The following is a 44,698-nucleotide window of genomic DNA, read 5'->3' as shown; positions in this document are numbered from 1 at the left end:
AGCGGCCCCGGCGGCCTCGGTGCCCGCCGATTCGTGCCCGTCCTCGGACTGCTCACTTTCCGAGTGCCGCAACCGATCCTCGAGTTCGGCGAGCTTGACGAGGGTGTCCTCGCGGCCGGCCTCGGCCTCGGTGCGCTGGGAGACGAGCCGATCCGATTCGCGCAGGGCGGCGCGCGCGGTCTGGCCGAGCCGTCCGAGCCGGTCGTAGATGGCGACCAGCGCCTGGTCGGACTCGTGCAGCGCGAGCAGCGCATGATCGACCGACTCCTTGCGGTCGGTCTGCTCGGCGAGCGCTCCGGCCAGCGTGGCCTCGAGTTCCTCGGCCTGACGCTGCCAGGACACGAGTTCGGTCTCGGCGGTGTCGATGTCGGCCTGCACCTCGAGCTGACTGGGTGCGCGATCGGAACCGCCCAGCAGCCAGCCGGTGCCGGTCAGATCGCCGTCGCGGGTGACGACGCGCAGCTCCGGCCGCGCCGCGACGACCCGCGCGGCGGCGTCGAGATCGTCGGTGACGGCGATGCCCGCGGTGAGCGCGGCGATCGCGCCGCGCATGTGATCGGGGCACTCGACGATCTCGTCGAGCCAGCGCGCACCGCCCGGAAGCTCTCCCGTCGGCCGGGTATTCGCCTGCGCCGCGCCGGCATACACGAGCGCGGCGCGTCCGCCGTCGGATTCCTTGAGTGCGCGCACGGCGGCGTGCGCCCCGGGTCCGGTGTCCGCGGCGACGGCGTCGGCGAGCGGGCCCAGCGCGGTGGCCACGGCGGCTTCGTAGCCGCCGTGCACCCGGATCAGGCCCGAGAGCGGCCCGAGCAGTCCCTCGCTGCGATGCTCCAGCAGCCAGGCGGCGCCGTCACGGCGAGCCAGGCCCATGGTGAGCGCTTCGATGCGCGCGCCGAGCGAGGCCACCCGCTTACCGGCTTCACGGTCCTTCTCGCGCAGTTCCTCCACGCGCTGGTCGGCCAGTTTCAGGGCTTGTGCGGCGTGCTCGTACTGCGCGTCCAAACCCTCCTCCCCCGCGTCGAGTTCGCCCAATTCGCCCTGCACGGACTCGAATTCGGCATCGGCCTCGGCACCGCGCCTGCGGGCCTCGGAGATGGCGGTGGAGATGCGCGCGATCTCGCTGTCCACCGATTGCGCGCGGGTGCGCAGGTTGTCGACCTGGCCGGAGAGTCGTACGAAACCTTCACGCCGGTCGGCGATGGCGCGCACGGCGGCGAGATGCGCCTGCTCGGCGGCCTTGGCCGCCTGCTCGCGCTCGTACAGTTGATCGCGTGCGGATTCCAGCGTCTCGGTGGCGATTTCGACCGCCTCGATGAGTTCGGCTTCTTCGGCCTCCACGCGTTCGGCTTCGCGTTCGAGCTGTTCGGGGTCGCGGCCCGTGCCGGTGGGCTGTTCTATGGTGAGATTTCGGGCGCGGTCCCGGGCGATTCGGATTGTGGCATTGACGCGTTCGGTCAATGCGGACAGCTGGAACCAGGTCTGCGCGGCGGCTTCCGCGCTCGGGGTCAGCTTGGACAGTTCGAATTCCTGCTGTGCCAGCGCGGCATTCGCGGCATCGAGTTCGGCGTGCACGTTCACCTGCTTTTCGCGGGCGTACGACTCCTTGCTCTGCTGACTCTCCAGCTCGGTGCGCCGCGTGACCAGATCGTCCGCGGCCAGCCGCAGTCGCGAATCGCGCAGTTCGGACTGCACGGTCGCCGCGCGCCGCGCCACCTCGGCTTGTCGGCCCAGCGGTTTGAGCTGCCGCCGCAATTCGGTGGTGAGGTCGGTGAGGCGGGCCAGATTCGCCTGCATGGCATCGAGCTTGCGAACCGCTTTTTCCTTGCGCCGCCGGTGCTTGAGCACCCCGGCCGCTTCCTCGATGAACGCGCGCCGATCCTCGGGCCGCGATTCCAGAATGGCCGAGAGCCGTCCCTGTCCGACGATAACGTGCATCTCGCGGCCGATGCCGGAGTCGCTGAGCAGCTCCTGCACGTCCATGAGCCGGCAGGTGTTTCCGTTGATCTCGTATTCGCCGGCGCCGTCGCGGAACATGCGCCGCGTGATGGACACCTCGGAGTACTCGATGGGCAGCACGCCGTCGGCATTGTCGATGGTCAGCGTCACTTCGGCGCGACCGAGCGGGGCGCGGCCCGCGGTGCCGGCGAAGATGACGTCCTCCATCTTCCCGCCACGCAGTGCTTTCGCGCCCTGTTCACCCATGACCCAGGTGAGGGCGTCGACGACGTTCGACTTGCCCGATCCGTTGGGCCCCACCACACAGGTGATACCCGGTTCGAACCGCAGCGTCGTCGCGGACGCGAAGGACTTGAACCCCTTCAGCGTCAGACTCTTCAGGTGCACAGCCGATCAGGCTACCCGGTCCCTCACGATTGCCGAGAGTATGCCGGGGAACGAGTCCCGCCCCCGGCATTCGCGCTCTCAGCCGAAGGTGACCGTCAGATCGAATTCGCCGCCCTCGGTCGAGGCGACGACGACCTGCCATGTGCCCGCGGTCACTTCACCGGTGTACGACGCACTCGCGCCCTGCGCCGACTTCTGCCCCTGCGGATCGAGCACCGACACACTCACCGGTCCGTCCGCCTGCACGGTGACGTTCCGGGTGTCGGGCACCTCGACGAGATACGTGACATTGCCGCCCTTGACCACGGTGTCGTGGACAGTGGCGGTATTGCTCCCCGGCGCGAACACCAGCGGAGCGTGCGAGAGCACATCGGCGGACGAACTCCCCACGGCGACAAAGGCAATAACAGCGGCCAGCACACCGAGCACGACGGTGAGCCGCCGCGAAGACTTGAACAAGCGAGCAATCATGCCGAAAGGTTATAGCCGCCAGCACAATCCACCCCTGCCGGGTATCGCCTCACCCGCCCCTCCCGGTCCTCACCCGATCGAGGGCGGGCGCGAAAGCCGGGAGGGGCGGGCGGGACTCATGCGGAGAGGCGGCGCGGACGCGGCCGGCAGGCCGCCGATTCCCAGCCCGCCACCACGCGGAAGACCAGCACCGCGCCCCACGGACCGATCACCCAGATCGGCCAGGGGTAGGTGAATTCGCCCGCGGTCACCGAGATCATCCCCCAGATGGCGACGCACAGGAGCCCGACGGCGAGCCAGGCGGTGCCTTCGATTTGCTGCCAGATGGGCAGGCGGGTACGGGAACTCGACCGGGAGACGGCGACTTCGGACCGGTTCGGCAGCTCGGGCAGATCGCGCAGGACCTGATCGAGGTCTTCGCGGGTGGCGGTGGCGTAGACCTGGGCGAGGCGGTCGTTGTATTCGACGGCGTCGAGGCGGCCGTCGGACATGTGACGGCCGAGCAGGTCCGCGACTCGCGCGCGCTCGGCGTCCGAGGCGCGGGTGCCGGTGGTGATGTCCATGTCGTTCCTCCCTGTTTACATTCCAATGTGGAATATGGATTCATCGTAAACCTCCATAGTGGAATGTCAAGGATCTCCCGTTTCCGGGCATACTGATGGCAGGTGCCTGCATACTTGCCACCGAGGTCGAACCGATGAGATGGTTAAGGCCGGTTCTCATACAAGGAGTCAGCGTGGATCTGGACTGGTCGCCCGCCGATCTGGAGTTTCGCGACGAAGTGCGCAGCTTCCTCGACGAAAAGTTAACCGGGGATCTCCGTCGTGCCGGTCGTCTGGCGACGAGTGTCTACCCCGATCACGAAGCCAGCATGCGGTGGCAGCACATCCTGCACGAACGCGGTTGGGCCGCACCCGCCTGGCCGGTGAAGTACGGCGGGTGCACGTGGAGCCTGACCCAGCACTACATCTTCGGACGCGAGTGCACCCTGGCGGGCGCGCCGAATCTCTCGCCCATGGGCATCCGCATGGTCTCGCACGCCATCATGGCCTTCGGCACGCCGGAACAGAAGGACTTCTTCCTGCCCGCCATCCTCACCGGCGAGGTGTTCTTCTGCCAGGGCTACTCCGAGCCCGAGGCCGGATCCGATCTCGCGTCGCTGTCCATGGCCGCGATTGCCGACGGCGACGATCTGATCGTTACCGGCTCCAAGATCTGGACCACGCACGCGAGCGAGGCCAATTGGATCTTCGCGCTGGTGCGCACGTCCAAGCAGGCCAAGAAGCAGCAGGGCATCACCTTCGTGCTCATCGACATGCGCACGCCGGGCATCGAGATCCGGCCGCTGGTCATGACTTCCGGCGAGCAGGTGCAGAACCAGGTCTTCTTCGATCAGGTGCGGGTCCCCAAGGCGAATGTGCTCGGGCAGATCGACGACGGGTGGACCGTCGCCAAGTTCCTGCTCAACTTCGAGCGCGGCGGCGGCGCGGCAGCGCCCATGCTGCAGGTGCTGGCCGAGGAACTCGCGACGGCCGCCACCACCCAGCCCGGCCCCAACGGCGGTGTGCTGATCGATGATCCGGCCTTCGCCGCCAAACTGGCCGATGCCCGCATCCGCGCGGACGTGCTGGAGATCCTGGAGTACCGCACCCTCGCGCTGGTCTCGAGCGGGAAGGATCCCGGCCCGGCCGCCTCGACGATCAAGATCCTGGGCACCGAACTGAGCCAGGCGCTCACCGAACTCGCGCTCGAGGCCGCGGGCCCGCGCGGGCGCGCCTATCAACCGCACGGCACCATGCCCGGTGGTCCGATCGCCGAATTCGAGCCGCCCGCAGACGGTTTCGTCAGCGGCGAGGAGTGGCAGGCGGTGGCGCCGCTGCGGTACTTCAACGATCGCGCCGGGTCGATCTACGCCGGCAGCAACGAGATTCAGCGCAACATCATCGCCAAAGCAACCCTGGGACTGTAGCCATGGACTTCTCTTTCACCGCCGAGCAGGAACTGCTGCGCGAGACCGTCACCGAATTCCTCGCGGCCCGCTACGACCTCGAAACCAGCCGTGCCGCAGCGCGTCTCGGGGCCGGTCGGCAGCCGGAGATCTGGCGCGGGCTGGCCGAGGAGGTCGGCATCCTGGGCGCGAGCCTGCCCGAATCGGTCGGCGGGATCGGCGGCGGGCCGATCGAGACGATGATCATCGCCGAGGCGCTGGGCGGTGCCCTGGTGCTCGAGCCCTACATCGACACGGTCGTGGTCGGCGGCGGACTGCTGGGGCGCTCGGGCGGCAAGCGCGCCGAGGATCTGCTCTCGGGCATCGCCGCCGGTGAGGTGATCACCGGATTCGCCGCCCTGGAACCGCGTTCGGGCTACGACTACACCGATGTCACCAGCACCGCGCGGCGCGACGGCGAGGACTGGATCCTCGACGGCGTCAAGACCGTGGTGACCGCCGCCCCGTTCGCGACGCATGTGCTGGTGACCGCGGCCGTGGACGGCGAGATCGCGCTGTTCGTCCTGGATTTCGACGCGGCGAACCCGCCCGCGGGTCTGACGGTGCGGTCCTACCCCACCATCGACGAACGCCGCGCGTCCGATCTCACCTTCGAGAATCTACGCGTGCCCGCCGATTCGCTCCTGCTCGCGAACGCGAGCGAGGCGGTGGCCGCCACACTCGACGAGGCCATCGCGGCAGTATGCGCCGAGGCGGTCGGCGCGATGCGCAGGGTGGTCGCCGATACCGTCGAATACACCAAGCAGCGCCGGCAGTTCGGCGTCCCCATCGCCAGTTTCCAAGCCCTGCAGCACCGCATGGTGAACATGCACCTGGAACTCGAGCAGGCCGTGGCCGCGGTCTATCTGGCCACCTTGAAACTCGACGCCGCTCCCGCCGAGCGCGCCAAGGCGGCCTCCGCAGCCAAGGCCACCATCGGACGTGCGGCCCGCCTCATCGGCCAGGAATCGGTGCAGCTGCACGGTGCGATGGGCATGACCGAGGAACTGGCCATCGGTCACTTCTTCAAACGCTTGACGGCGGTGCAGTACGAGTTCGGCACCACCGATCAGCACATCGCCCGCTACGCCGCGCTGAGCCGCCCGTAAGCGACTCGATCCGCCGGATCAGGGGTGAACCGGCGACCCGGCCGGATGCGGCGAACCGGACAACGGTTGTCCGCATCCGGCCCTGTCGGGTCCGCGCTCACGCGGAGCCCGCGGTCGGCCATCGGCGGCGCGCTACCGCCATTGAGCAGCTCGATCGGCCTCCGGTATCCATGCGGCATGCCGTCCGCCGGTCTCCTTGGGCGCCATCGCCTCCCGTGCCGCTTTCCGTACAGCCAGCACGATGACCAGCGCCAACGCCGGCCCCATCACGAACAACAGCTCAGCGAGCGCGATCACAACGACTGCTACCACCCACGAATTATGGTCCGCTATGCGCCCTTTCGCACAATCGTGGCTACCGCTTTCTTCCAGCGGATCCCGCACGATCGCAGACCCGCTCATTCCCTGTGACCGAGGCCACAGTGTCGGCCCGTCACGTTCCCGAACCCCTCCTCGTCCAATAGATGTACCGAACCAACGGCACGTCACGAGAGGACGAGCAATGTCACGCATGAATCTGGCCGAGTCGGCGCCCGAGGTCTACAAGGCCTGGATGGCCGCCGAGGTCGCCATTCGCCGCGGACCGCTGGACGCCGCCGTCCGCGAATTGGTCAAGATCCGAGTCAGCCAGATCAACGGCTGCCTCTTCTGCATCGATATGCACACCGCCGAGGCTCGCAAGGAAGGCGAAACCGAGAGGCGCATCTACCACCTCGACGCCTGGCGCGAATCCCCGCTGTTCTCCGACGCCGAACGCGCCGCCCTGGACTACGCCGAAGCCGCGACCGCGCTCGGCCCGCACGGCGTCTCCGACGAGATCTGGTCGCAGGTGGAGAAGAACTTCGAGGAGGGCGCGCGCGGCGGCTTGGTCGCCATCACGGCCCAGATCAACCTCTGGAACCGCATCGGCGTCCCGCTGCGCCTGGATCCGCCCAACGCCTGATCCACCTCATCGGTCCGCCCCTTCCGAGGGAGCGGACCGATGCGAAGGCGGCGGTGACGGCGGCGGTACCGCGTGTACGAACTCCCGTCGGGCGGTGACGACGGTCACCATCGGTTAGCGGCGGGCGGGTTCGGCGCGGTATCGGCTGATCACTCGATTCCGGCACACCGCCGCTGAGCACTGCCTAGAGCACATTACGGTCAAGATCTGGGTGGCGATTGGCAAATTCCTGGGTACGGATACGAGAATAAGCGCCGCCATGCCCACATCCAGTACCGATCAGTCCCCGCCCACCGCGCCGGACAGCGACCCCACCGCCGCACCGGTGTCGAAGCCCGCTCCGGGCGCCTACCGGACCGATCTGGACGGACTACGCGGCATCGCCATCGCCTTGGTCGTGGCGTTCCACATCTGGCTCGGCCGAGTGTCCGGTGGCGTGGACGTGTTCCTGGTGCTGTCGGGGTTCTTCTTCACCGGCATGCTGGTGCGCCGGGCGGATTCGGGGAAAGTCGGCGTGCCCTCCACCCTGCGTCGCACGCTGCGCCGACTCCTGCCCGCGATGGTGGTGGTGCTCGCGGCGGTGGTGGTGGCGACCGTGGCGATACTCCCGCACACCCGCTGGTCCGCGATCGCCGCGCAGACGCTGGCCTCGCTGTTCTACTACCAGAACTGGTACCTCGCACTGTCCTGGTCGGACTATCTCGCCGCCGATCCGTCGGTGAGCCCGCTGCAGCACCTGTGGTCCATGTCGGTGCAGGGGCAGCTGTATCTGACGCTGCTGCTGATCGTCGCGACCGTGGCGTGGCTGTGCCGGCGGATCACCCGGGCGGGAGCGTGGCGGCTGGCGCTGACCCATCCGATGCTTCGGCGCGCGGGTCCGGAGGGTGTGCTGCGGATCGCGCTCGCGGTCGTGCTGGGCGCACTCGCGATCTACTCGTTCTGCCATGCCGCGCACGGCGTTTCGACCCAGCAGGGCTGGAACTACTACGACACCGTGGCCCGGGCCTGGGAGCCGCTGGCGGGCGGACTGCTGGCACTGGCCGCGCCGATGATCGATCTGCCGAGGCTGGTGCGCGAGGCGTTCGCCTGGACCGGGATCGTGGCCATCGTGGCCTGCGGCTGGCTGGTGAACGGCTCCGCGCAGTTCCCCGGCCCTGCCGCACTGCTGCCGGTTCTCGGCGCCGCCGGGCTGATCCTGGCCGGGGCCGGGCACGACACCGTCACCCAGCCGAGCGTGAACCGCATGCTCGCCACCGCGCCCATCGTGCGGCTCGGGGCGTTCGCGTACGCGCTGTACCTGTGGCACTGGCCGATGCTCATCTTCTATCTGGGCGAGCGGCACACCCGCGATGCCGGAATCCTCGGCGGCACGGTCATCATCGCGATCGCGCTGGTGCTGGCGTACCTCACCAACCGGTTCGTCGAGGAGCCGCTACGGCTGCGGTCCCGCCCGGCCGGCGCGCAGAGCCCGGCGAACGCGCCCGCGACGCCCACGGAACCGGCCGGGCCGGAGCAGCCTTGCGCACCGTCCCCCGAATCGCCGCGGGCGAACGCGCCGCGCCGCGGCAACCGCGTCCGGGTGCTGACCGGGGTGGCGGTGTCCACGATCGGAGTGCTGCTGCTCGCCTCGACGCTGACCTGGCAGTGGACCAACGGCGCGAAGGCCCATGCGGTGGGTCAGCTGGATCCGGCCAAATACCCCGGCGCGCTGGCGCTCACCGATGCCGCGCTGGTCCCCCGCGCGCCGATGCGGCCGACCGTCGAGGAGGCGCCCGCCGATATCGCGTATCCCACCCGCGACGGCTGCATCTCCGACTTCGACACCCGCGCGGTCGTCACCTGCGTCTACGGTGACCCCGACGCGCACCGCACCATCGCGGTCGCGGGCAATTCCCATGCGGAGCACTGGCTTCCGGCCCTGCAACTGCTGGGCGAGCAGTACCGGTTCCGCATCGTGGTCTACCTGAAGATGGGCTGCCCGCTGACCGTCGCGGAGGAGCCGATGTACAAGGGCCAGCACAATCCGGACTGCCGCGACTGGTCCGCCGAGGTGATCGACCGGCTCGGCGAGGAACGCCCCGACTGGGTGTTCACCACCGGCACCCGGCCCGCCGACGACGGCGGCGACGAGACCCCGCAGGACTATCTCGACGTCTGGTCGGCGCTGTCCGACAAGGGCCTCAACGTGCTCGCGATGCGTGACACTCCGTGGTTGCGCCGCAACGGTATTCGCTACCGCGCCATCGACTGTCTGGCCGGCGGCGGCGATCGCACCAGCTGCGGGCTGAAGCGCTCCGACGCGCTCGCGTCGGTGAATCCGGCCGCGGGTCCGGCGGCCGCGTTCCCGAACGTGCGCCTGCTGGATCTGAACAACGCGGTCTGCGAGCCGGACATCTGCGCCGTCGTCGAGGGCAACATCCTGGTCTACCACGACGAGCACCACCTCACCGCGAGCTACTCTCGCTCTCTCGCACCGGAACTCGCTCGCCAGCTCCGGCCGCTGCTGGGCTGGTGGTGAGCGGGCACCGGTGAGTCGCCCACTCGCACAACGCGGATGGACCACCCGCCGGCTCGAGCATCGACGCGTGTTCTGACCGTGTTCCGACCGGTTGCCGTCGAGACCTCCGGTGGCCCGGCGCCGAGAACGACAGTGCGAGAGTGCACCCGCTCGATGCCGAGTGTTCGTCTGGACCGAGTAGGTTGACCGAATCCATACGGTGGAAACGACTCTCGGGGGGACCCGGCCGAGCGCGGCGTACCGCGATCGGCCGAGCGCCGGGTAGCTGTGTGGTCGCGGTTCGGCGGTGGGGGTGTCCATGCCGCGAACCGCTGGAGCAGACCGACGGACAACAGGATTCGGAGTTCCCGTGCAGGATTTCCCCATCGAGATCGTGCTGGCGATCATCGGTATCGCGGTGCCGGTGCTGGCATTCCTGTGGGAGTTCGTGCTGGTGGGGCGAAAACGACTCGGCTACCGCGTGCAGATGGATACGCCGGTGACCGGTGAGATCGAGTCGGTGTTCCCGGGCGTGCTGCCCCAATTGCGGCCCGCCGGTGACGGATCCGCGCCCGAGCTGACCGACCTGTCGGTGGTCCTGATGCGCATCGAGAACAACGGCGCGACCGATATCGACTCCACGGACTACGCCGTGCCCGACGCCGAAAAGGTCGGGCTGCACATCAATTTCCCGGATCGCCGGGTGATCGGCATGGCGGTGACCGAGCTCAGCGATTCCGGACTGGGCGATTCCCTCCGGCCGGGCACCGGAATCGGGCAGCGCGAGGACGTCCCGCATCACGTCGGGATCATCGATCTGCCCAAGGTGGCGTTGAATCGCGGCGATCACTACAAGATCCTGGCCATTCTGCGGCGCTCGGCCGGCGCCGGCGAGGCTCCGGCCCCGGTGGTGCGCGGCAAGATCAAGGGTGGTCGGATCGCCGAAACCCGCAGTCGGAGCGGCAATTCCCCCAAGCTGCTCGCTCTGGTCGGGTTCCTGGTCGCGGTGGTCGCGGTGCAGTACATCGTCGGCCTGAACACCGATGACGGGCCCGGCCCCGGTTCCGATTGCGTCGCCGGGAAACTCACCCTGGTCGGGTCCACGGCGTTCGAACCGGCCATTCGCGATGCGGCGGACACCTACGCGAAGCACTGCGCCGGAGCGGACTTCACCTTCCAGTTCGACGGCAGCGATCGCGGGCTCGGTCGCGTCGACGACGAGGGAAGCAACCCCGGGCTGCTCACCATCTCCGACGGCCCCAAGGGCGTGGGCTATCCGAACCTGCTCGCGCGGCCGCTGGCGCTGTCGCTGTTCACGGTGATCGCGCACCCCGGTATCGGCCTGGGTGACCTGAGCACCCAGCAGCTGCGGGACCTGTTCGCGGGACGGGTGGCGAACTGGCAGCAGGTGGGCGGCCCGAATCTGCCTGTGCGCGTGGTCGATCGGACCCTCGGTTCGGGAACCCGCGAGACCTTCCGCCTGCGGGTGCTCGGCAACGAACAGCCCCCTGCGCCGCCCGCCACCAGCTGCCGTGTGCTCGCGGCGACCACGCCGCCCGGCCCCGCGTTCTGCGAGGCCCCGGTCACCAAGGACATGCTCCGGACGATCGCCGACCTGCCGGGCTCGATCGGCTACGCCGACTTCTCCGATGCGGCGAAGGCGACCGATGTGCGCACCGTGAGCATCGACGGGCGCACCGCCGGCCGGGAACAGGTCCTGCGGCGCGACTACCCGTTCTGGAACGCCGAATACGCCTACAGCAACGGCGAAGTCCCGGCCGAGTCGCTCGCGGCGGCCTTCCTGCGCTTCCTCACCGGCGGCACCGGCAAGGACGTGCTGCGCACGTACGGCACCACGCCCTGCACGGAACTGCCGAACCCGACCACCTGCACACCGGACAGGTGAAACGCTGCACCGCAGCCGCTTTCGCACTCGAACTGGTCGTGAAAACCCGGCTCGCCGAGCCTGCTCGACGGTGACACCGCGCCTGCTCGGCGGTGATACCTAGCCTGCTCGGCGAGCCCGGTCCGGCCTCAGCCCTCGAACGGGTACCTACCGTCCAGATCGAGGTTCAGTTCCACCACGTTCACCCGCGGCTCCCCCAGGAACCCGAGCGTCCGCCCCGAGGAGTGCGCGTCCACGACAGCCCGAACCTGGTCCTCGGATACCCTGCGCGCCTTGGCGATTCGCGCCACCTGAATGGCCGCGTACTCCGGGGAGATGTGCGGGTCCAGACCACTGCCGCTGGCGGTGACGGCGTCCGCGGGCACCGCGGGCCGCGCCGGTGCGTCGCCGCGAATCGGGACGATGAGTCCGGCGGAGTAGTCCTCGCCCTCGGTCGCGCATTCCACTCGCACGCCCCGGTACTCGGTCAGGAACGGATGCGGTGTCACCGAGCAGAATTCGTTGACGCTCACCACCGTCACCGGATGGTCGACCGACCCGTCGCGCTCGCGCGGCCCGATCACCGACAGCACCGCGCCGACTCCGCCGGGTGTGCAGAACGGACGGCCGCCGTCCACTCCGTCGAGCTCACCGACGGCCTTGCTGCGACCGCACACGGTGCTCAGCAGCCCGATCTTGTCCGGCGAGCTGTCCACGATGTTCTCCGGACCGAGATTGCTCGCCGCGGAAGCGGTCGGGTCGTATCCGGTGCCGGCGGCGGACGGGCGACTCTGGAAGTACTGCACCAGGGCGCCGCCCTTGTCGTCGGTGAAGGATTGCCCGATCAGGCTGGAGCCCACCGTGTTCGCGCCGGACTCGATGAGCGAGCCCTCGGCCCGGTCCTTCAGACCGGGCAGCTGCGCCACCGCGAAAACCGCCAGCGGATAGACGATTCCGGTGATCACCGTGAGCACCAGTAGCGCGCGCAGTGCGGCCACATGCTGCCGAATCCAAGTTGACATGCGCATTTCAGGACATCCCGGGGAGGAATTGGACGATGAGGTCGATCAGCTTGATGCCGACGAACGGTGCGACGATGCCGCCCACGCCGTAGACGGACAGGTTGCGGCTCAACAATTTCGAGGCCGCGGCCGGTGTGTACTTCACACCGCGCAGCGCCAGCGGAATCAGCAGCACGATGACGATCGCGTTGAAGATGACCGCCGACAGGATCGCCGACTGCGGACTGTGCAGCCGCATGATGTTCAGCGTGTCGAGCCCGGGATACAGCGCCACGAACAGCGCGGGGATGATCGCGAAGTACTTGGCGATGTCATTGGCGATCGAGAACGTGGTGAGCGCGCCACGGGTGATGAGCAGCTGTTTGCCGATCTCCACGATCTCGATGAGCTTGGTCGGATCCGAATCCAGATCGACCATGTTCCCCGCCTCCTTGGCGGCGGAGGTCCCGGTGTTCATGGCGACGCCCACATCGGCCTGAGCGAGCGCGGGCGCGTCGTTGGTGCCGTCACCGGTCATGGCGACCAGTCGGCCGCCGGCCTGCTCCTGCTTGATCAGCGCCAGCTTGTCCTCCGGCGTGGCCTCGGCGAGGAAGTCGTCCACGCCGGCCTCGTCCGCGATCGCCTTGGCGGTCAACGGATTATCGCCGGTGATCATCACGGTGCGGATGCCCATCTTGCGCATCTCGTCGAACCGCTCGCGCATGCCCTGCTTCACGACGTCCTTGAGGTGGATGACGCCGATCAGCCGCGCCCGGCCGTCCCGGATCTCCGCGACCACCAGCGGCGTACCGCCCGAGGCGGAGATCCCGTCCACGGTCGCGCCGACCTGCTCGGGCACCGTACCGCCGTGCGCGCGAACCCATTCGGTGACGGCACTGGCCGCGCCCTTGCGCAGCTGGTGCCCGCCGGACAGATCCACGCCCGACATGCGGGTCTGGGCGGTGAACTCCACCCAGGTCGCCCCGATCAGTTCACCCGGGGTGCGTTCGCGCTTGTCGTACGCGGTCTTGGCGTACACCACGATGGAGCGCCCCTCGGGAGTTTCGTCGGCGAGGCTGGAAAGCTGTGCCGCGTCGGCCATCTCGTCCGCGCTCACGCCGGGCATCGGCACGAAATCCGAGGCCTGGCGATTGCCGAGGGTGATGGTGCCGGTCTTGTCCAGCAGCAGGGTGTTCACATCACCCGCGGCCTCGACCGCACGGCCGGACATGGCCAGCACATTGCGCTGCACGAGCCGGTCCATCCCGGCGATGCCGATGGCCGAGAGCAGCGCGCCGATGGTGGTGGGGATCAGGCAGACCAGCAGCGAGACCATGACGATGCCGCTGATGCCGTCGTCGCTGAGCGAAATGCTGTCCGGCACACCGGGCAGCCCGACCTTGGAGTAGATGGCCAGCGGCTGCAACGTCACCACCGCGAACACGAAGATGACGGTGAGCGCCGCGAGCAGGATGTTCAGCGCGATCTCGTTCGGCGTCTTCTGCCGCGACGCGCCCTCCACGAGGGCGATCATCTTGTCGATGAAGCTGCCGCCCGGCTCCTGGGTGATCTTCACCACGACCCGATCCGACAGCACCGTGGTGCCGCCGGTGACCGCCGAACGGTCACCGCCGGATTCACGGATCACCGGCGCGGATTCACCGGTGATGGCCGATTCGTCCACCGAGGCGATGCCTTCCACGACATCACCGTCACCGGGGATGACCTGTCCCGCCTCGACGAGCACGAAGTCGCCGCGGCGCAGCTCGGCCGCGGCCACCTGCTCCTCGACCACCCGCGCGTCCGGGGACCACTGCACGAGGCGTCGAGCGACGGTGTCGGTCTTGGCTTTTCGCAGCGTATCGGCCTGAGCTTTGCCGCGACCTTCGGCGACGGCTTCGGCCAGGTTGGCGAACAGCACTGTCGCCCAGAGCCATACGACGATCGCCCAGCCGAAGAAGCTGGGATCGGCGATGGCCAGCACGGTCGACCACAGTGCGCCGATCTCGACGATCAGCATGACGGGGTTGTGCCACAGCGTGCGCGGATCCAGCTTGCGGAAGGCGTCCGGCAACGACTTGCGCAGCATCCGCGGATCGAACAGCCCGCTGGAGCGCCGCTCCTTGCGCGACGAATCCCCCTGGGATGTCACGGGATCGATGGTGGGAGCAGACATGTCAGTGGATTCCTTCGGCGAGCGGCCCGAGCGCCAGCGCGGGCAGGAAGGTCAGGGCGACCAGGATGACGGTCACGCCGACGACCATGCCGACGAACTGCGGCCGATGAGTCGGGAGCGTGCCGATCGATTCCGGCGTCGTGCCCTGCTGGGCCAGCGAACCGGCCAGTGCGAGAACGAAGATGATCGGCAGGAACCGGCCGAAGACCATGGCCAGGCCGAGCGCCGTGTTGTACCACTCGGTATTGCCGGACAGACCGGCGAAGGCGGAGCCGTTGTTGTTGGCTGCGGAGGTGAAGGCGTACAGCACTTCCGACAGGCCGTGCGGACCCGAGTTCGCCATGGCCGCGCGCTGGCCCGGCATGGCCATGGCCGCGGCGGTACCGATCAGCACGATCAGCGGACTGATCAGGAAATACGAAGCGGCCAGCTTGATTTCGCGCGGAGTGATCTTCTTGCCCAGATACTCCGGGGTGCGCCCCACCATCAGGCCCGCCACGAACACCGTGATGACCGCGAGTATCAGCATGCCGTACAGGCCGGAACCCGTTCCGCCGGGAGCGACCTCGCCCAGCTGCATGTTGAACATGGTCATCATGCCGCCGAGGCTGGTGTACGAATCGTGGAACGAATCCACCGCGCCGGTCGAGGTGAGCGTGGTGGCGCCGGCGAATGTCGCCGAATCACTCACGCCGAAGCGGGTTTCCACTCCTTCGAGCGAGGCTCCGATGGCCGTGGGCACGGTGCCGTGATGCTGTAGTTGGAACAGGTTGGTCAGCGCGATGCTACCCAGCGCGAGCAGCGCCATCACCGAGACGATGGCGACGCCCTGCTTCTTGCTGCCGACCATGCGCCCGAAGGTGCGCGGCAGCGAGAAGCTGATCACCAGTAGCAGGAAGATCTCGAGCCAGTTCGTCCACGCGGTGGGGTTCTCGAACGGATGCGCCGAGTTGGCGTTGTAGAAGCCGCCGCCATTGGTGCCGAGCTCCTTGATGACCTCCTGGCTCGCGACCGGTCCGCCCGGAATCGTCTGCTGCCCACCGGTGATCGTCTGCGCCACCTGATCGTGCAGGTGGAAGTTCTGGATCACGCCACCGGCGACCAGCACGATCGCGGACACGAAGGCGAGCGGGAGCAAGATGCGGATGGTTCCCCTCACCAGATCCACCCAGAAATTGCCCAGATCGCCGGTGTGCCGTCGCGCGAAGCCGCGCACCAGGGCTACCGCCACCGCGATGCCCACGGCCGCGGACACGAAGTTCTGCACCGCGAGCCCGGCCATCTGCACCAGGTGGCCCTGGGTCGATTCACCGGAGTAGTTCTGCCAGTTGGTGTTCGTCACGAAGCTGACCGCGGTGTTCCACGCCAGCGCCGGAGTCATCTCGGTGCCCGGATCGTTCAGATGCAGCGGCAGCCTGCCCTGGAGCAACTGGAAGAAGAACAGGAACACGATGCCGACCGCCGAGAAGGCCAGCACACTGCGGGCATACACGGCCCAGGTCATCTCCACGCCCGGCTGGACGCCGATCACGCGGTAGATGCCCTTCTCCGCCTTGGAATGCTTGTCGCCGCTGTACACGCGGTACATGTAGTCGCCGAGCGGCACATGCACCAGCGCCAGCGCGAGGACCAGGGCTCCCGCGAAAAGGAGCCCCGCTGTAGCTGTGCTCACTCAGAACCTCTCCGGGAACAGCAGTGCCGCGACCAGATAGCCGGCGACGCCGACGGCCAGAATCAGACCGACAATGTTCTGAATCACAGCCGCTCCACCCCACGCTGGATCAGACCGAGCAGGGCGAAGATCGCCACCGTCAGCACCGTGAACACCACGACGGACATTTTCGAAACCTCTCTTCGACAACGACGCATCGCTGATGCGCCGGAGCGAGTCAAGCGCTCGACCGACCCGTTTTCCGCCGTCTTTACGGTTTCTTGGCACCCCGGGCCGCCGCCTTGACGCTCCACTTACAGCGTCGCCCCATCCGGCGAACCGAGGTCGTCAACATCCGCCCGATCGGCGTAGGAATTTCGTCAGAACCTCCCCGCCCGCGACCCTCCGACCAGAATCGGCAACCCCTGGGCTACACCTGCGAGCCCGCCGTGCCCGGCGCCGGACGGAAGGAGTTCGGTGTCCGCCCGACCTGCCTGCGAAACATGGCGGAGAACGCCGCCGGGGTGTCATATCCGAGCGCCGTCGCTACCCCGGTGACCGTCGCCCCCGCCGACAGCAGCCTGATCGCGTGCAGCACACTCGCCCGCTGCCGCCACTGCTGGAAGGTCACACCCGTCTGCTCCAGGAACAAACGGTTGAAGGTCCGCGGACTCACGCTCAGGTGCGCCGCCCAGGCCGCGGGCGTCGCATGCAGATCGGGTGCGGTCTGCAAGTGCTCGCACAGAGCCCGCAGCGCGGCATGCGCGGGCAGCGGCAACTCGAACGGCAACGGCGTGAGCCGCCGCAATTCGAAAAGGATCAACTCCATCAGCGCCCCGTCGCGGCCGTGACGATCGTATTCGGCCTCGGTATCGACCGCGTCGAGCAACAGTTGCCGCAGCAGCGGTGAGACCTCGACGACCTGACACCGCTGCGGAAACCAGGCCACCGCAGCGGGTTCCACGTAGAGGCTGCGCGTGCTGACGCCGTCCATCAGCACCTGATGGTCGGTCTCGGGCGGGATCAGGACCGCGCGCTGCGGGGGCACGGTCCAGCTCCCGTGCGCGGTTTCGACCACCATGGTTCCCGTCGCCCCGTACAGAAGTTGAGCGCGCCGGTGCCGATGGAAACCGAGCAGGTGTCCGGGCGGGTAGTCGGTGCCGATGGCGAGCACGGCGCGGTCCACGTCCTCGACCTCGTCCACCGGGATGTTTCGCACCCGTGAACCCTATCGGAGGTGGCGCGAACTCGATCGGAGACGGCGAAGCATCGATTGTGCGCCATCCTTGGCCGAATCTAGCGTCGAACGCGTGCTCACCTCCGTTCTCGTCCTGCTCTGCTTCGGCTCACTGTCCGGCCTCACCACGGTGCTCTTCGGCTTCGGCGGTGGATTCGTCACCGTCCCCGTGGTTTTCGCGGTCACCGGCGCGACGGCGGGTCCGGAGGCGATGCACGTGGCGGTGGCGACCTCGACCGCGGTGATGATCGTGAACGCGGCCGTGGCGACCCTCACTCAGCTCCGGGCCGGCCACCTGCGGCGCGAGTATCTGTTTCCGCTGTCGCTGTTCATCGCGATCGGGGCGGCCTGTGGTGCACTCGCCGCCGTGGCGGCCGCACCCGCCGTGCTCACGACGCTGTTCATCGCCTATCTCGCCGCCACCATCGCGGACTGCGTCGTGCGGCGTGGGTTCTTCCTCGATCGATCCGGTGCCGCAACCGCCGCGCCCGAGCATCCGGGCACCGCGATCTCGACGCTGGGTGGGCTCGGAATCGGTGCCATCGCAAGCTTTCTCGGAGTCGGCGGGAGCGTGATGACGGTGCCGATGTTGCGGCGCAGGGGGCTTGCGATGGCCGAGGCCGCCGCACTGGCCAATCCACTGAGCCTGCCGGTCGCACTCGTCGGCACGCTCGTGTATGCCGCCGCCGCGCCCGCGACGACGCGGCCCGGGCATCTCGGGCAGATCGATCTGATCGCCGCCGCGGCGCTACTGGCCGGTGCGCTGCCGACCATCGCACTGACCCGGCGCCTGGCCGCGAGGATCCCCGATCGGGCGCACGCGATCGGCTATCTCGGGTTTCTGACCGTGGTCCTGATCGCCATGGTTGTCACCCAGTTCGTCAACTGACCAGCGCAAACACGAATCTCGCGACAAAAACTCTCCTTGCGATCAAGTACCTTCTTGACAGTGACTGTCATATATCTAGATACTTTCACCAGGCGGCCGGGTCGGTGCGGAGCAGAGATTTTCACGGCTGGGCCTTCGAGAGGAGAGGTGATGTCACTTCGGGAGCGGCAGCGGCGGCAGATTCGGGCCGATATTCAGCGGGCGGCGTTCGAGTTGTTCTCGCGGTCCGGGTTCGAGGCGGTCACGACGGAGCAGATCGCGGCGGCGGCGGGGATTTCGCCGAGCACGTACTTCCGGCACGTCCGCAGCAAGGAGGATCTGCTGCTGGATCCGGTGCGCGAGGGCGGCGCGGGGATCGCGGCGCTGCTGGAGGACCGGCCGACGGGCGAATCGGCGGATGTGGCGCTGGCACAGTCGATTCTGGCTCGGTCCACGACCATCGGGGCCGAGGAGCTCGAGCAGTGGCGGGCCGCGTTCCGGACCGCGCCGCATCTGCTGGACCGGGTCGCGCTGATCACCCCGGAGCATCGAGGAAGACTGGTCGCGCTTGTCGCGCAACGGATGTCGCGCGATCCCGAGGTGGATTCCAATCCGGGGCTACTGGTGCACCTCATGCTCGCGGCGGCGGAATTCGGGTATCTGCAATGGCTGCGCAGTCCGCAGGACCGAGCCGCCTCGCTACCGGTGTGCGTCGAGGGCGCGCTGAGCGCGGTCCTCGACGAGCGCTGGCGCTCCTGACGTCCGGCACCTCACACAGCTATATCGCACGACCGACGAACAAGGGTTGAAAAGCTATGCAGTACAACAGCGATGCCGCCGAGACCTTCGATGTGATCGTGGTCGGATCCGGCGCGGCAGGCATGACCGCGGCGATCACCGCCGCGCACCAGGGCTTGTCGGTGGTTCTGATCGAAAAGGCCGCGCACTGGGGCGGGTCCACCGCCCGCTCCGGCGGCGGCGTCTGGATCCCGGGCAATTCCGTGCTGCTCGCACAGGCCCCGGCCGATGACATCGAGGCCGCACGCACCTACCTCACCGGCATCGTCGGCGAGCGAGGCGAACAGGAGCGGATAGACACCTACATCGATCGCGGACCCGAGGCACTGACGTTCCTGATGGAACACTCACCGCTGCAACTGAACTGGGTGCCCGGCTACTCCGACTACTACCCCGAGGCTCCCGGCGGCCGCGCGCACGGCCGGTCGGTCGAGCCCAAGCCGTACAACGGCAAGGTCCTGGGCGCCGAGCTGGACAATCTCGAACCCGACTATTCCAAGACGCCACCGAATTTCGTCGCCACCCAGGCCGATTTCCGGCAATTCCACCTGGGTCTGCGCAATCCCCGCGCACCGTTCCGGGTGCTGCGGATCGGCGCCCGCTGGGCGAAGGGCCAGCTGCTGCGACAGCATCTGCTGGCCCGCGGTCAGGCCTTGAGCGCCATGCTGCGCGTCGGCATGCGGCAGGCGAACGTGCCGCTGTGGCTGAACACGCCGCTGATCGAGCTGCGCACCGAGAACGAGCGCGTCACCGGAGTCGTGGTGCAGCGCAACGGTTCCGAACAGGTCGTCGCCGCGCGCCGCGGGGTGATCATCGCGGCCGGTGGCTTCGAGCAGAGCGAGACCATGCGCAAGCAGTATCAGCGCGAGCCGATCGGCACCGAGTGGACCGTGGGCGCGAAGGCCAATACCGGTGACGGAATCCGTGCGGGCCAGAGTGTCGGGGCCGCGGTGGAATTCATGGAGGACTCCTGGTGGGGCCCGTCCATTCCGCTCCCCCGGCAGGCATGGTTCTGCCTGGCCGAACGCAATCTGCCCGGCAGCATCATCGTCAACGATCGCGCCGAGCGCTTCATGAACGAATCGCTCCCGTATGTCGAGGCCACCCACCACATGTACGGCGGCGAGCACGGTCAGGGCGCGGGCCCCGGCGAGAACATTCCGGCCTGGCTGGTGTTCGATCAGCGCTACCGCAACCGGTACCTGTTCGCCGGACTGCCGCCGCGCCAGCCGCTTCCGGGCCGCTGGTTCAAATCCGGCGCGCTGACCCGCGCGAACTCGATTCCCGAACTGGCCGAGAAGCTCGGCCTTCCCGCCGCCACCCTCGAGGCCACGGTCGCGCGGTTCAACACCTTCGCCGCCACCGGCAAGGACGAGGACTTCGGGCGCGGTGAGAGCGCCTACGACCGCTACTACGGCGATCCGCGGCACCAGCCGAATCCGAATCTCGGTGCGCTGGAACAGGGTCCGTTCTACGCCGCGCGCATGGTGCCCGGCGATCTCGGCACCAAGGGCGGGCTGGTCACCGATGTCTCGGGCCGGGTGCTGCGCGAGGATCGGTCGGTCATCGACGGACTGTACGCGGCGGGCAATGCCAGCTCACCGGTCATGGGCCACACCTATGCCGGGCCCGGCGCGACCATCGGACCCGCCATCGTCTTCGGCTATCTCGCCGCGCTGCACGCGGCGCAGGCCGAGCCCGCGGCCTGATCCGCGCGCCCGTCACGCGGAATCACTCGGCACCGGAACGCCCTCCCCGGCAAAACTCCACTCGGGGAGACGATCTCACTCCGAACGCCGCACTCGATGCTCCGCCACGTGCACGCGGTTGGAGCATCGAGTCGAGCAGAACCGGCGCCGGCCGTTACGGGAGGTGTCGACGAACACCAGGCCGCAGCCCTCCCGCGCGCAGCGGCCGATCCGGTCCGGGTTCTCGCAGAACAACTCCGCGAGCCCGGCCGCGGTGTACGCCTTCACCCGCTCGTCGGTGGGGGCCTCCTCCGCGGAGTAGTGCAGGTGCGGGGCACGTCCGTCGTGGGTGGAGATGTACGGCCGACTGGTCGTCTCGGCGAGCAGACCGTTGAGGAGTTCGACGGTGGGGGCGGTGAAGACCTCCTCGAGTCGCGTTGTCCAGCGGCGCAATTCGGCGATCTGACGCGCATCGAGCGTCCGGATCGGCTTGTACCCGGCCTCGTCGAGCAGCTCGAGCAGATCCCGATCCGGCGCGGCGTTCACCAGCCGCACGGCCAGCTCGGCGGCCACCCCGCCGTAAGGGTTGAAATGCACTAGACCATTACATCAGGCTGGAGGCATGATCGCTACCTGCCCGACCTGCGCCTGGCCCGCACCCGAACTCGTGTCCGCCCACGCGGGGGTCCGCTACCTGCGCTGCATCTGCGGTCGATGGCTGATCCTCGAGCACGGGACGGTCGTGGCGGCCGCGGGTTCCAGTTCGCTCGCCGACCGCGAGAACGACCGGGTCGCCTGAGCGGGCCCCTGATCAGGTGGAACGCGCACCGGGGAAGGCCGGAGCCTACGCGGCGGACAGCGTGTGCGATTCCCGTCCCACCGGTCGCATGCGATGCAGCACCAGCGAGATCGCCCCGCATCCGACCGTGATGGCCACCGCCGTCCAGCCCGGACCCCAGTCGGACGGCGGCGTGCCGCGAAACCACATCGCGGCGTCGTCGCCGCGGGCGACGGGACGGTGACCGATCACCGTCACGACCACCGTGGGGACGAACAGCATGGTGATCGCCACACTCGGAAACTGCTGCGGCACAGCGGTTCCGAAGCAGTAGCCGCCGATCGCCGCGACCGCGACGCCGCCGGCCGCCGACACCGTGCCCGCGGCACCGTCGGTCATCGTCGCGAACACCGCGAGCATGATCGTGGCCGCGACCGCGGCGGCGGGCACGGGCCAGCGGTGTCCGGCCCCGAGGCCGCCCGCCACGGCCACCACCAGCAGCGGGATGGTCCATTCCGGTCGCGGCACGGCGGCGATGATATTGCCCGCCGCGCCGAAGGCGACCGCGAGCGAGACCAGGATGCCCTCCCGGGCGGGCAGCAGGAACGCCGCGACCAGCGTCGCGAACACCGTCAGCACGACTCCGGCGGCCAATTGCACCACCCAATGCGGATGGCCCGCGGTCCATTCCGATCGCGCGAGGGCGGCCACCACCAGGACCAGGGCCGCCACGACCGGGCGCAGGGGGATCTCCGTGGGCTCGACGCCCGGCTCCTCCCGCAACCGATGGCGCCAGGCGCACCAGCCCAGCAACGCGGTCGCGGTCACGATCAGCGGCAGCGGCGGCGGGTCCAGGAGCGCCCAGCGCACGATCGAGTGGAACTGCTCTCCGGCGGGCAGCGGCGTCACATTCCCGATGACGATGCCCGACAGACTGCCCAGCAGCAGCCCGATCACCGCCCGCGAGCGTCCCGCCGCCACCGCCGCCAAGGCGCCGATGACCACGCCGCCGGTGATGGCGTCGGCGAAGCCCGAGGTCACCAACCCGTCGGTGAGTCCACCCGCGATCAGGTGCCCGATCAACAGCAAGGTCATGCTCACCCAGGCGACCAGCCAACCGAGTCGCGGCTGCCCGACGCCGCACAGGACCGCGGTGACCACGGCGGCCAGCGCCGCGGCGGCGGTGGCGAACGGGATGTTCGACACCAGCATCTGCAATTCCAGTGCCGAGCCGTGGCTCAGCCAGCGGTAGTCGACCGGCACCATGACCGCGAGTCCCGCGACCACCCCGGCCAGGCACATGGTGAGGGCTTCGACATGGGATCTCCATGTGATCGGGTGTCGAACTCCGGGCGTGCGCGTGGCGGACGCACGGCGGTCGGTGCGGATCCGGTCGATGGGAAGGTGAAAGCTCCGTACGGCAGAGATGTGGGGCGTCCGAGCAACGGGCATCGAGATCTCCTCCGGGAACGCAGTCGCAGATAAGACCAGACGGTATGAGCGAGATCGGCGCACCGGCCTCGTTCGTTTCGGGTGAACCGCGATCGGGCGGTTCACCCCGAACGGGTGGGGTGCGGATGCCCACCGCGCTCCTAGCCTGGATCTCATCGATCGGAACGCGGGTCGATGCCACGGGTACCCGGCTGCCACGGCGGCCGCGCCGCAGTCCATTCTGAAGACGAACGCCGAGCACCTGTTCCGATGGTTTCCGCATCACACGACAGAGAGGCACGTCATGGCCGACAAGCCGGCAATCGTTCTCGTCCACGGATTCTGGGGTGGTGCGGCCCATTGGGCCAAGGCCATCGTCACGCTGAAGCAGCGGGGATACGACTCGCTGCACGCGGTGGAGAACCCCCTCACCTCGCTGGCCGACGACGCCGAGCGAACCCGCAAGATGGTGGCGCAGATCGACGGACCGGTCCTGCTGGTCGGGCACTCGTACGGCGGCGCGGTCATCACCGAGGCCGGTGACCTGCCCAATGTGACCGGTCTGGTCTACATCGCGGCCTTCGCGCCCGACGCCGGTGAGAGCCCCGGGCAGATCAGCGAGCAGACCCCGCCCGCCGCGTTCGCCAATATCGCCCCGGACTCGGACGGCTACCTGTGGATCGCCCAGGACAAGTTCCGGGAGAGCTTCTGCCAGGACCTCTCCGAGGACGAGGCGTTCGTGATGGCCGTGACCCAGAAGGCTCCGCTCGGATCGACCTTCGGCGACGCCGTCACCGCGCCCGCGTGGAAGGCCAAGCCCAGCTGGTACCAGGTATCCACCGAGGACCGGATGATCCATCCCGACAACGAGCGCCGCATGGCCGAGCGCATGCGCCCGCGCAAGATCATCGAACTCGCGGCGAGCCATGCCTCGCTGGCCTCACAGCCCGAGGCGGTCGTGGATCTGATCGACGAGGCCGTCGCCGACCTCGGCCGGCTGTAGCCCGGCTGACCATCCCCGCGGCGTCTCGTCCGTGTGACGAGGCGCCGCGCTCGTGCGGCCTCCGCTTCGGCCCGGACCGGTGTGCGGGAGCCTCGTGCGCGACCGACCCGCGCTCGGTTCAGGGACGGCGCGACCGTTTCCCCGCTGGGCGGGCCCCCTCAGTCCAGGAAGCCGTGGATGAGTTTCGCGAGTTCGGCGGGTTGTTCGGCCATCACGATGTGTCCGGCCTCGAGCTCCGCGTAGGTGGCATCCGGGATCGCGGCGGTCAGCCCGCGCGAGTACTCCGCCGAGATCAGAACGTCGCGGGAGCAGCCGATCACCAGCGTCGGGGCCTGAATCCGGGAGAGCTGGTCGCGGACATCCAGCCGATTCGCCAGCTCGATCTGCCGGAGCCGGCCGGGCGCGGGCCGGTAGGACGTCGCGACCTCGGCCACGGCCGCCGGGCCGAGCGAGTCCAGATACCCGCGGCTGAAAGCGATCAGCATCGTGTATCGCGCGAAAGCATCGGCGTCCCCGGCGAGGTCGAGCCAGAGGGCCAGCGCATGGCGCAGATATTCATCGCCCCGGCCGGTCCACCCCGAGACCAGCGTCAGGCGGCGGACCAGGTCGGGCCGGGCCGCCGCGAGCCCGGCGACCACCGCACCGCCCATGGAATGCCCGACGACATCGGCGGGCCCCTGCCCCAGATCGTCGATCACCGCGGCGACCTGCTCGGCCAGTAGCTCCACGCTCAGCGCGCCACCGTCGTCACGCGCCGCATCACTACCCGAAAGATCGGGCAGCACAACGGTTCTGGTGTCCACGAGCGCTTCGGCGACACGATCCCAGCCCTGCGAACCCTTGCTGCCCCCGTGCACGAGGACCAGCGGACGGCCCGAGCCGAGCACTCGATACGGCAGCCGTGCGGCGCCCACTGTGATCTCCCGCATGACGGGCTCCCTTCCTCGACATCAACTGCCACCGACGGTGCCAGGACCCGTCGGCAATGAGCAGCGGAGCGGATTTCCTAGGAGCGGCGCTCCCAGCCGCGGCACGAACCGCCCGGCACGCCGAAGATGGACGATATGACGATGGATCGGGCCACACTGGCGGACTTCCTGCGCCGCTCCCGCGAGCGGCTCCAGCCGCAGCAGGTCGACCTGCCCGCCGGACCGCGACGCCGCACGCCGGGCCTGCGGCGCGAGGAACTGGCCCAGCTGGCCGGAGTATCCGCCGATTACGTGATGCGCCTCGAGCAGGCGCGCAGCTCGCAGCCCTCGACCCAGCTGCTGGCCGCCCTCGCCCGGGCCCTGCGATTGACCGAGGACGAACGTGATCACCTCTATCTACTGGCCGGGCACCGCCCGCCCGAGGGACCGCGCGCCGGACATCACATTCGCCCCGCGCTGATCTACCTGCTCGACCGGCTCGGCGACACCCCGGCCCAGCTCATTACCGACCTCGGCGATCTACTCGCCCAGAACTCCCTGGCCGAAGCGCTGTTCGGCTGCGTGTGCACGATCGAGGAGCAGGACCGAAACATCGTGTGGCGCTGGTTCACCGATCCGCGCGTGCGCGCGGCCTACCCTCCCGACGATCACGACCACCTCAGCCGCGTGCGCGTCGCGGATCTGCGCGCCGCCGCCACACATCGCGGCTACGACCGCCCCGCCACCGCCCTGATCGAGCGGCTCGAGGCAGCCAGTGCGGAATTCACCGCGCTCTGGAACCGCCACGAGGTCGCCGTGCGCCGCAACCACCACGTGCGAGTCGTGCACCCCACCGTCGGCCTCGTCGAATTCGACTTCGAGATCCTGCAGACCCAGGCCAGCGATCAACGCCTGCGCCTGTTCACCCCGCGACCCGGGTCCGCCGGAGTCGAAGCCCTCGAACTCCTGCGCGCCCTCGGCCCCGAGACCGCCCACCGCAGCCACCGCTGAGTGCCACGCGGCGTCGGCCAGTATCCCGGCCGACGGTGGAAAGCGTTCAGCGCCATCGGCCCCGGTGTCCACCGACGGCACGGGCGGCGTTGCGCAAACACGTGGGCACGGATCAACGACGTGCCCCAGCGAGCGGATCCGGATGCCCGCGTCGCCAGGCTTCGGCGCGGAGTCCGGCGTGATCGGGGAACCCGCGGGCGTGTCGCTGCGAGGGCGTCAACATCGGACGTGCAAGCGTTAAGAAATCGTCAAGGGCGAGGTCCGGGCCGGTCGTGACGGTAAACAGAGAGCAGCGTGATCGGGCGACCGCTCGGGCACGCGTGTCGATTCATGGATCAGTAAGGAGACGACCGTGCCGGATATCGCCGTCACACTGATGGTGATCCTCGGGTTCCTCGGGGGTGCGCTGTTCCTGCGGGCGCTGGCGACCGCGGAGCCCACCCGTGTCCGGGTGCGCGTGACCCGGCCGGGGTCGCGAGTGGCGCGCGCGAAGATGGACGAGTGAAACGCGGCCAACTACGGATCTACCTGGGAGCTGCCCCCGGTGTGGGGAAGACCTTCTCCATGCTGTCGGAGGCGCAGCGGCGGATCGCGCGCGGGCGCGATGTGGTGGCGGCCGTGGTGGAGACGCACGGGCGGTCCAAGACCGCGGAGATGCTGGCGGGGATCGAGCGGATCCCGCCCCGGATGATGGAGTACCGCGGGACCACACTGCCGGAACTGGACGTGGAGGCGGTGCTGCGGCGTCGGCCCACCGTGGTGCTCGTGGACGAACTCGCGCACACCAATGTGCCGGGCAGCAAGCACGAGAAGCGCTGGCAGGACGTGCGGGAGCTGCTCGACGCCGGAATCGATGTGGTGTCGACGGTGAACGTGCAGCATCTCGAGAGTCTCAACGACGTGGTCGAGCAGATCACGGGCGTGGTGCAGCGGGAAACGGTGCCGGACTGGGTGGTTCGCTCGGCCGATCAGGTGGAGCTGGTCGACATCACTCCGGAAGCGTTGCGGCGCAGACTGTCCCACGGGAACGTGTACGCCGCCGACAAGGTGGACGCGGCGCTGCGCAAGTACTTCCGGCCCGGAAACCTCACCGCCCTACGGGAATTGGCGCTGCTGTGGCTGGCCGATCAGGTCGACGCGGCACTGGCCAAGTACCGGGAGGACCATCACATCACCGACACCTGGGAAGCCAGGGAGCGGCTCGTGGTGGCCGTGACCGGCGGTCCGGAATCGGAGACCATCGTGCGCCGGGCCAGCCGGATCGCGGCCAAATCCAGCGCCGAACTGATCGTGGTGCACGTCGTGCGCGGTGACGGACTGGCCGGTGTGCCGACCCAGCGGCTGGCGCGGTTGCGCGATCTGGCCACCGGTCTGGACGCGAGCCTGCACACCATCACCGGCGAGAAGGTGCACACCGCGCTGCTGGATTTCGCCAGACAGGTGAACGCCACACAGCTGGTTCTGGGTACCTCACGGCGCTCGCGCTGGGCCCGGATGCTGGACGAGGGCATCGGCGCGACCGTGGTGCAGGAGTCGGGAAAGATCGACGTGCACATGGTGACCCACGAAGAATCCGGGAAGGGCTTCCGCTGGTCGTCCCTGACCCGGCGTGAACGCCAGCTCGGATCCTGGTCCGCGGCGATCATCGTGCCGTCGCTCATCTGCCTGATCAACGCGCTCTGGCTGGACGACTGGCTCGATCTGGGCGGCGAGAGCTCGCTGTTCTTCATCGGCGTGATCGCGGTCGCGCTGTTCGGCGGCGTGGCACCCGCGGCATTGTCGGCGTTGCTGTCCGGGGTGCTGCTGAACTGGTTCTTCACCGAACCCCGCTACAGCCTCACCATCGATCAACTGGACAACTTCCTCACCATCGTGGTGCTGCTGCTGGTCGCGGTGGCGGTGGCGGCACTGGTCGATGTGGCGGCCAAGCGAACGCGCGAGGCGCGCAAGGCTTCCCGGCAGGCCGAGTTGCTCGCGGTGTTCGCCGGAGCGGTCCTGCACGGCGCGGATCTGCCCGATCTGCTGGAGAAGGCCCGCGAGACCTACCGGCAGGACGCGGTCAGCCTCGTCACCGACGAAGGGCTGGTCGCCTCGGCCGGCGAGCACGCGCCCAGGGCCGTCATCGACGCCGATACCGCCGTCGAGGCCGGCGACGACCTGCACTGGCTGCTGCTGCGCGGCGGCCCGCTCACCTCCGCGGATCGAATGGTGCTGGGCGCGGTGGCAAATCAGGCCGCGGGGCTGCTGCAGCAACAGCAGCTGCGGCAGGAGGCCAGCGCCGCCCAAGCGGTCATGGAGGCGGACAAACTGCGGCGCGCCCTGCTGTCGGCGGTCAGTCACGATCTGCGCACCCCGCTCGCCGCGGCGAAGGCCGCGGTGTCGAGTCTGCGCAGTGACGACGTCGAGTTCTCCGCCGAGGACACCGCCGAATTGCTGGAAACCACCGAGGAATCCGTGGATCAGCTGACCGCACTGGTCGGGAATCTGCTGGACTCCTCCCGGCTCGCCGTCGGCGTGATCACGCCGCAGCTGCGACGCGTCTACCTCGACGAGGTGGTGCACCACGCGCTCATGGGCATGGGCACGCGGGGCCTGCGCCGCGCGGCGATGAACCGGGTGAAGGTCGAGGTCGGCACGGTGTCGGTCAGTGCCGACAGCGGACTGCTGGAACGGGTCCTGGCCAATCTGATCGACAACGCGGTGCGCTACTCCCCCGTCGACGCGCCCGTGTGGGTGCGGGCCGAGCGCACCGGGCGGCACGTCGCCATCACCGTCGTGGACTCGGGCCCCGGCGTCCCGACCGGAATGGAAGATCAGCTCTTCGAACCGTTCCAGCGGCTCGGAGACCGCGACAATTCCACCGGCGTCGGCCTGGGCCTGTCGGTGGTGCGCGGCTTCGTCGACGCCATGGGCGGGACCGTGCACGCGGAACCGACGCCCGGCGGCGGACTGACCATGGTGATCGATCTGCCCGCCGATGACGAGGAACAGGAGAACGCGTGACGAACGCGGTGCCCGCGCCGACCAAGGTGCTCGTGGTCGACGACGAACCTCAGATCCTGCGCGCCCTGCGCATCAATCTGTCGGTCCGCGGCTACGAGGTGATCACCGCGTCCAACGGCGCGGCGGCCCTGCGCGCGGCCGCGGAGAAGCATCCCGACGTGGTGGTCCTGGATCTCGGACTGCCCGATATGGACGGCATCGACGTGCTCGCCGGACTGCGCGGCTGGTCCACCGCACCGGTGATCGTGCTCTCCGCGCGCACCGACTCCTCCGACAAGGTGGAGGCGCTGGACGCGGGCGCGGACGACTACGTCACCAAACCCTTCGGCATGGACGAACTGCTGGCCCGGTTGCGCGCCGCGGTCCGCCGCGCGGCCGGCACCGCCGACACCTCCGAACCGGTGATCGACACCGCGTCCTTCACCGTCGATCTCGCGGCCAAGCAGGTCACCCGGCACGGCCGCGTCGTGCACCTCACCCCGACCGAATGGGGCGTGCTGGAGATGCTGGTGCGCAATCGGGGCAAGCTGGTGGGGCGGCGCGAGCTGCTGCGCGAGGTGTGGGGTCCGTCGTACGCGACCGAAACCCACTATCTGCGTGTGTATCTCGCGCAGCTGCGGCGCAAACTGGAGGACGACCCGTCACAGCCCAAGCACCTGCTCACCGAGGCCGGAATGGGGTATCGCTTCCAGGCGTGAGGAACTCCCGCGGGGACGTCTCAGCGGGACAGCCTGACCGGCATCGATTTGAGCCCGTTGTTGAGGTTGGAGCGGATCCGGCGCGAATTCCCGGTCTGCTCGATCCGGGGAAAGCGCGAGAGCAGCTCCTCGAAGAACACCCGGCCCTCGAGCCGGGCCAGGTGCACACCGAGGCAGAAGTGCTGAGCCAGCCCGAACGACAAGTGCGGGTTGGGGTTTCGCCGGATGTCGAATCGCTGCGGATCGACGAAGACCTCCTCGTCACGATTGGCCGAGGTGTACCACATGGCGACCTTGTCACCGGCCTTGATCCGCACGCCGCGAATCTCGGTGTCCGCGGTGGCGGTGCGCCGGAAGTAGTGCAGCGGGTTGGCGTACCGCAGGATCTCCTCGACCGCACCGGGAAGGAGCTTCGGATCCGCGCGCAGCGCCGCCAACTGCTCCGGATGTTGCAGCAGCAGTTCGAGTCCCGAGGACAGCATGGTCTTGGTGGTGTCGTTGCCGGCCGTCACCAGCTGGGTGAAGAAACTGCCGAACTCGAGGTCCGACATGGCCTTTCCGCCGAACTCACCGGCCAGGATGAGCGAGGTCAGATCGGCCCGCGGCTCCTGCTCGCGCCGCGCCATGGCGAACTGGATCGCGTAGATCGCCATCTTGGTGACCTCGGCCGTCGCGTCGAAATCTCCGGCCAGCTCCGGATCCTGCTGGCTGGTGGACTGTTCCGCCCAGTGCCGGATGTTCGGCCAATCCCGCTCGGGTATTCCGAACAGTCCGCCGACCACCTGACTCGGCAGCACTCCGGCGACGTCGTGCACGAATTCCACATCGCCCTCGACACCGTCGAGCAGCGCGCGGGTCAATTCCCGCACCCGATCCTCGAGCTCGCCGATCACGCGCGCTTTGAAGTGCTCCGCCAGCGGTTTCCGGTATTCGGTGTGCCGCGGCGGATCCATCATGAGCAGCATGTTGCGGGTCTGCTCCAGCCGTTCGGGCGGCTGGTTCTCCAGGATCACCCCGCCGATCTCGGCGGAGAACAACTCCGGATGCCTGGCGACATGGGCCACGTCGGCATGCCTGAGAACCGCCCAGTAGCCGGGCTCGCCCGGCATCTCCTGCCAGTACACCGGCTGCGTGCGCCGCAGCTCGGCGAGCGTCTCGTGGATCGGCCCCTCGACATACAGCTCGGGGTCGTAGATGTCCAAGACCGTGCTCACGGTCACCTCGGTATTCACTTGCGGGTGTGCGTCTTTCGAGGACCGTAACCCCGCGCCGCGAACCGCGTCGCGATTCCACCGAAGGGTCCCGGTGACCGGCACCGCGATCCACGCCCGGAACCCGCTCGCGGCTACACCAGGAACTGGCCGAGCAGCGGTGCGGCATCGACCGGATGCCGCGCCTCGATCGCCGAATTGATCTCCTCGAACCCCCAGCCGACCTCGTCCCGCACCAGCGAACCCATCACCAGGCCGGTGTGCGGCAGACCGCTCAGGTCGTAGCGCAGCATCTCCACGCCCGAGCCGCTGTCGATCAGCCGGCAGAAGGGATTGCCGATGCTCGAAAAGAGCTGGCCCGTATAGCAGGTGACGAGGAACAGCACCTTGGTCACCTGCGGCGATATCCGGGTCAGATCCACGGTGACGACCTCGTCGTCTCCGCGTCCCTCACCGGTGATGCTGTCGCCGTTGTGACGCACCGCGCCGTCCGCGGAATTCAGCTGCTCGTGGAACACCACGTCCACCAGCACGTCCACGCTGAACATCAGCGCGGCCACGTTCAGATCGATCTCGCCGAATTCTCCTGCGTCCCAAGAGGTCTCCGCTGGATCCCAGCCGAGCCCCACCGATATCATTCCCAGGCTCGCGCCCGACGTGTCTCGCAGCGCGATGAACACCGTTCTCCCCGTTCTCTTGCCGACGGGCTGCTGCCACCCGGCCGAGCTCACCCTCTCGAGAACGCGCCATCGACCGGACGCGACAACGCGCCCTTGCGTAAACATGCCGCATGAATCACAACCCGGCAAACGGGAACCGACCACTCGGCGAACAACCCTGGCTTACCCCGGCGAATCGGTTTCGAACCGGACCCGGACGATAGAGACATGTCTGCTGCGGCCCTGATATTCGATATGGACGGCGTACTCATCGACACCGAGCCGATCTGGGAGGAGGTGCGGCGCGAGTACATCGGCGAGATGGGTGGACGATGGCTGGCCGACACCCAGGACCGGTTCATGGGAATGAGCACCGCGGAGTGGTCGGAGTACACGAGCGCGGATCTGCTCGACGGGAAGCGAACTCCGCCGGAGGTGGCCGAGGACGTCATCGCACGAATGAGCGCGCGGTACGCCGAGCAGCTGCCGCTCATGCCCGGCGCGGTGGAGACCGTGCGCACGCTGGCGCTGCGGTACCCCCTGGGGCTGGCCAGTTCCTCACCGCGCCGGCTGATCGACGTGGTGCTGAGCCATATGGGCGTCACCTCGCTGTTCCGGGCGACCGTCTCGACCGAGGAGGTGGAGCGCGGCAAACCGGCACCGGACGGATATCTCGCGGCCGCGCGGCGCATGGGCGTCGCGCCCGAGCAATGCGTCGCAGTCGAGGATTCCAGCAACGGCCTGCGCTCGGCGGCCGCGGCGGGCATGACGGTGATCGCGGTGCCGCATCCCCGGTACCCACCCGCGGCCGACGCCATCGCGCTCGCGGCGACGGTGGCCCACAGCCTGAAAGCGGTGACGCCGGAGTTGATCGCGACCCTCACCACGACGGCGGAATTCCGCTGACCGTCTCCGCGTTGGGAACGCAGCGGCCGCTGAACGGGCATGTCACGCCGGGGTTCGGGGCGAATCCGACCCCGGCGCCGCGATGCCCGCCCAGCCCTCGCGCCCTGTGCCAGCACCCAATGGGAGGATCTTGATATGTCCGAGCAGACCGCCGCACCGCAGACCGCAACACCCGCCACCGCCACCGAACCGGTGGAACTGTGGGCCGAACGCACCGGAACCCGCGCGTACACCGGCCGCAACAATCGTGGCGGCGAGGTGCTGATCGCATCCGCGGGCGTGCCCGGCGCGTTCACCCCGGGCGAGCTGCTGAAGATCGCGCTCGCGGGCTGCACCGGCCTCAGCGCCGACTTCACCCTCTCGCGCAAACTCGGTGAGAGCTTCGACGCCACCGTGCGCGTGAGCGGCGACGCCGACCGCGAGAACGAGACCTACCCCGAGCTCACCGAATCGTTCGAGCTCGACCTCAGCGAGCTCGACGAGCAGACCCGGGAGCGCCTGCTGGTCGCCGCGCAGCGCTCGATCGACAAGGTGTGCACCGTCGGACGCACCCTCAAGGCGGGCACCAAGGTCAGTCTGACCTTCCGCGCGGACGACTGACCGCCCGCGCGTGAACTCCGAGACGACCCGGCTCAGCGCCTGGGTGCACGGGCGCGTGCAAGGCGTCGGCTTCCGCTGGTGGACCCGGTCCCGCGCCCTGGAGCTGGGCCTGACCGGGTACGCCCGCAATCACCGCGACGGCCGCGTGCACGTCGTCGCCGAGGGATCGCGCGGTGCGTGTGAGAAGCTGCTCGCGCTGTTGAACTCCGGCGATACGCCTGGCCGGGTAGATCTCGTTGTGGAAGACTGGGCCGCCACACCGGGCGGCATGGCGGGATTCGAGGAGCGTTAGTGCGGGGAGAGTTCGAGGAGTCGACCGTTGGCCATTGAACGCTTCGGCGACAAACCCGATGATCCGGAACGCGGGCCCGGCACACCGGAACCCGATGACGCACGCCCCGACTCTTCCACGCCCGAAGGCGAGCAGTGGGGATCGGGCGGCCACCCGATCACCCCGCGCGCACGCCCGGTACCGGCCGCGGAATCCACATCCCCGGGAGCGGCGACGCCGGGAACCCCATGGCCCGAAGGACTTCCGGAGCCGGAGGCCGACGACCGCCCGGTAGCGGCGGATTCCGGACCCACGAACTCCGGATCTCCCACGGGCCGAGACACTCCCGGTGGCTTCGGAACCCCCACGGAGCCCGGCGCCCCCGGAGGTTTCGGCGCTCCCGCGGGCACCGGGGATCCGCAGTTCACCCCCGGCGCGTTCGAGATGCCCGCCCCCTCGCTCGATCCCGCGGCTGCGCCGGTGCCCGCGACCTTCGATCCCCCGGCGCCCCGGCGTGGCCGCATGCAGGTGCAGCAGGCCGGGGTCACTCAGCCGCGCCCGCCCACGGTCGCGGAGGCGCGAGCGCGGGAGAAGGCGCAGCGCCGCGCGCAGGAACAGGCGCAGGCGGAGATCGATGCCGCCGAGGACAAGCGCAAGAAGCGCAAGAAGCTGCTGATCGGCGGTGTCGCGGTGGTCGGCGTCGCGGCCCTGGTCGGCGGCGGCTATCTGGCCTACAGCGCGCTCACCGCACCCGAGGTGACCGCCTACTGCACGGTGGTGGCCAACAAGGGCCAGACCGTCGCGCTCGGCAACGGGCAGAGCATCGTCGCCGATCACGACGGCCAGGAGATCATCGTGGCCGACGACAGCTGCCAGAAGGCGACCTCGTCGGGCACGTACAACAGCGGCTTCGGCGGCGTCTATATCTTCAACGGCGGCCAGTACCGCTACTACTACGGCGGCAGCGGCGCCGACAACACCCTCGGCAAGGCGCCCTCGGGCGGAACCACCGTGACGCCGAAGGGTGCGAGCATCAAGACCAAGAGCGGCAGCACCATTCAGCGTGGCGGACTGGGCGCGAAAATCGGCGGGAGCAGTGGTTCGTGATGCGGCGAGTGCGGAGCACGCCGCGCCCCGGCTGGGAGCAGACCATTCAGGGCCAGGGCCTGGTGTACGGCTCGCCGGGCCGTGACGCCCAGGGACAGCCGCGGCCCTACTGGGACGAATCGGTGCACTACGAGTTCGACATGGCCGAGATCCTCTCGCTCGAAGCGCAGGTCGAGGTGCTGCACTCGATGTGCCTGCACGCGGTCGAGCACATCATCCTGACCGAGCGCTTCGCCGATTTCGGTCTGCCGCAATGGAGTTGGGAGCACATCGCCAACTCCTGGAAACGCTCGGACCCGCACGTCTACGGCCGCTTCGATCTGCGATACGACGGACGCGGACCGGCGAAGCTGTTGGAGTACAACGCCGATACGCCCACCTCCCTGCTGGAGGCGGCGATCGTGCAGTGGCACTGGCTGACCGACACGCACCCGGACGACGATCAGTGGAACTCGTTGCACGAGAAGCTGGTCGAGCGCTGGAGCGAGCTGCGCGATCTGCTGCCCAGCTCCGAACTGCACTTCAGCTGGTCCGGCTCGGACGCCTCGGGTGAGGACAATGTCACCACCGCATACCTGCAGGAGACCGCCGCCGAGGCCGGCTTCGACACCGTCGCGCTGCCCATCGAGGACATCGGATTCGATACGGAGCTGGAGCGTTTCGTCGATCTGGCCGAAGCCCCGATCGATTCCATCTTCAAGCTGTACCCGTGGGAATGGGTGCTGGACGACGACTTCGGCAAACGAGTCACCCAGTCGCTGCCAAGCACCATGTGGCTCGAACCGCTGTGGAAGACCATGCTCTCGAACAAGGCCATGCTGGCGGTGCTGTGGGAGATGTACCCCGGCCACCCCAACCTGCTGCCGACCTATCTCGACGACCCGCACGAGCTCACCGAGTACATCCGCAAGCCCAAACTCGGTCGTGAGGGCGCGAACATGACCATCGTGGGCGCGGGCATGGAGACCGCCACCGGCGGCGTCTACGGCGAAGAGGGCTTCGTCTACCAATTGCTCGACCCGCTACCGGAATTCGACGGTATGCGTCCCGTGCTCGGCGCGTGGATCGTCGGGGACACCTCGGCCGGTCTCGGCATCCGCGAGACGGCCGGGTTGATCACCGACGACGGCGCCGCCTTCGTCCCGCACCGCATTCCGCAGCAGTCCTGACCCACCCGCTTCCCCGACCGCACCCCACTACCTGGAGGACCATCGATGACCACCACGCTCGCACTCGAAGCCGGGTACTGGAGTTCACTCGGCCGCGGCGTCGGCGCGATTCTCCTCTACGCGCTCGTCGGCCTGGTGCTCATGCTCCTGGGCTTCTTCGCCGTGGACCTGACCACCCCGGGCAGCCTGCGCGGCATGGTCGCGCAGGGTCTGCCGAACGCGGTGATCGTCAGCGCCGCGGGCATGATCAGCATGGCGTTCATCGTGGTGCTGGCCATCTACTCCTCGGCGGGCAAGCTCGGCGAGGGCCTGATCGCGGCCGGCGTCTACGGCCTGGTCGGCATTGTCGCGCAGGTGATCTCGGTCCGCGTCATCGAATTCGTCTTCGGCATCGATATCGGCGCGGTCCTGAAGAGTCCCGAATTCAGCACCGAGGCGCTCATGGTCGCCGCCGCGCACTTCGCCCTCGGCCTGGTCGTCGCCGTCGCGATTCTCTGAGCACATACGCAGCCGCACAACCGAATCCGTGCCCGCGCCCGAGTTCCGGGGGCGGGCACGGTCGTGTCGCGGTGGGGCCGAAGGCGTTTCGCGCTCAGGCCGACCCGGGCTCGACCACGCGCGGACTCAGCGCACCCGGCTGTACTTGATGAACGCCACGCCGTCCTCGAACACCCGACTGGTCTGCACCCGGAAGCGGGTGGCCTCGGGCAAGCGTGACCCCGAACCGAACAGCGGCCGACCGTGACCCAGCACGATCGGATACAGCTTCAGGAAGACCTGATCGATCTCCGGCAGCAGCGTCTGCGCCAGTTCGCCGCCGCCGCACAGCCAGATGCCGAGGCCCTTCTCGCGCTTGAGCTCCCGCACCCGGGCCAGCGGATCGGTGGAGATCAACTCCACATCCGAGGCGGGCGCCTCCGGGAGCGTGGTGGAGACCACGAACTGCCGCAGATGCGAATAGGGGCTGGAGGTCCCGGTGCGGACGCCGAAATCGTGGGTCTTGCGGCCCATCACGACGGTGTCGAAGGTGGTGCTGGGTTTGTCCACGCAGAGCGCCTCGCGCACCTTGGTGGGCAGTGTTTCGGGATACTGCGCGATGATCGCCGGGCCGTGGTCACCCCCGACCGGGAAGAAATCGACCGAACCGTCCTCGGAAGCGATGAACCCGTCGATCGTGGCTGCGACGTAGTAGGTCAGTTTGCGCATTGGTCCCTCCAGCCGGCACCACGCGTGCCGCTGGGAAAAAGGTAGCGCTTCGAGGCGATCGAATGGTGGGCTAGTTCCAACCTACGGCATGAACGGTCAGCTACGCGGCCGTGCCTGGCAGCGCGGGCACGAGAACGAGGAGCGGTTCATGAACTTCTCGCGGACCATGGGCGCACCGCAGCGGCGGCACGGTTCGTGCTCGCGGCCGTAGGCATTGAGCGAGCGCTCGAAATAGCCGGACTGACCGTTCACGTTGACGTACAGCGCGTCGAAGGAGGTGCCGCCGGCCAGCAGGGCTTCACCCATCACCGTCTGCACCTCGGTGAGCAGGGAGTGCAGCACCGGGCGGGTCAGCTTGGCCGCGACCCGTTCGCCGTGGATCCCGGCCCGCCACAGCGCCTCGTCGGCGTAGATGTTGCCGACCCCGGAGATGACGGTCTGATCCAGCAGCACCCGCTTGATCTCGGACTGCTTGGCGCGCAAGGCTTTCACGACGCGATCGGGGTCGTACAGCGGATCCAGCGGATCGCGCGCAATGTGCGCGGCCGAATCCGGGACCAGTGAACCGTCCACCTCGACCAGATCGGCCAACTGCCAGCCGCCGAACGTGCGCTGATCGATGAATCGCAACTGCCGCCCGGAATCGAGACCGGCGATGATGTGCGCGTGCTTCTCCAGGGGCGCGTCGGCGGGCTGCACCAGCATCTGCCCGCTCATACCCAGATGCACGACCAGAGAGGTGTCGGGCTCGTCGAAGGTGAGCCAGAGGAATTTGCCGCGCCGCTGCGCGGACTCGACCCGCAGGCCGGTGAGCCGGGCGGCGAGATCGTCCGCGCCGGGCAGGTGCCGCCGCACCGACCTCGGATGCTTGACCGTCACCGACTCGACGGCGCGGCCCACCACATGTTCGGCGAGCCCGCGCCGTACGACTTCGACCTCGGGGAGTTCGGGCATCAGCCGTTGTCGGCCGAGCCCTCGGCGTCCTGGTCGGCGCTATCGGCGTTCAACGCCTGATAGGCCGTGCCGGCCGCCTTCTGTTCCGCTTCCTTCTTGGAGCGGCCCACCCCCTGCCCGTAGGCCTGACCACCGATCACCGCGGTGGCGGTGAACTCCTTGTCGTGGTCGGGCCCGGTGGAGGTGATTTCGTAACTGGGTACACCGATGCCGCGTTCGGCCGTCAGCTCCTGAAGGCTGGTCTTCCAGTCGAGCCCGGCGCCCATGCGGGGGCCACGCTCGAGCAGGGCCGCGAACAGGCGCAGCACGACCTCGCGGGCCGTGTCGATGCCGTGCTCGAGATGCACGGCTCCGAGCAACGACTCCATGCCGTCGGCGAGAATGCTCGGCTTGTCCCGGCCGCCGGTGAGCTCTTCGCCCTTGCCGAGCAGCAGGTGGCGGCCGAGGCCGCCCTCGCCGAGCACACGCGCCACCTCGGCCAGCGCGTGCATGTTGACCACGCTCGCGCGCAGCTTCGCCAGCTCGCCCTCGGACTTGTCCGGGTGCTCCAGATAGAGGCGTTCGGTAATGCTCAGACCGAGCACCGAATCGCCCAGAAACTCCAGGCGCTCGTTGGTCGGCAGTCCACCGTTCTCGTAGGCGTACGACCGGTGAGTCAGCGCCAGGCGCAACAACTCCGGTTGTAAGCCCACGCCGAGCGCCTCGAGCAGGCTGGCGTGATCGGCTGCGTCACCCACGGGCGCGCCCACCGTGTCCTTGCTGGCGGTCACTGTCGGCTGGATCCAGGAAGTCAGACCGCAGCCGTGACCTGGCGGCCCTTGTACGTGCCGCAGGACGGGCACGCGATGTGCGGGAGGGTCTGCTGGCCGCAGGCCCGGTTCGGGCAGGTGATCAGGGTAGGCGCGGTGGCCTTCCACTGGCTGCGACGCGCGTGGGTGTTGGCACGAGACATCCGGCGCTTCGGAACGGCCACGACTACTTCTCCTCTGTCTTACTCGCGGCGCCATTGTGGCCCGCAAGGGTGGAATCTGATGATGGGGCGGGGTCCTGGACGGCATCGCCGTCAGCAGCGAAATTCGCGAGCCCGGCCCAGCGAGGGTCAAGTATCTCATGACCGTGGCCGGAACCCGCAATCGCCATCCGTACACCGCATTCCGGGCACAGTCCCGCGCAATCGGGTTCGCACAGCGGCTGCATCGGCAGGTCCAGGCCGACGGCGTCGATCACCACGGGTTCCAGATCGATGAAGTCATCGACCATCCGGTGGATCTCGTCTTCCTCGGTGGTCTGCTCGGTAGCGCTGTCCGGGTAAGCGAAAAGCTCGGTGACATGCAGCTCGAGGTCGCTGGTGAACGGCTCGAGGCACCGCGAGCATTCGCCGTCCAGGGGCGCGGCGATGGTTCCGATGACGAGTACGCCCTCGGAGACCGACTGCAGGGTGAGTTCCATCTCCACCTGTGCGCCCACGGGGATACCGACCATTTCCAGGCCGATTCGTTCCGCGGTGACGACGGTGCGATGCAACTGCTTCATCGAGCCGGGCTTGCGTCCGAGACTGCGCACATCCAGCATGAAACCCGCGTCCTGCGGCGTCTGCTGACGACGAGGGCGCGAATCGGAACCGGATTCAGCGGGCATCTATGGACTCACTCACGCTCGGTGTGGAATGGGCAACCACCCGACAATACCGAAACGGACCGCTCCCACCCAAACCGGTATCGCGTGCTCGCACACGGCAGCGGCGGTGACCACGTGGTCACCGCCGCTGCCGTGCATCCGTTGGGACCGGACTCTCGTCCGCGTCAGTTCAGCGCCGGAACTCCGAGGCGTAGTCCGGCACGCTCGCACCCGTGCGCACCTGCGAGCGGCCGCGGCCGATGATCCGCAGCGTGCTGTTCAGGGTCTCCTCGAAATCGGCCAGCTTGGCGTCGACGTAGTCGTCGCATTCGGTGCGCAGGCGATCGGAGTCGGCCTGGGCCGAATCGATGAGCCGTGCCGATTCGATGTGCGCGGCCCGGACCACCTCGGTCTGGGAGACCAGGCGTTCCTGTTCGGCCTTGCCTTCGGCGACGGACCGGTCGTAGGAGGACTGACCCGCGGTGATCATCCGGTCGGATTCGCTGCGGGCGCGGCCGGTGACAGCCTCGTACTCCGCGTTCCCGTCCGCGACCACGCGTTCGGCCTCGGCCTCGGCCGATCCGACCAGGTGTTCCGCGTGCGCGCGGGCCTCGGCGACCATGCGGTCCGCGTGCGCCTTGGCGTCGGCGAGGATGCGATCGGCCTCGTCGCGCGCAGTGGTGACGGTCTCGTGAGCCTGCGCGTTCGCGCCGGTGACCGCGATCTCGGCGGCATTGCGCGCGTCGACCACGATCTTGTCGCGATGATCGAGGACATCCTGGGCGTCGTCGAGCTCACCCGGGATGGCTTCGCGCACGTCGTCGAGCAGTTCCAGCACCTCGCCGCGCGGCACGATGCAGTTACGGGTCGGCGGAATGCCCCGCGCCTCTTCGATGATGGCCACGAGCTCGTCGAGCGCTTCGAATACCCGGTACATGCTCTTACCCCACTCTCCTGCCAGGACTCACGTCGAGACGATCCTCGTCGCTTACTCGCCAGTCTGCCCGCCAGGACGCGGGCGACAAGGTTCGAACCCGGCGTGTCGGAAACCGGTTTCACCGACGGACTGTGTTTCATCCCGGAATCAGTGTTCCGAAGACCACAAAAACAAGTGGAGGAAACCCCTCCAGTTGGTGTTAAATTCTTGTAGCAAGAAAATGTTGGACCGAGGCAGCGCAGTCTCCAGAGGTTGACAGCAGAAGGAAGTGGAACGCCGGGCCGTGCCTGACGTGTTCGATGGGAAATGACAATGGCTGTCCTGGACATCCCGCAGCGGGCCCCGATGCCCCCACTGGTCGAGACCTATGCGTACGGCGCCGACGTCGTGCGCTCCTCCGGGGCACGCTGGTTCGAGCAGCTCGCGGCCTGGCTGCGCAGTGAGCACACCTTCGCGCAACTCATCCGCTTCGCGCTCGTCGGCGGTCTGAGCAATATCGGCTACCTGCTGCTGTTCCTGGCCTTCTACGGCGGCGGGCCGCAGCTGGCCAACCTGGCCGGATCCATCGTGAGCACCGCCGTGGCCAACGAACTGCACCGGCGCCTGACCTTCCACGCGGCCGGACGGGTGCGCTGGTACACCGCGCAACTCGAGGGCGGCGGCCTGGCGCTCGCGGGCCTGGCGATCACGTCGGCCGGACTGGCCGTCCTGGACAGCACCGCGCCCGGCCTCGGCGGCGGCGCCGAGGCGCTCGCCGTGCTGGCCATCACCGCGGCCGTGGGCACCATCCGCTTCCTGACCCTGCGTCTCTGGGTTTTCTGAGACCTGTAGAGCACCGAAACCTCGCACGCACCGCCCGGGCCCAAAACCCGGCGGGGGTGCGAGGTTTCGTCGTTTTCGCGCCCGAGTGGAACTGACCTCGACGTGCCTGCGTCAAAACAGGCATCGAACGATGAAAGGGGTTCCGACATGGAGCGAGGGCGCGGATGCCTTGGGGGACGGCGGGATACACCCGAACCGCGACCGCAACGACCGACAGGGCGAGCCTGCGAATCCCGGGTGCGACAGCGCCGGTGGCGGGAACGCCCACAGCGGGAGGGGGAATGACATGGTGGAGACAGGTTCGCGACGGCTCGGCCCGGCCGAGGTCGCTACTGGAAGGTATTGCGCGCCACGGTCGATCGCACGGCGGATGCTCGCGGGCGCGGAGACGACCTCGCACGACGCCCCGACCGCATACACCCGGCGTGAACACCACCGGCTGCTGATCGAGGCGATCCTGCCGGACATGTCCGAGCACACGGTGGTCAGCCATCAGTCCGCGGCGGTGCTGTACGGCACCACGCTGTGGCGCACTCCCCTCGATCAGGTGTGCGTGACCCGCAATCGCCGCGGCGGCGGGCGCAATCGGCCGTTCACGAAGGTGCACGGCTCCCCGGTCGATTCGGCCGCCGAGGTGGACGGGCTCCGGGTCACCACGCCCGCGCGCACCGTGCTGGATCTGGCGCTCACCCTGCCGTTCGACGCGGCGGTGGTCGCGGGTGACGCGTTGATCGGCGCGTTCGGCATCGGGACCGACGAATTGGACGAGGAGGTGGCGCGCGCCCGGTGCCGGCACGGTATCGGCCAGGCCAAACAGGTGATCGCCGCTCTGGACGGCCGCAGCCGCAGCATCGGTGAATCGCTGAGCCGCACCATGATCCGCCGTCATCGGCTGCCACCGCCGCGCTCGCAGGGCAATGTGCTGACCCCCGACGGCCGCCTCGTGGGCCGGGTCGACTTCTACTACGAGAACGCGGGCGTGCTGTGTGAATTCGACGGCCCCACCCGCTACGGCCGGCTGCTACACCCGGGCCAGGATCCGGCCACCGCCATCCATCGCGAGCAAGCCCGCGAAACCTACCTGCGCGCACTCGGTTTCGAGGTGGTCCGCTGGACCTGGCACGACATCGTCACCGATACCGCCGCCCGCCGCCTCCGCGCCGCCCTGTCCCGCGCCCGGGCCAACCGCCCCGACGGCCGCGTCGAACCCGCCCCGGCCCCGGCGCCCCGCGGCATCCGAACCTTCTCGCTATGACCGCAATCAGCGTTGCGGTGCACTCGGCGAGTGCACCGCGACGGGGCCGGGCCTGGTAGGGGAACGATCGCCACGCGGTCATCGAGCGACAGGGCTCGCCACAGCGGTGCGGAATCTAGGCCTTACGCTCGGCGATTCGGTCCAGGAGCCGCTTGTGCACGGCGGGCGGGAGCAGGTCGGAGATGTCGCCGCCCAGGGCGGCGACTTCCTTGACCAGGGAGCTGGAGACGAAACTGTAGTGCGGATCGGTGGTGATGAAGAAGGTCTCGACGCCGGTGAGCTTGCGGTTCATCTGCGCCATCTGCATCTCGTAGCCGAAGTCCGTGGCGTCACGCAGGCCCTTGACGATCGCGCCGAGGCCCTCCTGCTTGGCGAAGTCCACCAGCAGTCCGCGCCAGGACTCGACCCGCACGTTAGGCAGATGCGAGGTGACCTCGCGAATCATCTCCATGCGCTCGTCGATGGAGAACATGCCCTGCTTGTTCGGATTGACCACCACGGTCACGACGACTTCTTCGAACTGCGCCGCCGCCCGCGCGATCACATCGACATGTCCGAGGGTCACCGGGTCGAACGAACCCGGGCACAGTGCTCCTGCCATGTCCGAACGCTAGCAGGTGTGTGATCCGGGTCCGGGCCGACGTCAGTCCCGCGGGGCGTACTCCGCCAGATCGATGCGGGTCTCGCCGTAGGTGCGGGACTTCTCCGGCGCGAACTGCTCGGGCCAGTCGAGTTCCGGTGAGCGGGTGGACCGTTCGACCACGACGATCGCCCCGTCCGCCAGCCAGCCGCCCGCCACCAGTGCCCGCAGATCCGCGAGCACCTCCTGCACCTCGACCGCATACGGCGGATCGGAGAACACCAGATCGTACGGGCCACCGACGGGCGAGGCCGCCGCACTCGGCGCACGCTCGGGCGCAGCACCGCCCGCCCGATCGGTGGCGCCGCGTCCCCTACCTACCCCGGCGCTCACCGAGGCGCGCCCGAGGACCGCGCCCACCGTGTTCGTCCGCAGCTCCGCGCCATCTAGCCCGAGGTCACCGATATTGCCCCGAATGACCTGTGCCGCTTTGCGATCGGACTCCACCAGGAGTGCCCGCGAGGCCCCGCGCGACAACGCCTCCAACCCGAGCGCGCCCGACCCCGCGTACAGATCGAGCACCCGAGCCTCGTCGAAGTCCATCCGCGCACCGAGCAGGTTGAACAGTGCCTCGCGCACCCGATCCGAGGTCGGCCGGGTGCCTTCGGGCGGCACCCGCAACCGGCGCCCACCGGCGCTCCCCGCGATGATCCGGGTCATCGACCCATCACCGCTTCGGGCGAACCGGCCTGCGGCGGTGACGATTCCGCTAGTCCCGGCAGCGCTCCCGACGCTCGAAACCTCATTCGGCCGCGGACTCGGTGAGGCTGATCTCGACCAGCAGGTCCCCGCCCTCCACCTGCTGAACCTGCGAGATGGCCACGCGGCGAACGGTTCCGGCGCGCGGGGCGGTGATCGCGGCTTCCATCTTCATCGCCTCGATGGTGCCGATGGTGTCACCGGCGGAGACCGTCTCGCCGTCCGAGACGGACAGGGTCACCACACCGGCGAACGGCGCCGCGATGTGACCGGCGTTGTTCTTGTCGGCCTTCTCCGCGGCGGGGATCTCACTCGCGATGGAACGGTCGCGCACGGTGATCGGGCGCAGCTGCCCGTTCAGGATGCACATGACCGTGCGCATTCCGCGTTCGTCGGGCTCGGAGATGGCTTCGAGGCCGATCAGCAGCGTGACGCCCTTCTCCAGCTGCACGCGGTGTTCCTCGTCGTGGCGCAGGCCGTAGAAGAACTGGTTCGCCGACAGCCCGGTGGTGTCGCCGAACTTCTCCCGGTGCGAGAGGAATTCGGCGGTCGGTCCGGGGAACAGCAGGCGGTTGAGCGTTTCGCGGCGCTCGCCGGAGGTCCCCTCGAGACCCTTCTCGTCCTCGGCGGTGAGCTGGGTTTCCGGCTTGGCTGGACCACGGCCCGCGAGAGCGCGACTGCGGAACGGCTCGGGCCACCCGCCGGCCGGGGTGCCGAGTTCACCACGCAGGAACCCGATCACGGAGTCGGGGATGTCGAAGCGCCCCGGATCGTTGGCGAAATCCTCCACGTCGACGCCGGTGCCGACCAGCGCCAGCGCGAGGTCGCCGACGACCTTCGAGGACGGGGTGACCTTGACCAGACGGCCCAGAAGCCGGTCCGCCGCAGCGTATTTCGCCTCGACCTCCTCGAACTGGTCACCCAGCCCGAGCGCGATGGCCTGCTGACGCAGGTTCGAGAGCTGACCACCGGGAATCTCGTGGGTGTAGACCCGCCCCGTGGGCGACGGCAGCCCGGATTCGAAGGGGGCGTACACCTTCCGCAGCGCCTCCCAGTACGGCTCGAGATCGCAGACGGCCTGCAGGTTCAAGCCGGTGTCGTACGGCGAATTCGCCGCTGCGGCAACGATTGCCGAGAGCGCGGGCTGGCTGGTGGTACC

At 68.5% G+C, this 44,698-nt stretch carries 46 protein-coding genes (1 of these 46 running past the window's edge); 22 read left to right on the top strand and 24 right to left on the bottom strand.

Going from position 1 to position 44,698, the window contains the following annotated elements:
- The 3 genes from smc to NJ1_RS13760 all read right to left on the bottom strand — a co-directional run.
- Positions 1 to 2,343, bottom strand: a 2,343-nt coding sequence (gene smc / locus NJ1_RS13770) for a chromosome segregation protein SMC (RefSeq protein WP_067692816.1), incomplete at its 3' end; no start/stop codon positions are given.
- A gap of 78 nt (positions 2,344 to 2,421) precedes the next feature.
- A complete protein-coding gene (locus NJ1_RS13765) occupies positions 2,422 to 2,814 on the bottom strand; it encodes a hypothetical protein (protein ID WP_067692812.1) in 393 nt (130 codons plus the stop codon).
- 116 nt (positions 2,815 to 2,930) lie between these two features.
- Entirely contained in the window at positions 2,931 to 3,377 is a 447-nt protein-coding gene (locus NJ1_RS13760; protein ID WP_067692808.1) for a DUF1707 SHOCT-like domain-containing protein, read from the bottom strand.
- Positions 3,378 to 3,550: 173 nt separating this feature from the next.
- On the opposite strand from NJ1_RS13760, the gene NJ1_RS13755 reads away from it, so the two are divergent.
- Together NJ1_RS13755 and NJ1_RS13750 are read left to right on the top strand one after the other, a co-directional pair.
- Positions 3,551 to 4,783 carry an acyl-CoA dehydrogenase family protein gene (locus NJ1_RS13755; RefSeq protein ID WP_067692807.1) on the top strand — a complete coding sequence of 411 codons (1,233 nt, stop codon included), beginning with the start codon at positions 3,551 to 3,553 and terminating at the stop codon, positions 4,781 to 4,783.
- A gap of 2 nt (positions 4,784 to 4,785) precedes the next feature.
- Positions 4,786 to 5,910 carry an acyl-CoA dehydrogenase family protein gene (locus NJ1_RS13750; RefSeq protein WP_067692806.1) on the top strand — a complete coding sequence of 375 codons (1,125 nt, stop codon included), beginning with the start codon at positions 4,786 to 4,788 and terminating at the stop codon, positions 5,908 to 5,910.
- A 132-nt stretch (positions 5,911 to 6,042) separates the two neighbouring features.
- On the opposite strand, the gene NJ1_RS39000 is transcribed toward NJ1_RS13750, so the two are convergent.
- Positions 6,043 to 6,222, bottom strand: a complete 180-nt coding sequence (locus tag NJ1_RS39000) for a hypothetical protein (protein ID WP_157573935.1) — start codon at positions 6,220 to 6,222, stop codon at positions 6,043 to 6,045.
- 190 nt (positions 6,223 to 6,412) lie between these two features.
- Between NJ1_RS39000 and NJ1_RS13745 the strand changes: the two genes are divergently transcribed.
- The 3 genes from NJ1_RS13745 (at position 6,413) to NJ1_RS13735 (ending at position 11,256) form a co-directional block, all read left to right on the top strand.
- Positions 6,413 to 6,853 carry a carboxymuconolactone decarboxylase family protein gene (locus NJ1_RS13745; RefSeq protein WP_067692799.1) on the top strand — a complete coding sequence of 147 codons (441 nt, stop codon included), beginning with the start codon at positions 6,413 to 6,415 and terminating at the stop codon, positions 6,851 to 6,853.
- A 259-nt stretch (positions 6,854 to 7,112) separates the two neighbouring features.
- Positions 7,113 to 9,371, top strand: a complete 2,259-nt coding sequence (locus NJ1_RS13740; RefSeq protein ID WP_084478127.1) for an acyltransferase family protein — start codon at positions 7,113 to 7,115, stop codon at positions 9,369 to 9,371.
- Positions 9,372 to 9,720: 349 nt separating this feature from the next.
- Positions 9,721 to 11,256: a substrate-binding domain-containing protein gene (locus NJ1_RS13735; RefSeq protein WP_067692789.1), complete on the top strand. Its 1,536-nt coding sequence runs from the start codon at positions 9,721 to 9,723 to the stop codon at positions 11,254 to 11,256.
- A gap of 128 nt (positions 11,257 to 11,384) precedes the next feature.
- Here the strand turns inward: NJ1_RS13735 and NJ1_RS13730 are convergent, their stop codons facing one another.
- The 6 genes from NJ1_RS13730 to NJ1_RS13705 form a co-directional block, all read right to left on the bottom strand.
- Positions 11,385 to 12,263: a potassium-transporting ATPase subunit C gene (locus NJ1_RS13730; protein WP_067692782.1), complete on the bottom strand. Its 879-nt coding sequence runs from the start codon at positions 12,261 to 12,263 to the stop codon at positions 11,385 to 11,387.
- Position 12,264: 1 nt separating this feature from the next.
- Entirely contained in the window at positions 12,265 to 14,412 is a 2,148-nt protein-coding gene (gene kdpB, locus NJ1_RS13725; protein ID WP_067692776.1) for a potassium-transporting ATPase subunit KdpB, read from the bottom strand.
- A 1-nt stretch (position 14,413) separates the two neighbouring features.
- Positions 14,414 to 16,084, bottom strand: coding sequence for a potassium-transporting ATPase subunit KdpA (kdpA, locus tag NJ1_RS13720; protein WP_067692773.1), 1,671 nt, complete (start codon positions 16,082 to 16,084; stop codon positions 14,414 to 14,416).
- A complete protein-coding gene (kdpF, locus tag NJ1_RS40490) occupies positions 16,085 to 16,171 on the bottom strand; it encodes a K(+)-transporting ATPase subunit F (protein WP_067692769.1) in 87 nt (28 codons plus the stop codon). It abuts the gene before it with no gap.
- Positions 16,168 to 16,377, bottom strand: a complete 210-nt coding sequence (locus NJ1_RS40485; protein WP_245717381.1) for a hypothetical protein — start codon at positions 16,375 to 16,377, stop codon at positions 16,168 to 16,170. Before NJ1_RS40485 ends, kdpF begins: the two co-directional genes overlap by 4 nt.
- Before the next feature lie 116 nt (positions 16,378 to 16,493).
- Positions 16,494 to 17,282 carry an AraC family transcriptional regulator gene (locus NJ1_RS13705; RefSeq protein ID WP_067692763.1) on the bottom strand — a complete coding sequence of 263 codons (789 nt, stop codon included), beginning with the start codon at positions 17,280 to 17,282 and terminating at the stop codon, positions 16,494 to 16,496.
- A gap of 91 nt (positions 17,283 to 17,373) precedes the next feature.
- Between NJ1_RS13705 and NJ1_RS13700 the strand changes: the two genes are divergently transcribed.
- The 3 genes from NJ1_RS13700 to kstD all read left to right on the top strand — a co-directional run bounded on the left by NJ1_RS13700 (position 17,374) and on the right by kstD (position 20,675).
- Positions 17,374 to 18,189, top strand: coding sequence for a sulfite exporter TauE/SafE family protein (locus tag NJ1_RS13700; protein WP_067693038.1), 816 nt, complete (start codon positions 17,374 to 17,376; stop codon positions 18,187 to 18,189).
- 150 nt (positions 18,190 to 18,339) lie between these two features.
- The gene (locus tag NJ1_RS13695; protein WP_174557074.1) at positions 18,340 to 18,927 is read left to right on the top strand and encodes a TetR/AcrR family transcriptional regulator; all 588 of its coding nucleotides are present in this window, start codon (positions 18,340 to 18,342) and stop codon (positions 18,925 to 18,927) included.
- Positions 18,928 to 18,983: 56 nt separating this feature from the next.
- Positions 18,984 to 20,675 (top strand): 3-oxosteroid 1-dehydrogenase, encoded by a 1,692-nt coding sequence (kstD, locus tag NJ1_RS13690; RefSeq protein WP_067692760.1) that lies wholly within the window; start codon positions 18,984 to 18,986, stop codon positions 20,673 to 20,675.
- 75 nt (positions 20,676 to 20,750) lie between these two features.
- Here the strand turns inward: kstD and NJ1_RS13685 are convergent, their stop codons facing one another.
- Positions 20,751 to 21,251, bottom strand: coding sequence for a CGNR zinc finger domain-containing protein (locus NJ1_RS13685; RefSeq protein ID WP_067692757.1), 501 nt, complete (start codon positions 21,249 to 21,251; stop codon positions 20,751 to 20,753).
- Between the two features lie 25 nt (positions 21,252 to 21,276).
- Between NJ1_RS13685 and NJ1_RS39700 the strand changes: the two genes are divergently transcribed.
- The gene (locus NJ1_RS39700) at positions 21,277 to 21,453 is read left to right on the top strand and encodes a hypothetical protein (protein WP_245717371.1); all 177 of its coding nucleotides are present in this window, start codon (positions 21,277 to 21,279) and stop codon (positions 21,451 to 21,453) included.
- Between the two features lie 45 nt (positions 21,454 to 21,498).
- Here NJ1_RS39700 and NJ1_RS13675 read toward each other — a convergent pair whose 3' ends face one another.
- Complete coding sequence (locus NJ1_RS13675) at positions 21,499 to 22,884, bottom strand: hypothetical protein (RefSeq protein WP_157573934.1); 1,386 nt, start codon at positions 22,882 to 22,884, stop codon at positions 21,499 to 21,501.
- A gap of 283 nt (positions 22,885 to 23,167) precedes the next feature.
- On the opposite strand from NJ1_RS13675, the gene NJ1_RS13670 reads away from it, so the two are divergent.
- Entirely contained in the window at positions 23,168 to 23,866 is a 699-nt protein-coding gene (locus NJ1_RS13670; protein ID WP_067692747.1) for an alpha/beta hydrolase, read from the top strand.
- A gap of 158 nt (positions 23,867 to 24,024) precedes the next feature.
- Here NJ1_RS13670 and NJ1_RS13665 read toward each other — a convergent pair whose 3' ends face one another.
- Complete coding sequence (locus NJ1_RS13665; RefSeq protein ID WP_067692744.1) at positions 24,025 to 24,795, bottom strand: alpha/beta fold hydrolase; 771 nt, start codon at positions 24,793 to 24,795, stop codon at positions 24,025 to 24,027.
- Between the two features lie 135 nt (positions 24,796 to 24,930).
- Here NJ1_RS13665 and NJ1_RS13660 point away from each other — a divergent pair, with 135 nt between their 5' ends.
- The 4 genes from NJ1_RS13660 to NJ1_RS13650 all read left to right on the top strand — a co-directional run bounded on the left by NJ1_RS13660 (position 24,931) and on the right by NJ1_RS13650 (position 29,486).
- Complete coding sequence (locus NJ1_RS13660; protein WP_067693031.1) at positions 24,931 to 25,785, top strand: MmyB family transcriptional regulator; 855 nt, start codon at positions 24,931 to 24,933, stop codon at positions 25,783 to 25,785.
- A gap of 352 nt (positions 25,786 to 26,137) precedes the next feature.
- Complete coding sequence (locus tag NJ1_RS38985) at positions 26,138 to 26,290, top strand: hypothetical protein (RefSeq protein WP_157573933.1); 153 nt, start codon at positions 26,138 to 26,140, stop codon at positions 26,288 to 26,290.
- Complete coding sequence (locus NJ1_RS13655; protein WP_067692743.1) at positions 26,287 to 28,788, top strand: ATP-binding protein; 2,502 nt, start codon at positions 26,287 to 26,289, stop codon at positions 28,786 to 28,788. The genes NJ1_RS38985 and NJ1_RS13655 overlap by 4 nt, the downstream gene beginning before the upstream one ends.
- On the top strand, positions 28,785 to 29,486 hold the full coding sequence (locus NJ1_RS13650) for a response regulator (RefSeq protein ID WP_422615751.1): 702 nt from the start codon (positions 28,785 to 28,787) through the stop codon (positions 29,484 to 29,486). The genes NJ1_RS13655 and NJ1_RS13650 overlap by 4 nt, the downstream gene beginning before the upstream one ends.
- 20 nt (positions 29,487 to 29,506) lie before the next feature.
- On the opposite strand, the gene NJ1_RS13645 is transcribed toward NJ1_RS13650, so the two are convergent.
- Together NJ1_RS13645 and NJ1_RS13640 are read right to left on the bottom strand one after the other, a co-directional pair.
- Complete coding sequence (locus NJ1_RS13645) at positions 29,507 to 30,700, bottom strand: cytochrome P450 (RefSeq protein WP_218025183.1); 1,194 nt, start codon at positions 30,698 to 30,700, stop codon at positions 29,507 to 29,509.
- A 131-nt stretch (positions 30,701 to 30,831) separates the two neighbouring features.
- Positions 30,832 to 31,377, bottom strand: a complete 546-nt coding sequence (locus NJ1_RS13640; RefSeq protein ID WP_245717370.1) for a TerD family protein — start codon at positions 31,375 to 31,377, stop codon at positions 30,832 to 30,834.
- Between the two features lie 207 nt (positions 31,378 to 31,584).
- On the opposite strand from NJ1_RS13640, the gene NJ1_RS13635 reads away from it, so the two are divergent.
- From NJ1_RS13635 to NJ1_RS13610, 6 genes are all read left to right on the top strand, one after another.
- Entirely contained in the window at positions 31,585 to 32,262 is a 678-nt protein-coding gene (locus NJ1_RS13635; RefSeq protein WP_067692741.1) for an HAD family hydrolase, read from the top strand.
- A gap of 135 nt (positions 32,263 to 32,397) precedes the next feature.
- Entirely contained in the window at positions 32,398 to 32,862 is a 465-nt protein-coding gene (locus tag NJ1_RS13630) for an OsmC family protein (protein WP_067692738.1), read from the top strand.
- Positions 32,863 to 32,872: 10 nt separating this feature from the next.
- Positions 32,873 to 33,154: an acylphosphatase gene (locus NJ1_RS13625; protein WP_067692737.1), complete on the top strand. Its 282-nt coding sequence runs from the start codon at positions 32,873 to 32,875 to the stop codon at positions 33,152 to 33,154.
- A 27-nt stretch (positions 33,155 to 33,181) separates the two neighbouring features.
- Complete coding sequence (locus NJ1_RS40480; RefSeq protein WP_245717369.1) at positions 33,182 to 34,240, top strand: hypothetical protein; 1,059 nt, start codon at positions 33,182 to 33,184, stop codon at positions 34,238 to 34,240.
- On the top strand, positions 34,240 to 35,409 hold the full coding sequence (locus tag NJ1_RS13615; protein ID WP_067692736.1) for a glutathionylspermidine synthase family protein: 1,170 nt from the start codon (positions 34,240 to 34,242) through the stop codon (positions 35,407 to 35,409). The genes NJ1_RS40480 and NJ1_RS13615 overlap by 1 nt, the downstream gene beginning before the upstream one ends.
- 45 nt (positions 35,410 to 35,454) lie before the next feature.
- Entirely contained in the window at positions 35,455 to 35,907 is a 453-nt protein-coding gene (locus tag NJ1_RS13610) for a DUF350 domain-containing protein (protein WP_067692734.1), read from the top strand.
- A 126-nt stretch (positions 35,908 to 36,033) separates the two neighbouring features.
- Here the strand turns inward: NJ1_RS13610 and NJ1_RS13605 are convergent, their stop codons facing one another.
- From NJ1_RS13605 to NJ1_RS13585, 6 genes are all read right to left on the bottom strand, one after another.
- Positions 36,034 to 36,615: a dihydrofolate reductase family protein gene (locus NJ1_RS13605; protein WP_067692731.1), complete on the bottom strand. Its 582-nt coding sequence runs from the start codon at positions 36,613 to 36,615 to the stop codon at positions 36,034 to 36,036.
- 96 nt (positions 36,616 to 36,711) lie between these two features.
- Entirely contained in the window at positions 36,712 to 37,569 is an 858-nt protein-coding gene (gene mutM, locus NJ1_RS13600; RefSeq protein ID WP_067692729.1) for a bifunctional DNA-formamidopyrimidine glycosylase/DNA-(apurinic or apyrimidinic site) lyase, read from the bottom strand.
- Positions 37,569 to 38,339, bottom strand: a complete 771-nt coding sequence (gene rnc / locus NJ1_RS13595; protein WP_067692727.1) for a ribonuclease III — start codon at positions 38,337 to 38,339, stop codon at positions 37,569 to 37,571. Before rnc ends, mutM begins: the two co-directional genes overlap by 1 nt.
- 20 nt (positions 38,340 to 38,359) lie before the next feature.
- Complete coding sequence (gene rpmF, locus NJ1_RS37940; RefSeq protein WP_084478121.1) at positions 38,360 to 38,542, bottom strand: 50S ribosomal protein L32; 183 nt, start codon at positions 38,540 to 38,542, stop codon at positions 38,360 to 38,362.
- A 2-nt stretch (positions 38,543 to 38,544) separates the two neighbouring features.
- Positions 38,545 to 39,207 (bottom strand): YceD family protein, encoded by a 663-nt coding sequence (locus NJ1_RS13590; protein WP_067692725.1) that lies wholly within the window; start codon positions 39,205 to 39,207, stop codon positions 38,545 to 38,547.
- A gap of 169 nt (positions 39,208 to 39,376) precedes the next feature.
- Positions 39,377 to 40,123 carry a DivIVA domain-containing protein gene (locus tag NJ1_RS13585; RefSeq protein WP_067692723.1) on the bottom strand — a complete coding sequence of 249 codons (747 nt, stop codon included), beginning with the start codon at positions 40,121 to 40,123 and terminating at the stop codon, positions 39,377 to 39,379.
- Positions 40,124 to 40,435: 312 nt separating this feature from the next.
- Between NJ1_RS13585 and NJ1_RS13580 the strand changes: the two genes are divergently transcribed.
- Positions 40,436 to 40,945 (top strand): GtrA family protein, encoded by a 510-nt coding sequence (locus NJ1_RS13580; protein WP_084478119.1) that lies wholly within the window; start codon positions 40,436 to 40,438, stop codon positions 40,943 to 40,945.
- A 286-nt stretch (positions 40,946 to 41,231) separates the two neighbouring features.
- Entirely contained in the window at positions 41,232 to 42,200 is a 969-nt protein-coding gene (locus NJ1_RS13575) for a putative endonuclease domain-containing protein (protein WP_157573931.1), read from the top strand.
- A 115-nt stretch (positions 42,201 to 42,315) separates the two neighbouring features.
- Here the strand turns inward: NJ1_RS13575 and coaD are convergent, their stop codons facing one another.
- From coaD to NJ1_RS13560, 3 genes are all read right to left on the bottom strand, one after another.
- Entirely contained in the window at positions 42,316 to 42,801 is a 486-nt protein-coding gene (gene coaD / locus NJ1_RS13570) for a pantetheine-phosphate adenylyltransferase (protein WP_067692722.1), read from the bottom strand.
- 42 nt (positions 42,802 to 42,843) lie between these two features.
- Positions 42,844 to 43,500, bottom strand: coding sequence for an RsmD family RNA methyltransferase (locus tag NJ1_RS13565; RefSeq protein ID WP_067692720.1), 657 nt, complete (start codon positions 43,498 to 43,500; stop codon positions 42,844 to 42,846).
- 82 nt (positions 43,501 to 43,582) lie between these two features.
- Positions 43,583 to 44,698 carry the end of a pyruvate carboxylase gene (locus NJ1_RS13560; RefSeq protein ID WP_067692717.1) on the bottom strand. The gene runs 2,289 nt beyond the window's last position, so only the last 1,116 of its 3,405 coding nucleotides appear in the window; the start codon falls outside the window, past its right edge — the gene reads right to left on this strand; its stop codon occupies positions 43,583 to 43,585.

This window comes from Nocardia jejuensis NBRC 103114 (assembly GCF_001613145.1).
GTDB lineage: Bacteria > Actinomycetota > Actinomycetes > Mycobacteriales > Mycobacteriaceae > Nocardia > Nocardia jejuensis.
This window is presented reverse-complemented; position numbering and strand designations above follow the sequence as displayed.

Coding starts and splice junctions, on each gene's coding strand:
- NJ1_RS13730 (WP_067692782.1), bottom strand. CDS start 12,263: ATGCGCATGTCAACTTGGATTCGGCAGCATGTGGCCGCACTGCGCGCG.
- NJ1_RS13565 (WP_067692720.1), bottom strand. CDS start 43,500: ATGACCCGGATCATCGCGGGGAGCGCCGGTGGGCGCCGGTTGCGGGTG.
- NJ1_RS13665 (WP_067692744.1), bottom strand. CDS start 24,795: ATGCGGGAGATCACAGTGGGCGCCGCACGGCTGCCGTATCGAGTGCTC.
- NJ1_RS13610 (WP_067692734.1), top strand. CDS start 35,455: ATGACCACCACGCTCGCACTCGAAGCCGGGTACTGGAGTTCACTCGGC.
- NJ1_RS13580 (WP_084478119.1), top strand. CDS start 40,436: ATGGCTGTCCTGGACATCCCGCAGCGGGCCCCGATGCCCCCACTGGTC.
- NJ1_RS13630 (WP_067692738.1), top strand. CDS start 32,398: ATGTCCGAGCAGACCGCCGCACCGCAGACCGCAACACCCGCCACCGCC.
- NJ1_RS13750 (WP_067692806.1), top strand. CDS start 4,786: ATGGACTTCTCTTTCACCGCCGAGCAGGAACTGCTGCGCGAGACCGTC.
- NJ1_RS39700 (WP_245717371.1), top strand. CDS start 21,277: ATGATCGCTACCTGCCCGACCTGCGCCTGGCCCGCACCCGAACTCGTG.
- kstD (WP_067692760.1), top strand. CDS start 18,984: ATGCAGTACAACAGCGATGCCGCCGAGACCTTCGATGTGATCGTGGTC.
- NJ1_RS13635 (WP_067692741.1), top strand. CDS start 31,585: ATGTCTGCTGCGGCCCTGATATTCGATATGGACGGCGTACTCATCGAC.
- NJ1_RS13660 (WP_067693031.1), top strand. CDS start 24,931: ATGACGATGGATCGGGCCACACTGGCGGACTTCCTGCGCCGCTCCCGC.
- NJ1_RS13615 (WP_067692736.1), top strand. CDS start 34,240: ATGCGGCGAGTGCGGAGCACGCCGCGCCCCGGCTGGGAGCAGACCATT.
- NJ1_RS13575 (WP_157573931.1), top strand. CDS start 41,232: ATGGTGGAGACAGGTTCGCGACGGCTCGGCCCGGCCGAGGTCGCTACT.
- NJ1_RS13760 (WP_067692808.1), bottom strand. CDS start 3,377: ATGGACATCACCACCGGCACCCGCGCCTCGGACGCCGAGCGCGCGCGA.
- NJ1_RS13590 (WP_067692725.1), bottom strand. CDS start 39,207: ATGCCCGCTGAATCCGGTTCCGATTCGCGCCCTCGTCGTCAGCAGACG.
- NJ1_RS13765 (WP_067692812.1), bottom strand. CDS start 2,814: ATGATTGCTCGCTTGTTCAAGTCTTCGCGGCGGCTCACCGTCGTGCTC.
- kdpB (WP_067692776.1), bottom strand. CDS start 14,412: ATGTCTGCTCCCACCATCGATCCCGTGACATCCCAGGGGGATTCGTCG.
- NJ1_RS13675 (WP_157573934.1), bottom strand. CDS start 22,884: ATGCCCGTTGCTCGGACGCCCCACATCTCTGCCGTACGGAGCTTTCAC.
- coaD (WP_067692722.1), bottom strand. CDS start 42,801: ATGGCAGGAGCACTGTGCCCGGGTTCGTTCGACCCGGTGACCCTCGGA.
- mutM (WP_067692729.1), bottom strand. CDS start 37,569: ATGCCCGAACTCCCCGAGGTCGAAGTCGTACGGCGCGGGCTCGCCGAA.
- NJ1_RS13605 (WP_067692731.1), bottom strand. CDS start 36,615: ATGCGCAAACTGACCTACTACGTCGCAGCCACGATCGACGGGTTCATC.
- NJ1_RS13745 (WP_067692799.1), top strand. CDS start 6,413: ATGTCACGCATGAATCTGGCCGAGTCGGCGCCCGAGGTCTACAAGGCC.
- NJ1_RS13670 (WP_067692747.1), top strand. CDS start 23,168: ATGGCCGACAAGCCGGCAATCGTTCTCGTCCACGGATTCTGGGGTGGT.
- NJ1_RS13585 (WP_067692723.1), bottom strand. CDS start 40,123: ATGTACCGGGTATTCGAAGCGCTCGACGAGCTCGTGGCCATCATCGAA.
- NJ1_RS13695 (WP_174557074.1), top strand. CDS start 18,340: ATGTCACTTCGGGAGCGGCAGCGGCGGCAGATTCGGGCCGATATTCAG.
- NJ1_RS13740 (WP_084478127.1), top strand. CDS start 7,113: ATGCCCACATCCAGTACCGATCAGTCCCCGCCCACCGCGCCGGACAGC.